The sequence below is a fragment of the Segatella copri genome, from assembly GCF_002224675.1.
GTDB lineage: Bacteria > Bacteroidota > Bacteroidia > Bacteroidales > Bacteroidaceae > Prevotella > Prevotella copri_U.
This window is the reverse complement of record NZ_NMPZ01000004.1, coordinates 57,672-115,342: the sequence shown is the minus strand read 5'-3', so window position 1 is coordinate 115,342 and position 57,671 is coordinate 57,672. Positions and strand designations below refer to the sequence as shown.

The following is a 57,671-nucleotide window of genomic DNA, read 5'->3' as shown; positions in this document are numbered from 1 at the left end:
TCCTGCTTAGATTCAATGCATGTCATATTCACCTTGCCTTCATCAAGAGCCACAAGAGCCTGTGTCTCCTTTGGGTAATCACAGAAGTTGAACTTTGTACCCAACACCTTGACGATGATGTTGGCAGAGTTGACGATAAATGGCTTGGTACTATCCTTCTTGACCTCAAAATACCCTTCACCTTCTATATTGACGATACGGCTATCCACTCCATATCCCTGTGAATATGAAATCCTGGAACCTCCATTAAGCTTCACAATAGAGCCGTCCGGCAAGTTAACACTGGTACTGGAGCCATTAGGGGTGGCAACAACGATATCAGCAAAGGTGTTCTGCAGATTCTTCTGTCCCTGCTGATAAGACAGATAGGTTGCTCCAAACAATATAAGGAGTGAGGCTGCGATACCGCCAATCCACCTATATATATGGTAGAAACGAGGATTCTCTTCCTTCTGATCCTCATCTGTTTCATCTGAATCTTCTGAAATCTTATGCAAGAAACGCTGGTAGGCAGCCTTGTAGTCGTAGCTGTCCAACTCTTCCTGGGTAGTACTGGCTGCCCATATTTCCTTCAGTTCATCAAATGTTTTTTTAGCTTCCTCAGACTGTCGGATTTCGTCTTCAAGAAGAAGGATACCTTCTGAATCGAGATTACCGGTAAAATATCTTATAGCTAATTCTTCAAATTGTATTTTGTTCATATTCTTGATACGTTTTGCTTATTGACGATGTTCTGGTAAAGAAGTGTAGTTAAAAAAATATCTTTTTCAGTTCATTAACAAAAATAAGGATAAAGCTATCAGATAGTGCTCCAGTTTCTCTCGCAATATCTTGAGCGCATTCTTGAGATGATACTTTACTGTATTGACAGAAATGCCTAATTCGTCTGCAATTTCCTTATTTTTCTTGTTTTCCATTCTGCTTTTTATGAACACCTGCCTGCATTCGACGGGAAGCTCTTCGATCGCCTGGATGACTTTTTCCTCCAGCTCTTTGGAAAGAAGAGTTCCATAAGGAGAATCACCGGCAGTTTGGCTATCCATATAATAACCAGCTTTATCCGATAAGCTAGATATGGGCTTTTCATTTTGGTTTCTCTTGAGCTTAAGCGTGTCAAGACACTTGTTCCTTACTGCCGTTACTAAATAGCTTCTGATGGATTTGGTGATATTCAAACTTTCACGGTTTTCCCATAAGTGGTAGATAACATCTTCCACAACAGATTCTGCAGAAAATCTATCATGTAGATAGAAATTGGCAAAATGACACAATATGGCATAATGGTTCCTGTAAAGAATGCCATATGCACTCTCATTACCAGCCTTCAGTTGTTCATAAAGAATTTGTTCTTCTGAGTTCATCACACTTTATAAGATTTGCACACCCAACTTCCGCAGCACTTATCCATAATCTATAGCCCCCCCAAGTTACAAAAAGCGGCTCAGGATTTTCATTTCAGAACTTTCACTCACTTTAGTGCTGCAGTTAGAAAACAAGCTAAATTCTGAATGTCAGCCGCAAAAGTACTAATAAAATCCGGAAATTACACTCATTTTGGAGAATTATTTGCAATATAAGTCAACATGAAATTCATTTCTCACAAAAAGACATACTTTGCACATCTGTAAGAAGAGAGAAACCAAGCTGCATGGGCTACTCAATTTCTCTCTTGGCATTCTATTCTTCTATAATCATCTTGACAGCCTGCGTCACCGTCATCAATGGAGGAATCTTCACTCCCTTCTTGCGAAGATGCTTGGTCAGTTCCTTCTCCACCCAATTGAGTCTGGCTTTTCTTTCATCAGCCACATGACGCAGCTGTTTTACGCTAGGAGGCAAAGCTTTCAACTAGTCATGCAACTCTTTCGGATCACCATATTTAACCTTTTCCTCTTCCAGCTCCTTGATGCGGGCTCTCAGAGCTTCATTCTCCTCCACCACCTTATCATAATAGCGAAGCAAGACCTTCATCTGCTGCTCATAAGGCAGATCTTTATTCATATGATACATAGCTGTTATTTTACGATTATTTTCTTTGTTCCACGACCCTGCTTTACAATATAAGTACCCTTAGAGAGAACTTGATGCACGTTGACAGAGGTCGTACCCCGGTATATCGGAGTTCCGTCAAGAGTATAGATCGAAACCAATCCTGTCTGTCCAGCGGCATCTATATTCAAAATTCCAGAAGCTTCATTTTCTTCTATATTGGAGAAGTTCTTCCATACAGAGGCTTCGGCGTATTTAGAACGGCAGCCCTTAGGGACATATAATGTAGCAGACTGATAAATATCTTCGAAAGCGGATTCACTTACCTGAGGAGGAGTGATGGCATCGCAATGAATTTCTCTGATCTTCGGGCAGTTTTCAAAACATCTTTCCCCAATGAGAGACATGCTGCTTGGCAAGGTGATGGTCTCAAGAGAATTGCAACCTTCAAAAGCACCTTTATCCAAATCTGTAATAGCTGACCCAAGGAAAGTCACATTCCTCAGATTCTGGCAAAGATAGAAACATTGCGTACTGATTCTTGTAACATTCTTAGGAATAGAAATATCCTCCAAGGTTAAACAGCCTCTGAAAGTACCGGATTCAAAACTGGTGATACCCTGATCCACTGGTTCTGAAGGGAACACAACCTCTGCCAAGGAAGAGCAGTCACAGAAAAGATACCATCCACTCGATGACCAATACCTGGAGTAATACACCTTGGAGAGCTTCCTGCACCCCTGAAAAGCATAATTGCCTAAAGAGTTTTTCAAATCCGTAAAGTCAATCGTACTTAAGTTATAGGCAGATGCCAGAGCATTGAGGAATCCTGCATCCTCCTGATTCATGTAATTGCTTACCACTACAGTGTGGATACGCTCTAGATCCGGGAACTTATTCAACACGGTTGCCCTTAAACGTCCCATCTCATCAACAGGTAAATTCACATATAGAGTACCATCAGAGAAGGAAACATTGTCGCTGATTTCCTGCTTGGCAAGATCTACATCCTCTGTACTTTCTTCTATATTCTTAAACAACGACCATCCTGCAGCAGTCTTATAATCGGCCAGGGTTCCTTTTGGCACAATCAGACGGGCACTGGAGAATTGGTCTCCAAAACTATCTTCCGTGGCAGAAGGAGGAACCACAGCATCCAACTGAATGGTCTTTAAGTTACTACACAGATAAAAACATTGAATACCTAACGATTGCACAGTAGAAGGTATTCTTATTTCCTCCAATGATGTACAACCCCTAAAAGTACCACCATCAAGTTTCAAATAACCTCCGCTGATGGGATTCGAAGGAAATTCAACTTTGGCGATGCTGTTACAGTCTTCAAACAATAAAAAACCTGTGGAGTTCCAATATCTTGAGTACTTGACTTCTCTAAGTTGACTGCACCCCTGGAAACGATATGAATAAGTTGATTGGAGATTGGTCATATCCAATGACGACAATTGATAGGCACTGGCTAATGCTGCAAGAAAAGAAAAATCGCTATCACCCAGATATCCACTCAAGACAGCATGCTTGATAGAACCTAAGTCTGAAGCTCTACCAAGAACATAATCCCTCAGATTATCTACTTCATCACTTGTCAAATTACAATAGAGGGTGTCATTTGATAGAGAAACATTATCACTCTTCAAGTCTGACTTTCCAATGTATGATAATTTCGGATCCTCCTTATAATTAGAGAACATACACCAACCGGATGTAGTCTTATAATTAGAGATAGCACCTGTAGGTACATAAATGATGGTCGACTCAAACTGGCTATCATAAGTATCCACTGTGGCAATAGGAGCTACTCCAGACTGACAATGTATTTCCTTCAGATTATTGCATAAATAAAAGACTTGTGTATTCAAGTATGTGACACTGGCCGGGATGGAAATCGTTTCAAGTGATGTACACCCACGAAATGTACCCGAAGAAAATGAAGTCAACGAACATTCAGAATCATCCGGAAAAATCACTTCCTTTAAGTTTGTGCAATCTTCAAAAAGTAAATGTCCGGTTTCCGTCCAAAATCTGGAGTATTTAACTGATTCTAAAGACGTACATCCCTCAAGACCTTGGGAAGACATCGTACTACGAAGCTCTGTCATATCAAGATTATGAAGGCTATACTTCTTTCCCAAAGAATGAATAAAGTCTTCATCAGCTTGGGCAATGTATCCCCCAAGTACCATCGTCTTGATAACATTCAAATCGGAAATCTGCGAAGCTCTTTCCTTCAATGTTCCAACATCGGTACTCTCCAAATTACAATACAAGGTATCACTGCTCAAATGAACATCACTCGCATTGACTGCTTGCACAACTAATAAAAATAGCCCCACAAATAATAATTTATGAATGCTCATACACTCCACGTTTTATGCAACACTATACAATATTATCATTTAAGCACGATGAGCAACAGAAGCTGCTTAGGTGTCTGCCACACCAAAAATCATTTGTATAAGTGTTGCAAGTATGCAAACAATCATTGATAGACGGGGCAAATATACGAATAATATTCGAAAATACAATACTTTTATTGAATTATTTCAATTGTTTCTTACTTTTTCCGATATAGAGACGGCTAATACATAATCCCACAATGATACTTATAGAGACGTTCATGGTTTACATCAAGAAATTCCGTAACCTTGTTGTTCTCTATCTTGATATCAACAAGTTCCCGAATCAGCCCAGCAAATCTAGACCAATAACAACAGCTGACATAATACTGAGCTGTCGTTATTGCGGTCATTTTGGTCGTAGATGCGGTCGTTCACGGTCGTTTTAAGTCGTTTTGAGACGTTATTTAGACCATTTGCAGTCGTTTTCGGTCGTGTTCGCGGTCAATTGCGGTCGTTCGCAGTCGTCCCCTCTGATGGACCACTATTAAACAGAGCCGACTTTAACAAGGTGTATGGACCGGTTCTTATATCACTTTTTTCAAAGTCAAGATCAGAGACAAGAACTCTTTCACAAACTCCTGGGTATCTACATAGGCGCAAAACTCGCTATCATAGGGGTAACACCTTGAAATCCAGAATCGGCCCATCTCAGGATGCATGCCTACTGTCTGATGCGAATAATGAAGGTCATATTCTTGTACATGAACAGTGCACACCCCGGTCTTTGTATCGATGATGTCATTCAACCATTGCTTAATACCTGTCAAACATTTGAACGAAAGAGGCAAGTCAAAGACCAATTCATTAATACGGAACGTGAACTGTAGGCTATCTTCTTTTCGTTCCACCTTATACTCAATGTTGTCCTTGATTGAAGGAGGGACAGAAGCCAGGTTAGCTAGCGGACGCAATCTGTCAATCAGCCCATCAACCTTTTCATCGATTAGAAGTTTCCCAACAGTGCCGCTATGATCCTCAAATGGCGGCTCATAATATAGCTCATAGCATCTAGGCATTTGCTCCCAAATAGCTTTAGCGAAGCATAAGCCTTCATAATGCCATGTAATCCAATCAAAGGAAGGCGCTGTCACCGTTTCCACAAAGTCGGTTGCATTCTCGTATCGCTTTACCCATTCCTCTATTCCCGGTACTACGATACTGAAACGAGGACCCAAAGAAGGACTCTCGTTACAAATCTCGTCACCGTATGCAATACCACAGCAACTATCACTATCTATATACAGGACATCAATATCTGGTGATATGCGAATGAAAGACTTTCTATCCATAACTATACTCCCCCTCATTAAAAGTTACTTTCCTTTTCCGGCAAGGGTTTTACCACAGCATCTTTGAGGGTAACGATATATCCCCAAAATGTTCTATCCGTTTTCTCATCACTGCCAAAATCCTTTTCATGGCCATCTGCCCTGAGGATTTCCTCTTGAATGGTATTTGCCTGAGAATATGGGACAACTCTCTTTCCCTTAGGAAACTCACTGCGCTCTGCAATGATTTGGGTAACTATACCACTAATGGAATACTTAGCAAAGCCATGATCCTCTTCTTCAAAATCAATGATGATACCATGAGCATTTTTATACTCTGCAGACATAACGCAAGTCCAATCCACTTTATCACCTACCTCAAACGGATCGCCACTAGTTTGCAGTTGCCACGCTTCGTAATATAGCTTACACTCATCGTAATGAGTCTCTTCCTTGATTTGAAGTTTCTCAATATAGCTTGAAAGACATTCCAGTTCCTTGGACAAATTCGTAAAGCAATTGTCTCCATCCCAATTTAACTGAATCTTACCTGTAAGATGGAGCAGTGCAGCTAAAGGAAAATCAACACCATCGGACCATGCAGTATAGTAACCGTGGATACCGAATGCATTCAGCACACGAAAGCCCTCCACAACAATTGCCTCCTTGAAATCTTCATAAGGAACTGTCTCATGCCATTCTTGAAGAACGTTCTTTTCATCGTCCCTCTGCTGTATATCCATGATGACCATATCGTTTTTTAATAATTTCAGCTCCAGATGCATCTCCCCCGGCTCTTCATCCCATGTAGTTTCCGTCTCTTCGATGTAATCTTCTGATTCATAACCTTCTTTCTTGGCAATGGAAAAATCCAGGCAGGCTTCAATCAAAGAGGCCAACGGATTAGGACCACCATAACCGGCATCACACTTGATCAGCTTATTGCCAATCAACAGCTCAATGCCACAACAACCATAAATGATATACTGAACATGTACTTTAAACTGACTCATACTTCTTGATTTATATTTTTACTTACGATGTTATATTCCCAATTCTCCCATCAGCACCTTTCTGAAGCTGATAGGCAGATATACATTCCCCAAGAAAGCAGCATCCGTGAGCATAGGCGCCATCTCTTTGGAGTATATCCAGCGTTACCGCAACCCACAGGAGTTACCAAGAACTTCTGTTCCGGATGCTCCATGGCATATTGGGTAAATCTCAAGAATGATGCGTATAAGTAACATCCCCGTATTACCACCTGTCATCCAGTAGCGCTCCTCATCTTTATTCAGAATGATACTTTCCAGGTACAAAAATAGGAAGCCATTATGCAATCTATCTGCACTACCAGAAAAAAGATGGTCTCCAGCTGCAAATATACAACTTTTTTTGAATTGCATGAAAAATCTTCAATTCATTGCTGTAAGAATCCTATTTTCTCCCATTATGTATGGCTGTCTATTGCCATAAAAGGAAAGAACATACGCTTCCGAAAAACAAACGAATGACGTGAACCGGTCGAAATATTTCGACCGGTCCTGCTTATATCACTACAACAGGGAACTTGAAACATCACAATTCACTCCAATGCTTTTCATATGTTTCCTTGCTCTCCTTATCCAGATACTCCTGCAAGAACTTAAATGGGAAAGGATAAGTCATCTGCTCACCCCATCGGCCAAAGCCCACCAGTAACATGACCTTCAGTTGCTGGATATCATTCCAAACTCTATCAGGATGCTTTTTCTCAAGGATGAAGATACGACGTACTCTTGGCATCTTGTCTATTTTCTGAGATGCAATGAATTGAATTCTATGACTGTTATTTCCAGATATGTATGAGTAAGCCCCTTCACCGTTCAAGCCCTCAGCCCTCCATAAATGAAAGCCCATGTAGCCACGAAGATACCAATGATTGCAACCATTGGCTTTTCTCTTGAAAACTGACAACGTAGGAATCTCCTTATCATCTTCATCCAGATACCTGGCATAAACTTCATCGATATAAGAAGCATCCAATATAGGAATTTCTTCCGTATCCACGATGAGATACATGTTTCCATCCTTGGCCATCACCTTGTAATCACGAAAACCTTTGATGCGTGATGTAGGACCATAGCCAATGGTATTGGAAACGAATGTATCGAAATCCACTCCCTGTTTGTCAGAAAAGCCATACGCCTTTAAAATCATGTGTCCGGTTTCAATATTTGCAGACAAAGACCCTGCATGAGCCACATCCTTATTTGACTTGAAACAGTAAAACGTCCAATCCTCCATCATTTCCCCTAAGACTGGAGGCATCTGACAATGTATATTGCAATCCTTAACCATCAACTCCATCAAGATTCTAATAGCCATGCTCTTAATGATCTTATCTTGCTTTTCATTTCCAGAATGAACCAGATGCTGAATGGCTATGGAGCTACCATACTTGCTCTTTGAATATTCAGTATCATCTTCCGGCTGACACAATCCAACCACCACATCCGGTGCTTGCCCTCTTTTTGCAAACGCCAAAGAATTACCGATACCCTCTTTCATACAATTCTTGAGCAGAGCAATCTGCTTCTTGGAAGCTGGAGTCTTGAATGGATCTTCGAAACCTATAACCTTGTCCTTAAAGTATTCCGCCAACATTTTCAGCATTTTGTTCTCCGGACTTCCTTCCTGAAAATCCAACACATCATAGTCAGTGAAACTGAGCTCAAGAAGATTTTCAAATTTCTCATTCACCAAATCCACAACCTGACGGATCACAAACAACTTGCCATGATTGTATTTCTTCGAATCGAATGGCCAATAAGGGACAACATTGCGGGTTGCCTTGAATCTCTTCTGCTGGATATAGAGCTCATCCAAGTTATAGACGTTCTCCTTACCCTGCTTGACAACAAATGGACAAAGCGGCTTACCGAGCCAAAGAGTACCATCCATCTCCTTACCTATCTTGAAAACACAATTATTCCTGCGTTTCAAGTCTTCAAAGGTCTTGGGATGTGAAAAGCTAACCGTCTTGGCAGAGAGGTTCATATACTGATTTACCTCTAGCTTCAAACATACAAGCTCCTGGCGCGAAGCAGGAATACCAAAGTTATTGTCATCACATACCAACAACTGACCATTGTTATACATCATGCCATTTTTGCCATGCTTGCCCAACGAATTGACAGCCAAGGATGCAATGATTCTTTTCTGCAGATTCTCACTATAGTCTGATAGGTCATCGAGACGCATAGCCACATCTTCCTGCTTGCCAAGACTCTCCAACACCTTCTTTTCATCACCTCTTCTTACAAGTACGAAGAACTTGGTACAACCTTGTTCATACTGTCCATACTTTGCCCAGAATCCTGCTACAGATACGGCAGGGGTGTCAGAGAGCTGCTCATAAGATAGATTCTTACGATCCTTATCCCTGCTTTTCATACTGTATGAAACAATGGAGTACTTCTTGAAAAGAGCACCACCATCCCAAGTAACCGACAATTTATTCGTCGTCACGGGCAATTTCAGAATTTCTTCTGTACTAAATAAATTTCTTCCCATAATCATTTAACTTTCTATGAGTTTCTTAATCCTTTCCATTACCTCAGGAATCACATGACCTTCCTTGTCAATAACCCCGCAAATCTCATGTGAATCCATAGAGTCATCCGGCATCTTGAGCATGTTGACCGTATAAAGAGGACAGCCGAGTCTTTCTTCCTTGATCATTCGCTTCCTGGAAGTAGCCAGATCACCCTCTCTGTCATTATGCTCAATAAGAGGATTCATGTTTTTTACATCAAAAGCTACCTTGTGGTTGCCATCGGCATCATTGATGACAAAGTCAGCCAGCTCGTAATCCCTTCCCTCCAAATGTGCAAAAGCATCTTCATCACAATGGGTATAGCGGAGAACCAATGCCCTGAATGCCTCTTCACCAATCTCACCGGCATAGTCTGCCATCAAAATCTCCGGATGTAGAATCAAACCTCCAGGCTTCCATTCCGTTGCATAACCATTCTGCTCAAAATGAGCACGAATCACGTCATTCTTCATCAATATATCCAAGCGGACAGACGAAGGAGAAACCGAAGAGCCCTCAATCTCTCCAAGATCATTTCTTGCCCAATCCCCATAACACTTATGAAGGAAGGTGACTATCTTGCTCTTCTCCGTCAGCTCTTCAAAACTATCTATGACAGGCTGGGTAATAATGGTCTGCTTGTAGTATTGGTTCATGATCTGACCATTCCTGACCCTGAATGGAATACCATTTTGCTCCTCATCCTCATCAAAATCCTCTTCATCTGAAAAAGGATGTGGAGTAAAATGAAGAGCATTTCGTCTCATCCTGTTCAATGCTCTCCTGGCTTCAGCAGCGTCATTCATTCGCTTTTCTGCATCCACCCGACACATATCCATGTCCGATTCACCATAATGAGCCACAACATCGCTGACCAAAGCCTTGAACTCCATAGTCTGCGACTTTTGAAGACCAACTCTCATAAAGTAGCCCTTCATATCCTCGTCATAAAGAATGTAGGTAGTATGAGGCTTATTCCTGGTTCTGCAGATTCTGCCCACAGCCTGCTCCAGTATGGTCAGTGCCCAGGAGGCCTTGTCCCTGGCTACAGACTCTTCACGGAAGTAGAGCTTACCCCCGGAAACGGCACAATCCAACCATCTTTTAACCTGGTTGGGAGAGAGCCAGCCACGTTCCTTGAGCATCATCAAAGACATCATCACCCGATAAATTCCCTGTTCATCAGCCAAGCCTGTCCTGTCACCATCCATGGTCAGATAGGAAGTAGGGCTCTGGAGATAAATGGCATCCCAATCCTTCTTGAGCTTAGACTCATCCTTCTCCCAGTTGTCTCCCTTTAAAAAGTCCAAGCCCTCAGGAACCTGATATTGAAGGTTGGCACCTGCCTTGAAACTGCCATAAGCGGTCACAAGCATCACCTTTGAAAGGCTGCCATCACTCAAACCATTCAACACCACTTGCTCCACTTCCTGAAGGTTGTTGGACATGAAAAGATGCTCATTTTCCCATTCAGGCAACCCATCATCAAAATCCCCGCTCTTCAGCTGGTCCTTGTAAGACCCGTCTATGAGACATGCCAATACCCTCATCTGCGTCATCAAGGCCTTGTCCTTCACTGCTGACCTGTTCTGGAAAAACAGCATGCTGTGAATATCATCATGCGTGTAGAACCAGTGATAGGCCTCTATGAACTGATAGATGCGATAAAATTCAAAAGTAGGATCACTGCTCTCACCACCAGTCTTGTATACACGCTCTCTTGCAAGCTTGAACCATTCATCAACATATCCATCATCTACCGCATCCTGACTGAACATCCTGCGATAATGATCCGGCAACCTTACCTTCTCCTTTCTCTTGTCAGCATAGCGGTAATGCTGAAGGGATTCGGTATAAACACGATGTCCCTTAGGATAAGTGGCAGCCACCAATGCATCAAACTTCTCACTTTCCTCCTCGGATAATGTATGAACACGATCCCCCAATACAAACTTGAGATGATCAATATCCAGGTTGCTGATGACCGACTTGCTTGAAGCAGTGGCAGAGCACAAAACCACGGTCACCTGACCAGAAATCACCAAACTATACAGAATCTTCTCCGGAGTTGTAGTAATCTCCCTGCAAGAAAGCCTTACACGATGTGCACTGTCCCTGTCATCTATATCTTCCTGATAAAGCTGACACCCCTGCATGTAGAAGGAGTCGTCCGCCATCTTGATCTTCTTGTCATCAGCCATGATATCCAGGTTCTTGCGATTGGTCATGTAGTCAAGCAGCTGCTGTTCTATGATTTTCTCAGCCCCACTTTCAAAACGGGCCATCAGCGTATGGGTCTCACGTTCCTGTGTTGGCCAACCCATATACTGATCCTTGTCATCTACCATGATCCTGAATTCTTCCTGCCTGCGCTTCAGAGATTCCTGAATGAGATTGCAGAGCTGCTTTTTGACAGCAGTTACATTGCCACCTACCATTCGCAGAAAGTCATCCAATGGCACCACCACTTGAAACTCCTTCCTTAAGTCTTCTCCATCCAGGCTGTGTCCCAACCGAAACTCTTTCTCTCCATGCTTGTAACAGATATAGGCGCGTCCTTTCTCCTTACCGCTGCCAATATCAAGCTTAAAGAGCGAACCAGAAAAAAACACGCCCCTGCGATATGAATCAATCGGCTCAGAACTTCTCAGGAAAATATTCTTGTAAGGAACCACATTTCCCATCTTGCGCTTCCAATTCTCCAGTATGATGCTCTGCCCCTTTTCAAGGGCTCCTACAAGCTTATCATCGTAGTAGGCAGTGGAAAGCTCGTTCCGGCTATTCACCAGGTCCAGATATTGCAAGTAGCCCAGATATCCCCTGCTGTATCTGTTCTCTCCCCCTAGCTTGTTGCATGCCTGCTCAATGATGACATCACGCATGGCCACAGCAGCCTGGTCAGATTCATCAACGATGATCAAGGTCTGCTTATCCGTGAAATTCTTGAGATGAACACTCTCAGACAGAATTGGATCAATGCCATACGTCGCTTTTTGAACCGTCATGAGCAAGACCTTCTTGCTATGTAGGTTTACCTGAGGATAGACCTTCTCTAGCGAAGGAAAATGCTTCAAGACATACTTGATGCTCACATTCTTCACAACACCATCAGCTTGAAGAAGATGCTTGTAGGTATTGAAGAAATTCTTGATTGCATATCTGATTTTTTGCTCCACTTCATTGACAGCCTCCTTAGCAGAAGCATTGTTAGGATCATCCTCCAAGATCCTTACCCAAGTTTCAAGACTGGCTACATATTTCCTGACCTGCTGAATCTTGCCCTCCAGATTACCCACTGCATGATACTTGCGAAGCTCACCCACCTGATACACCATTTCATCCAGCAAAGACTTCAAGGAGCCACTGCCACAGGCCTTCAATACCACCTCGGCATTGTTCTCGACAATAAGCTTCTCATCACTCTTAAGTCCCCCATCCTGATCGATGAACTTCTCAATCTCACGGTTCATACCCTCAATAAGCTTGTTCTGAACACACAGGATGATGATGCGTTCAAAATGCTTGGGATAAAACTCACAGGTAAGCTTGCCAATAGTATATGACTTGCCACCACCTGTGGCCAAATCACAGATGTAAAGTCCAGGATGAACATACTGCTTGAATATGTTCTCCACATGACTGCTTAATTCTTCCTTTTTATCTGCCATACTAATTAAAAAATTAAATTTGCCCACAAAATTACGATATTTCTGTGCAGCCTATCTGCGCAGCAAACAAAAATATTCAAAAAAAAGAAATGACCTGCACTTAAACAAGCCATTTCCTACAATTCTACCGATTCTTCAAACAAACTTTCCGAATGGTCTTCTTTTTCTTCCTGATAGGATGATCCAGGTCAATAAGGAAAGAATCACCGCAAGCATCAATAAGCTTGATGAACTTGCTGAAACCATAGGTCTTGACCTTGAAGCCCGGTTTCCTGAGATGAAGCCTACTGGCCACACACCCCAGTTCAGACCAACCATCGCTCTCTGCAGCCTCACTGACCACCTCCCTTAACAAGGCTATGAGTTTCCGGCTGATCCCAGGAGTCATCTTCTGAGAAGTACTTCCCTTCTCCTTACTACCAGCACTAGGAGAACTGGAGACAGAGGATGCGGAACCACAATCATCATGATTCCCGTCAAAGAAGATGTAATCGTGACAAGCCATGACAAAAGACTCAGGTGTCTTCTTCTCTCCCATACCAATCACCATCTTCCCAGACTCCCTGATGCGCATGGCCAGCCTAGTGAAATCACTGTCACTGGATACGATGTAAAACACATCTATATCGTTCTGATACAACAAATCCATGGCATCAATCACCAGGGCAAAATCCGTAGAGTTCTTACCAGAGGTAAATGAATACTGCTGAATGGGAAGGAAGGCATGCTTCCGAAGCTCAGCCTTCCATGCGGAGAGATTGGGCTTGGTCCAATCAGCATATATACGCTTGACAGTAACCAAGCCACCCAGGTTGTTCTTGACAGCTGTCATCACCTGCCCGATGCGATGATGAGACACATTCTCAGCATCCACCAATAATGCAATCTTACGTTCTTGAACCATAACCTACCATTTAAAGTTCATCAAGCCACTTCTTGCCCCGAGGGGTATTGATCCAGATAAGCACCCCCACAGCAATGGCAAGACAAAGGGAGAAGGAAATCGTAAAATAGCTTGTAGCGGCATCCACTCCCTTGTCAGTGATCCTAATGACAATATCAAGAATGATCATGAAGCCAAGCCTTCTGCTCGTAACTCAACCTGTCCCAATTGGTCTTTGGCTTTCTTTTCTTGCCATCCCCCATCACAGCTTTCGTTGTTCCCTTGCCAAGCACTCCAAACAACAGCAACAAAAATAAAATCTCCATAATCCAACGCTTTTACTTGATTACACTAAAAGTCCCCACAGGAATCTCCTGGGCAGAAGCCACAGCCATGAAGACGATACCATACTCACCCGGCTCCAATTCAGAAGCAGGAATATCTATCAGATAACTCTGATTGCCATACTTGTGACCCGTGAAGGCCAAAAATCCCTTCTTCCTGGCATCGGAACTACCCAGCAAGGAAGGCTTGAAAGTCATCCACTGAATTCGTCTGTCTTTCTTGGAAGCCTTGAATCGTACAATTCGGTAAATACCCATAGGATCCACCTCATTCTTCTCCGCCTTGATAAGCAGGCGAAGACCATTGCCAGACTTCTTCACAGTATAGGCAGAACGTCCTCCTTCAAAGGCAATATCCATACCCTCAACTCCAGGCAGCGTGTTCACTGCATCTGCAGCCATGCCCACACCAGCAGCCGTACCCATCACTCTCACTCCGGCCTCCAAACCAGACAAGCTGCCCGTGCTGGCACCCACCAGTCCACCGGCAAAACCGAGATCACTCACCGCACCGGCAATCTTGGAGAACTTGGAGAACTTGCTCTGGTGCTTCTCCACCTTGCCACTCTCCTTAGGCAGGACATCATAGGTAGAATCACTCGTCAGCACGCAATAGCTATTAATGAACTCAGGCTCTGGAGCTACTACCCTCTGTGCATGCGCATTGCTGAACAAAGCACACGCAGCTATCAAAAACAAAATCTTCTTCATTGTTTTCTTTCTTTTTAAACGGTTATATTATTATCATTGTCTCTCACTATCATAGCCAATGGGTAGGAGCTCCATGTGTTACATATTCAGGCCTAAACACAGTTATCCCAAAGAGCTATAAATGTCGAGAGCATTTCTGCATCTCGGCGGCAAAGGTATAATTTTCCCCCATAAGTTCCAAACAAAATCAGCGTTTTTTTCAGAGGCTAAAATCTTGGTAAAAAGCGATTTATTTACAAATAAGACAACCCCCAAAAACGCAATTACAAAGAAAGTCGCGCACGCGCGCACGCGAGGAGAATCCTTGACAAATGCACAAAAACTTTAACCTTTGTTAAGAAACAGAATAAAAACACATCATATTTTCAACAATATGGTATTCGTTTGAATACTTTAACTTTATTAATTTGGTTATAAGTATTTAGTTGAATACCTTTGCACCAAAAAGAAACATGAGACATTACATTATATATATAAAATGGGAAAAATCACAATTTGAAGGCTACGTATATCAAGAATTAGGCCTTGATGTCGTGGAGAAAATCGAATCACCAGATTTCAATCAATTCATCCAGTTAGCAGAAGGATGTATTGAAATCTTAGAACCAGAATTCCTGAAAACAGACAACAGGTATCCTGAGTGGTATAAAAATCAAGAGTATGATTTTACGTATCAATTTGCAGATGTAGCTTCCCTCCTTAAGGCATATAATACATATGTTCCGCTGGCAACTCTAAGTAAGGCAACGCACATCAACAAAGGTCTGCTTTCCCATTATGCCAATCGTTTGAAGGTTCCACGCGAAAAACAGCGTGATACAATCATCAAGACCTTCCAAGAAATTGGCACAAGACTCATGAATACTAAAGTAGAATTTAAAAATAGAGATTATGAAATTTGATAAAATCACCCAATTGAGATTCCTTATCTTAGACTGGTGCTTATCGGATAAGGAGCATAAATATACATACGAAGAACTTACAGCAAGAATGGACGAAGCCCTTTTCGGCGATTCATCTTTCTCGATTCTACCAAGCCTGGTGGATGACGATATCAATGCTATACAAAACTACATAGCTTTTGATACACAGATTATATCTTATCCTATGGAAGATGGAGAAAAATGCTATTACGGATACGAAGATCCATGCTACCGTATGTTTTATAATAAACTCTCCTTTGAAGAGTTAAAGAAAATATGTTCAACTTTAAGACCCCTATATATATCCGTAAAAACGTATGAGGAATATAAAGATTCATCCGAACTAACTTTTCTGCATGAAATCATCCTAAATCTTGAAGAAAGATTAGGTATAAGCGGAAAGATTCCAAGCGCAGAAGAAACGTACAGCCTTAAAGGATTGGAACATCTTCCAAATCTTGTAGATGCCATCATCAACAAGCAGCCTCTCAAGATTTACTATCGCACATTCAACCAACGCGAGTTTGAAGTAACATGCCATCCCTACTATATAAAGCTACATAATAATAGGTGGTTCTTGCTGGCATGGACAAAGCAGTACAATCAATTGGGATATTATACACTAGATCGAATCGTAACATTCGAAAAAGAAGAGGTTCCATACATTTGCATCAACAAAAAATATGACTTAGGTAAATATTTCGATGCAATTACCATGCTAGGTTAGAATTTGACTAAATCCATAAGTACTTGCCGGAAGACAGGGTTTAAAAGGTAAACCACAAGCATAAGGTAAAATTGAAGAGAGAGCACCGACAAATGATTTACTGGGTCCATTTTGAAAAGTCATTTTAAATTAAATCATTTAATGTAAACATCTTATAGTCAATTGATATTTTACTTGATAATGAACCAGGAAATACTTCTAAAAATGGGCTCAGTTTTGTTACACGATTTTTAGAGAAAGAGAGAAATGTTTACAAACACTGAAGATCATATGTTAAAATGAAAATCCTGTCATAACATTTAGTTTCTTCTAATATGTAATACTGCAGCACTAAACATACAGCGTATCCACACGCTTATATTATTTTACTACGTATGGTCCGTATAAGTCATAACATCACAAAATCATCATCTATTAAACTAGAATGTTATGGTAATATGGAAATGCATAAAAACATCAAAAGCATCGATATTGTGCAGCCTATCTGCACAGAAGAGAAAAAATCATGTTATATAGCATAAAACTGAAAAATATTTCATAAAAAACACGTCAGTTAATTATCTTTTTATTAAATTTGCAGAAAAATAATAGAGATATGATAATAACTGAAGAGACATCCATCAAAGAGTTGTTCTATGACAACATGATCAGCTTAGAAACATATAATATCCTAATTTCAAAAAGGTTAGTTACCGTAGGAAAATTATTAGGTTTTATAGGTGACACTCATAATATTGAGGAATTATTGACAATTCAAGGAATGACTCATAGGAATTATCTACAAATACAAAATATACTTTCCTCAGTCGTACACAAAAGAAATCAATACCAAGAGATTTTTGATGCCAATTTCATTGCAAAAAATAAGCCGCTGTCAGTCCAAGACATGACAGTAGATGAAATGTGCAAAATCAAGTTCATCACTAAAGAAGAATTGTCTATATTCAAAGAAGCTGGGCTTGTTACTTTTGAAGCTATTTTGTTTTTTCAATCGGCAAGCAACACCTTTAAAGAATATCTGAAAACAAGACTTGGGGCAGAGAGATATGAAGAAATGTTATCTGCAATGAAAGGCATTCTAAATTTCACAAAAGCTGAAAGAAAAGAAAAAGAAGATAACTGTCATATCACAACTAGCCCAAAGAGCAGCTACACTAGTGCGCTGGACTGCCATACCCAACTGGGTAGTGAAGGAAACGTAGATTTAGCATTATATTATCAAAACAATGTAATTACGGAAAGCGAATTTTCTCTGTTAAAAAAAGAAAGTATCTATACGATAAACGACGTACATGCTTTTTTAAATAACATGATAGGTCACTTAACATATTTTAAGCACAAAGTTGGGGAAAGGGATTTTAATGCCCTACTTATGGTGTTATACAAAATAAAAGACTATAAATTTTCTAAACATCAACTACAAAGAAAATCGGAAAATATAACAGAAAGTAAAGAAGCCTCCATTAATTCAAAAATGGTGGCCAACAACATATACGTATACTTGACAACTTCTGTTGACGAACTATTCGAACAGAATTTAATTTCAAGATGCACATTGGAGGTATTAAAGCAAAAAGAATTATCTACAATAGAAGCTATCCTTTACAAAACAAAGAATTTAACATACTTCAATGATTTCAATTCTTTACATATAGAGACTATTAAGGAAGAATTATGTAACATCGTAAAATACAGAAATTGGCTAAAAGTAGAACTCTGCAACAAGAAAATTGACAACGTTACAACCAAAACTGAAAATTCAAAAGCTAAGACAACGGAAAAGAAGACCGCTAAAGCATCCAATAAGAACAAAATATCAACTCCTATATATATCTACCACTCAACATCTATTATTGAGCTGTATGACCACAATTTAATATCAGACGAAACATTTGAAGCTCTAAAGTGTGCAAAAACCTACACGATTGGTGCAATACTAAGAGCAACAGATAATTTGAGAAATTTTCAAGCTTTTAGAAACATCGTATTTTTTTCTCAAGAATCAAAAGATGAACTAATAGAACTATTCATAAAAAAAAGTAATCTCCAGATAGATCTTTATAATAATGATACCATCGATGCATCAAAACTAGAAAGCAAAGAAGCTGCAGAAGAGAATTTGCCAGAAGGACAAGCTCAAGAAAAGCTACAGGAAGAAATCAAAGAAGAAAAGAAGCAGGCTATGGAAGATAGTCTGCCTGTATTGCCTGTAAACCATATTACAAAGGTTGAACCAACCACTAGTGAAGAAACAAGCAAAAACAAAACTGAAGAGTCTGAACTCCAAGATGAACCTTTGAACGCAGAAATCAATGAGGCGACAGATAACATTGAGGAAGAAAATTCTATTTCTGATATAACAGAGGAAACCACCCCAATGCAATACATTGAAATTAAAGAAGGGAAAGAGACTAGCATACAAGAAGACATGCAGTCTCTCGAATATAAACAGCTAGTTGCTCTTGAGAATGCTGCTAAAACAGAGGAATCAGGCTCTAATGAAGAATCAGAAAAAAACGAATTTGAGGGAATCGAATCAGAAACCCTAGAAGATAAAGACCAAATTGCAGAGAAAGGGGGCAAAATAACTAATTATGAAGAGGAATTAACCTCTGAGAATGATGATGAAAATCTAGCAAAAGAGGCAGCCAGTATAACATATACATATGATGCTGGCAAACATCCTGTTTTCGATAACATTCTAAAAATCAGAGGCCTTTCTAGACCTCTGAACCCAATATGGAAAATGAATATCACGCCCGAAGAACAGGAAGAACTAGCAAGAAGTCTCTATCGAGCCTATCTCAAGCGAGATCTCTATGCTGTGGGAGAAGAAGCTGCATTGTATTATGCCATATGGTGGCAAAAAATCTACGATGGCGGTTCTCCTTCAAGGGAAGCTATCGCTGAAAGCATTAATATCCCAAAAAGCTTCAGTGACGACTTATATAAATCGGCAAGACTGGCTTATAAGAGATGGGGGTTTCATTTCATCCATGACAATAGATATCATTATTTCAGATCTCTTTTGATGCAAGGAGGTCTGCCTATAGGCTATGTCGTAAATAACAAGACCAATTTTAGTGGATACAAAGAATTCTTACGCCATCTAGTGGAAGAATACAGCAGTCTCAATATAGACTTGAATACTGCAAATATAGCATCTTTGAGCTGTGTTTCCTACTTACCGAAATCATTCAAAAATGATAGCATATACGAAATTTCCACCCAAATTGCACATGCTATAGTAGAAGACCGTGAAGATCTTTTACCATACGATTCCAACAAAGACGGGGAACTTCATGAACTGACAAGCTCTTTGAAGCGAACTGCATCAGAAGCAAAAACGGGACATAGTCGTAAACCTCTGTCTTTCAACTGGGAAGTACAATTTAAGAACGACATGGTGGAATTACATTATTGTCTGAATCATTCTATCAACATCAGCAGTAGAACCATAGCCGGACTGAATTGTGAAGAAACTTTCTCATTCGACTTATTTGTTAATCAACAGTACGTTGCAACATATAAACGTAGCAAGCTTGAGGAAAGTGAAAGTGGTATCCAGAACGGAATCTACCACTGCATGAACTTTGAAAAAAGAAAATTCTCATGGAAGGGAGAATCATATATTGAATTGAAGCTTATCTCCAATGAAGGAGAATGTCTTTTTATCAATGCGCTGAATTGCTATCCACCAGAGTTCTCTACCCCTCAACAGTTCCAAAAGACGAACAACATATACATCCAGCAAAGAGGAAGGAAAGCTGAGAGTAACGTTATTTTAGTCACCAAAGACTGGGAAGCTGTTGATGTAGAGAATTCTAAAATATTTGAACTGTATGATCATACTGAGGTGGTTTGCTATGAATTCTCAGAATTTTTGGAGCTGGTAAATTCTGCAACATCTGACCACATGACTTTCACCAACACATTTACAAAGTATTCTGTAGAATTTGGTGGTATCTTCATTGGATGGTTAGAAAGCAGTAACTATAAGCTGTTAAACAGATGTCCCTACATTTCTGTTTGGAATGAAAGTGGGCAACCTGTCGAATCAAAACAATATTGCGCATACTACAGATTGAGAACCGAAAAGATATGGCATAAAATTTCAAGAAACCATATATTGCCATTTGGATGGATTGAAATCAAGATTGACCTGCCGGACAATCATACTTTGATTGAGTCATTCTATTCCATCGGTAACTTGACTTTTGAATCTTCAAATGAAACCATAACCTCTGCAACGATATCATGTCACAATAGCAGAGGAAAAGTTGTGATGGAGAAAAACGAGAACCTTTCAGTACACTCTATATCTGAAAACAGATGGCATATTGAGCGTAATGAAAGCGGAAAGATATGTCCAACAATAGGATTTAGAATCCTGATAGCTGGCATGCCATCTTTGAAAATAGAAATTCCTGCTCCATTCATAGGACTATCAATTCTTGATTCACAGAACCATCACGTCAAACAAGGAGAGATTATATCTGTAAATGATCTCACCAGCTATCGCATTATCACTCATGGAAATAGAGAGAACAAGTATCGAATCAGCTATATTGATTCAAAAGGCATAGAATCAGAAGTCTGTATCACCGGAAAATTTCCGGAAGGTATCATACCGTTGAGTAACTTCGAAGAATCCATCAGAAGAATCTATGACCTCTATGTAGATGAATATGATGATATCAACAGTCATATTCTTTTCTCTTTGGAGGGTATTTCCATCAAAATAAAACGATACATATATGGTACATCCTATGACGAATTGGAATATAAAAAACAAATTAGAGTATTCAATATTGATGCTATACATTCGGAAGAAGAATACAAAGGGAAAGTCATGGCGCTTCCTATGGGTATAAACATCCCAGACTCTAGCATTGAGATAATAGATTTAGGCTATTGCACGGATGGAAATATCAGTAGCAGTTTGTCTAACTATGACTCGAATACTTATGCCATTTTCTCTGATAAATATGAAGAAAAGCAGATGATTCCAAAAGTCATTCATCTGGAAGAAGATGTACATCAAGACGCAGAAGATGAGAATATGGAGTCCACTTCAGTAAGATGGAAAAGATTCCTGGAATCTGAGAGACTTGATGATGGACCTCATTGGAAAAGTGTCACCAGGTATTTTGAGATAGCAGCAGAATACCATCTTCCGTTCAAGGTATTTGAATGCATCAGTACCATTGCAGAGGATCCTAGCCTTCTTACAAGATTCATTCTAGCAATGTTTCTTGCCGGCAAGAATCAGATTTTCACCTCTGAAGTAAGCAGACTGGAACATGAATATGCGATAGGAATTCATTGGATTAAACAAGAAGACTGGCAAAGAGCAATCGACAGTATTTTCGAGATGTATAGTACCATTGACATAAATATAGCCATGACTCTCATGCCTCTTTTCATGACCTACTTGGAGGAAATGCTAAAAGCAACATTAGACTCTGAATATACCGAGGATGTCAAGAAGTTCATTTCGGGAGAATTAAATGAAACTGAGGATTTATTCTCTAAAAGAGAAATATTGGATTTACGGTCTAGGATTTTGGGAAAGAATGACAACAATGAAGACTTGCCGTATATAACCATAAAACCAGAAGCGAATTATTTTGTCCCGAATGCTTGTCAAGGCATTACTGGATACCAATTCACCTTTCTAAAATCTCCTATCATTGCTGCAGAGTATGCATATGGGGAAGGAATGGACATCTGGACTGATAAAAGTGAAGAAAATATCCGACTTAGAAGAATCATCAATTTCTATAGGACATACTTCACCACGATGTATTCGTATATATTTACAAAAGCATTAAAGATATTAAACAAGAAATATAATGGATTACGCTAAATTCTACACAGACGCAAACAAGGCACTCGTAGATTCTTTGGTTTCTACATGGGTTCCTGGTCATAAGGAAGAGCAAAACTATCTGAGAGAACTCCTGACACAGAAGGAGCCTCTCATTGCCCCTCCTGTCTTTCAGACAATTTTTCCATGGAAAAGCTCTTCCATGACGTTTCTAGAACATGCAACCAAACAGCATGTTCTAGACGAAAAATTTGTCAGAGCCATAGGAAGCATAGAAGATGAAGAATATCGCTTTCCTCTGGATAGAGCTCCATATACCCATCAAACTAACAGCTGGAAGACATTGCTCAATGACAAGAAGACCATTGTAGTAACTTCAGGAACGGGTTCAGGAAAGACTGAATGCTTCATGATTCCTGTCATACAGGATCTGTATCGTCAGAAGAGTACAGTAGTAAATGAAGGGGTGCAAGCCATCTTCATTTACCCTCTCAATGCCCTGATGAAAAACCAGCAACGAAGAGTACATGCCTGGTGCTCAGCACTTTCTCCGAAGGTCACCTATGCCATATACAACGGTGACACCCCTGAGGACATACAGAAAAACAAGGCATTGCAAGCCCATCCCCAACTCTTGTCCCGAAGACAGATAAGGGAGACACCGCCTCAGATTCTCTTCACCAATCCAACAATGCTTAACTATATGTTGGTAAGACCGGAAGACCAATGTATTCTTAAGAAATCACAAGGTAAACTGAGATGGATATTACTGGATGAAGCTCATACCTACACTGGATCTTCTGCTGCAGAGCTTTCTCTTCAGATAAGAAGAATCCTGGATGCTTTTGGAGTCACCATAGAACAGGTAAACTTTGCCCTGACTTCTGCAACAATTGGTGACCCAAAAGATCCTAAGACAGCAACAGAGCTGAAACAGTTCGTATCGGACATCACCGGCAAAGCAGCATCAGATATAGAAATTATTGATGGCAAACGAATTATACCCGATTTAAACAACTCTGCATGTGCTGATCTATTAGGTGAAATAAACAAAGAATTCTCAGGAAAGGCAACGATTGGAGATATTGAGGGCTTAAGAAAAAAGATAAACAAAGAGCCATCATTGGCACTTAGCGCCATATCTAATGTCTTCAACAAGAAGCTATCAAGGGAAGAAAGCCTGAGACTTGTAAACAAGCTTGGTGAAAAAATAATGGGGCTGAATCTAGATGGTTCAGCAGGTGCCCTATTGCCTTCACGTATCCATTTCTTCATTCGATCCATTAGAGGCATCTATGTCTGCACCAATCCGGATTGTAAGACCCATAAAGGTAGCAGCATCAACTTCGGATCCCTAACCACCTACCAGAACACTACCTGTCCATCTTGCCAAAAACCTCTTTTGGAAATAGCGACATGCCCACACTGTGGAGGAACACTGCTGGTTGGAGAACAAAGTAATGATAAGAATGAGGCTTTCCGCATGAGAGTGAATACGACAAAACTCAACAGTGATATATTTGATTACGTTTCAGATGAAGAGGATACCAAAGAGGATGCTAAATCTGAAAAGAGCAACAGTCCCTATTCACCATTCATATTGGCAAAGGAGCCAAATAAATGCCCAAGAAACAATGTACAAGAAAACGTCTTTACAATAAGTACAGATGTTTCTAGAATTAATGCAATTAAAAACGATGATGGCAACGGTTATAAGGAGTGCTGGGATCAATATGGTAAAAACGTATGCCCACACTGTGGAGGAAGCATTGACTTTGGAAAAATCCAATATTTCCGTGCCAGTGCAACCTTCATGGGCCGTATTTTAGCACCAATATTGCTAGACAATGCAGAACCTGCTGCAGATCAGAATGACTTGGAGTTGATATACGAAGGAAGAAAGTTCATTACATTTACAGATAGCCGCCAAAACACGGCAAAATCTGCAATGACTCTCAATCAAGATGTGGAACGTAACTGGATTCGTACGGCAATATATCACAACCTTTGCGAAGTCAGGCTTCAGGATTACAACCCAGGAGGAGGATTAAGCAAAGAAGAAGAAGCTCAATATCAGGCATTCAAGACTATGCCTATGATTCCAGCTCCATTAATGCCTTTATTCAAGAATCTGGAAGACAAGAGAATGGGAAACAGCAAGGACCCATCCCCTACTCCTGTCTCATGGGAGAGTATTGAAAAGTCGCTAGAGAAAAATATAGAGCTCAAGAAGATGTTCAAACATCTTGGAGAGGCAAGAAGCAGAGGGGTTAACGGTATTGATTTCAAACCTACCAACTACCTTCGTGCCCTCTATGTTGACCAGTTTGGATGGATACCAAAGCATTCCAATTCCTTGGAGACCCTGGGATTGGTGAAAGTTGTATACCCTACATTAAAAGGTGCCAAAGTTCCTACAAAATTGGCCGCCAGAAGCTTTACAGACTCGGATTGGCAGGACTTTCTCAAAATATGCCTTGATTATTACATCAGAGGCAACCGTCACTATGCCCTCTCGGAAAGCTATAAATTTTTCTTAACACAAACAGATTTCAGTTCTCCAATTTATCCATCAAGGTCAGACGCCCACTATGGGAATAGAAAGGTAAGCAAATGGCAAACGGTAACTCTGTCTGAAAAGGGTAAAGTAAAAGAAAGCCAGAACAGGATTGTTCTTCTTTTGTGTGCAGCCTTGAATATCAACTCCACAAAAGAGTTTAACCAGGAAAATATAGATCTGATAAATAGCATCTTACAAGACGCATGGAAATACCTCACCCAAAATGTGTTGGAAGAAGTTGACAGGGAGAAACATGGATACATTCTGGACTTATTAGATAAGGATAAGGTAAAAATACAACTCATGGACAAGGCATACGTATGCCCTGTGGACAATGTGTTTGTTGACACCCTGTTCAGAGGTTTCAGCCCAAGAATAAGCGGATACATATCAAAATCAAACTTTGACCGATTTAAGATTGATGAATCTTCTGAGTTGCATTTTCCTATGTTCCCATATCCTAAGCGCCAAAAGAAAACAAGTGATGGGATAAAGAGCGTAAGTGACCAGGATATAACAGATTGGGTTAATAAAAACCTCCAAGAGATCAAGAATAGAGGATTGCTCAACAACCTTATAATAAACATACTGCATATGCAACCAATCTTCATTGCAGGTGAGCATTCCGGTCAGCAGCAAAGACAGGTACTGGACAAATACGAGGAGCAGTTTAATAAAGGCTACCTCAATATCCTCTCCTGTTCAACAACCATGGAAATGGGTGTGGATTTGAAAGGCATCTCTGAGGTTGTAATGAATGATGTACCACCAAAACCTGCAAATTATCTCCAAAGAGCAGGACGAGCAGGACGACGCATGGAAACAAAAGCGTTGGCCTTAACCTTCTGTGCCCCTAATCCGATAGGTATGTCAGCCTGGAATAATCCAGGTTGGTCAATGGCACACATAACTCAAATGGCACAGGTAAGACTGGAAAGTGTGCAAATCATCCAGCGTCAGGTCAATAGCTATCTTTTCTCTACATATGTTGCTTCCAGAGGCGGAATCAGAGTGAAAGCTACCATCGAAAACTTCTTCGGTGGAGATGTTTCATCATGCGACCTCTTCTGTGATTTCCTCGACGACATACTTAATCACCAGAGCCATTACCAAGCCTTATTGCCCAAATATGCAGAACTAGTCAAAGGAAGCATCCTGGCCGTTCAAGATTTGGAGAGTTCAACACAAAAGTGTAAGGCAAAGATTCTGAAGCTTAAAAAAGAGTATGGAGAAAGAGTAGAAATCTATGATAAGATTATCGAGGACACAGAAGGAGCGCCAGCCCGTCAACGATATGCCGTGACAAACAGTAAAAATAACTTTGTCAATTCTTCTCTTATGCCATGGCTGGCTGAGAACAATTTCCTGCCATCAGCAGGTATTCCAACAGGACTGGTAGAATTCACCTCAGATCTGGACAGAGCAGGCAAGACAGGAGCTAAGATGCCAACATTACACATGAGCCACGCCGTTTCAGCATATGCTCCCGGCAATAAAGTCATTATCAACGAATGGTGTTATGAACCTAGTGGTATCACACTAAAATCACGCTTTGACAGCACAAAGAAGAATGTCATCCAATATTGCGACCACTGCCACTATACAACAATCGTATATGGCAAACCTTTGGATGAATGTCCTTCATGCCACCAGCTGGGAACGATGCACGGACTCTCAAATATGACCATCGGAACCAACCACTTCACAGAAATTGTTGAACCGGCAGGATTCACTGTGGGCTGGGATTCCAAGCCCACTCGTGTCCTTAAAAATGACAATGCCATGAATCTTATTCAACCAGTTCTCCTGAAAATGGAACCATGGTCAGAAAACGAACATGAAATTAAGTTCAAGATGAGAAGTGGAGCAAATGGATCTGAGATTCTATTCTATAACAAAGGAAAGGGATATGGATATGCCTTGTGCCCATATTGTGGTAGAATGAAGGTAGAAGACGGATTTGCAGGAGCATCAGATGACAAGCATCCTTTAGCACTTCATAAGCATCTCCTGGCAGGCAAAGAGTGCCAAGGTACGGAAAACGATGGAGCAAATATCAGAAGAAATGTACTTCTTGTAGGACGCTATCAAACAGACCTGGTAGAGATCAAGTTCTATGATGTCAACTCCAACCCTATCATAGACCCCAATACACTCTATTCCCTGGGAGCAATCCTCAGCAGAAAACTCACAGAGATACTTGGCATCAATGATGGAGAAATAGACTTTGGTTATAATAAGAGCTATAATTCCATCTTCATCTATGATACAGCTCTTGGCGGCTCCGGCTATTCTCCACTGCTCTTTGATTATAAAGATGAAGTTTTCAAAGCTGCATACGATGCACTGAAAGGTTGTAACTGCGATAAAGCTTGTACTAATTGCTTAATTGACAGAAACACCCAATGGTATCTCAACTACCTGGACCGTCATGCAGCCCTTTCATGGCTCACCATGGAAGTGGAAAGCAGAGAAGTAGATGACAACATCAAGAAGATATGTCCTGATGCAAAGAAGGTAACTTCTGATTTAACTACAGAACTCTACCATCTAATGAGAAGCAATATGCTGGACTCTCTCTCCATATTCATATCAGGCAAAGTAGAGAATTGGGAAGCAGACACATTCCCATTTGCACATAACATAAAGGAGTTGTCATTAAATGATATAAAGATAAACTATGTTCTCGACAAGAAGATAAATTTCAAACTACTTCCTGCCGACCAGCTCACTTCTGCTCTCAACATGCTCTACAAGGAGGATATCTACGTCATGACTGATCAAAAGGATGTCCATCCACTCATCATGCTGAGCTTCAAAAGCGGAGAGCACAAAATCTATTTCAGCAATGAGGCATGTAATGATTTCAATGATAGCTGGGGACAAGCTGCCAATATCTTCATTTCAACAGAAGATTTTCCGAAATTTACTGTTGAAAAGATTGATAAGGAAGCTATCATCCATGAGTTGACTACTTCAAATAGCCAAATGTTTGAAGAGTATATTACGAAAGATCTGGATTCAAATACCCTTCTAGACGGAATTGTTGACAGTAACCCAACTCAATGGGAGCAAATAGGCAAATATTTATCTAGTATGCAGCATGTTCGCATGAACTATTCGGATAGATATCTAAACTCTCCTTTAGGTTGTATCTTGCTAGCCAGTCTGATCAAGCAGCTCAAAAGAAGATATGGACTGAAAGTTGATCGACTAACCATCATGCGTTCCAGCAAAGAGAATGCAGGTTATGTTCCAACCTATTATAACATTGAAGATGATGACACATTCACTCTGGAAAAGAATTTCAAGAAGAGAAATGATTGTGACCAATTCCTCCAGAAATGTATGAGTGAGATTGCGAACACACCGGTAGAAATCAAATACGAGCTTCTCCCGCATTACCGTTCACTCACCATTCAATCAGAAAAGTACGATGTCAGCATAAGACCTGATGGAGGTATTGCATACGGATGGGACTTGGATCGAAGCATCAATCCAGGCATCACCTATAGCGAGATCAAGAATAATTTGGGGCAGAGCCTTGCATTACATAATAAAGTAATCAGAAGCGGTGGTATATTATATACCATAGCGGCGAAAGAAAAGTAAGAAAATGGTGTCCAGCCTAAAGCTGGGCACTATTTTTATACTTGAAAGAGCAAGGCAAAATCATAATAGAAAAGATCTGTGCTCAAATACTGCACAGAAGTATAAAAACTCTTAATTTCTTAAGAGATAATAACTATTCTGTGTTTTTTTGATTAACTTTGTAGCGGTCAATATAGACAAGATTCTTCTGACTTGACGAAGGCAACATACCTTCATAATAGTAACGATAATAGCTGACAATCATGCCAACAAATAAAAATGCCCAACTCAGGTATCAAATACTAGACAGATGCTTCAGTGACTTTAAGCATAAATATACTTTCGAGGACCTCAAAGAGAAGGTAAATGACGCCCTCTATGACCTGACAGGTATCGAAGTTAGTACTCGCCAAATACGTGCTGACATTAAGTATATGCGCGATAGAGTAACCTTTGATGCACCTATAAAGGCCTATCCAATGGCTGTGGGCAAAAAATCATATTATAGATATGAAGATCCAAACTTCACCATATATAATAATGAGATGTCCATTGAAGAGGTGAACAATCTGCGTTCAACCATTCAAATGCTGGGACGCTATAGAGGAACACCAGCTACAGCATGGCTTGAAGAGGTCATCTCAAATCTGGAATACCGCTTTGGGGTAAAGGCCAATGCGGAGAATCTCATTTCCTTTGAGCAAAATGATAAACTTCAGGGATTAGAAAATCTTTCTGGCATCATTGATGCTACAGTCAACCACCAACCTCTCAAACTTCACTATCGCACATTCAAAGGTCATGAGTTCGAGACTATATGCCATCCCTACTACGTGAAGCAATATAATAACAGATGGTTCCTGCTCGGAAAAAGCGCCGAATATGATACAATTGGCAATTATGCATTAGACAGAATCGTTTCATTCAAGAAAGTAGATGTTCCGTTCTGCAATAATACTCAGATCAATTTCGACACCTATTTCGACGATGTCATTGGAGTAACTGTACCAAAGGGTGACATCGAAACCGTGGTACTTAGATTCTCGGAAAATCGTTTTCCTTATATTGTATCCAAACCTCTCCACCAATCACAGGAAGTGAATCAGGAAGAAAGAACCATCACCATCAAGGTCAAGCCCAACAAGGAGCTGGACCAGCTGATATTCTCATTCATACCAGACGTAGAAGTTCTTTCTCCTCAAAGCCTGAGAGACACAATTAAGGGTAAAATTGAAGAAAATCTCAAGAAATATTTATCTGTGCAGAATGACTGCACAGAGCCTTAGTACCTTTGCACTCGTTAATTGATGTGTAACTTAATTTTTGATTGAAATGAGGAAGAATCTTGTAGTGAGCAATGAGACAAAGTCTGTAATGAATCAGGTAATTGGTACCCTGAAAACAACGGGATTGTCTGGAGTTGAAATTTCAACTTTAGTAGGCATTTTGCTATATATCAAAAAGCAAAAAGCCAAGCTGGTTGATTCTTTTGAATATAATCAGCCTCTGTTTGAACTGCTGGATAGTGATGATGACTTGTATGAAGAAGCAGAGGGTGTATTCATTAGAACCATCTCAAAGATAAACATCAAGTTCATCAATCAAGCCATGCAGATGATCTGTAGTACATCCTATTCAGAAGGTGAATATCTTGATTGGTTGGATTTCTGCATCGAACAGACTATCTCAAATAAATATGCAGAGGAATTCTATACGCCAAGATACATCTGTGCACTTATAGAGTCACTCATTTCTCCTAAAGAAAAATCCATATTTGTTCCATTTGGTGGAATGATGGAGTTTGGCACTGATATGGAGAACTACGAGTATATAGATGCTGTGGAAATCAATCAAGAGATATGGCTCTTGGGAAGAATCAGACTGGGACTGGCTGATAAGCTGGATTCTGTAGATTTTACGAATGACTCTAACACGTCATGGACTAACGAGCTGTATGATGCCATTATCTCCTACCCACCACTCGGAATGAAAATGCAGATGCAGGATGAACATGCAGCCGCAAATGGCAACAAGAGAGAACTGGCAGAACTGGTAGCTGCTAACCGTTTTCTTGAGACCACATCAGAGGATGGTACTGGTGTATATTTCATGACTCCAAACATACAGTGGGCAAATGGCGAGCAAAAGAGATTCAGAATGTGGGCTATGGAAAAGCACATTGTTGATGCGGTTATTCTTTTGCCTAAAGGAATCCTCTCATATACCAGCATACCGCTAACCTGTGTCATCCTGAGAAAGAACCCTCAGTATGAAAATGCCATCAGGTTCATTGATGCTTCGAAAATGTATGATAAGAGTGACGGCAACATTCACCTTGACATTGAGAAGATAATGACTGCATATCACACTGACCAGCCAAAGGTTTCTGTCTCTATATCATATGATGATATCAGAGAATATGACTACACCTGGGACTTAACCCAATACCTTCAGCACGAAGAGTTGGAGATTCCAGAGGGATATAGGGCTGTAGCCTTGGAGGAAATCGTAGAGATTCCTTCTTGCATAAAAGGTACGGAAGCAGACAAAGGCAAGATGCTGAAAGTGACAGATTTGAGCAATGATTGGTCAAAGCCTTATATATCCCAACAGGCTCTCAACGATAGTGATAACGTTAAAGGTTGCGCAAAGCTAAAGCAAACTGCAATCATTATGTCCATGGTGAGAAATCTCAAGCCATCCATCATCAAGGCTTCCGAGCAATCCCCTGTTTGGTTGGCAAAGAACGTACTTGCCATTATTCCAGAAATGGAGATTGACATCGAGTATCTTTGCATGGTACTGAGTAAGGCTAAAATCGGTGGAACTGGTATTATACCTCATATTTCAAAGAATACGATTATGAAGTATAAACTGGCGTTGCCAGAAGACATAAGCACTCAGAAGACTCTATACAAAGAGGCATGCCAGCAGGAAGCCATGGCCAAGGCAAAAGAGACCGGTCTTCTTGATGTAATTGACAAGATGAAGACAGACTATATCAATGAAGTGCGCTCACGCAAGCACGACATGATGCCACATCTTCGTCAAATGTCAAGTGCCAGAAAGAACCTGGAGTATTACATCAACCATAAGGATTCCATGAGCGAAGAAGACTTCATGCAGGGTATGAAAGAAGAGATTGCCAACCAGAAGACAGCAATTGATTCTCTCACCACCATACTCAAGATTTTCTCTAGAGAAGATCAGTTTGGAACACCAGAAATCATCAATATTGATAAATACCTGGTTGAAAACAATCCTGATGGACAAAACTATAACTCTGAGATAGTACAAGACTACCAAGCTCTTGCAAATTATGGGTTTACCATTCCAGATACCCTCCTATCCCTCAACATGAATGGGGACAAAAACTGGCAGGAATATCTCAAAGAAATTCCAGACTACGCAGAAGGCATCAACGTCTTCATGGCAAAGGATGACCTGCAGAGACTCTGTGACAACATATTCAGTAACGCCATCAAACATGGATTCACCGATCCAAAGAGAAAAGACTATTCCATCTGGGTCAAACTCACCGTGGATGAGGAAAAAGACATGTTCCAAATCGACTTCACCAACAATGGAACACCTTTTCCTAAGGGCCTTGACAAGATACGCTATGGACTTAGGGGCGAAAAAGGTGGCATCACTGCTGGAACAGGAGAAGGCGGCTATATTGTGAGAAGCATCGTAGAACACTATGGCGGAGACTACGACCTCCTTACACAGAAAGACCTGGATTCCATTTGGTCAACCGTTCGTATTTATTTACCTATATACAGAAATGACAATGAGCAATAGTTATCATATATTGTGGATAGACGATGAGTGGGAAGAGATGACCTCTTTCCAAAAGTTCTGTAAGCTTCATTACAACATGGAGCTTACCCCATTCAAGACCCAGAAAGAAGGACTTGACACATACGCCAAGAACCCAACCTTCTGGGAAGCTGTCATATTGGACGCTAAAGTGCTTAATGAAAGCGAGCAGGAAGTGGCAAGTGTGGCTGGTCTTCAGAATGCTGTTATGAGAATCAAGGAAGAATTCAAGGAATTGCCCTACTTTATCTCAACAGGACAGCCAGACCTACTCAGCGATCAGATGTTCAAAACCATCTACAAAGTATTCTATGAAAAGGGAACTGATGACGAGAAACTTTGCGATGACATTATCCAAACGATCAACGAGCAGCCCAACAGAATCATCAAGAACAAATATCCTGAAATATTCTCCTGGCTGGAAGGGACTATCGCAGATGAAGTTTTAAGCATCATCAAGATATACGAGAATCGGGAGTTTGCAAATGCAGACACATTCAACAAAGTGAGAAAAGTCCTTGACTGGATTATGAGCTACCTGTATGACTATGGACTCCTTGCTATCAAGTTCAACGGTGCAAACCTTAATGAATGCAGCAAGTTCCTGGGACATCAGAAGCTGCAAGATATAGTACCTGTGCATATCCAACGACACCTGTATTCACTAGTATCCATTGCCAATGAAGGTTCTCATAGACAGCACATAGATGAGGAAGTAAAAACAAACAAGGCTCCTTTCCTGGTAGCATCAACCATTTTCGAACTTCTCAATGTCCTCACATGGCTACATCAACTGCCAAACGACACAGAAGAGAAGCAAACGATAGAGAAACTGGCAGGAAATTTAGCCTTTGACCTCATCAATAGGAACAATAAATAGTAAAATATATTTAGTGGTTATACACTTAAAATGTTCCTTCTTTCGAGTAAATATATTGGATATAAACAAAGCTATTCATATGGTAAAACAACATTTATATATATAGATCCCCAAAAGATAAAAAAGTATAAATAGTAAAAAAATAAGCAATTTATGAAATATTATCATTTTTTTTGTATTCAAAAATAACTAATGTTCATCTATGAAACTGAACAGAATAGGACAAGTCTTGGTTGGAAGTATATTACTCATGACGCAATAAAAGCGAAACAGAGTAAAAACTGAGCACCATAAAACGATTCGTATGCAACTACAAGTAAGCAAAGGTGGTTTTGTCAAACGAACGATTTTCTGTCAGTACGAAAGACCTCGTAGTGGGATTTTTTAGTCTTAGAAATTGCCAACATTTTGCCAACATAATTTCAAACTAAATTGAATTGGTTGGCAAAAACAAGGCTTCATTTACATACTTTCACACGATTTCATGCCATTTAGTAACGCTCTTTTAATACGAATATTCTTCTAACCTATTTAAACAAAAACTAAATGAGGTATCCATCCATGTTTGTCCACGTTTTGCCAAAATGATACAACTGAACAAATATTATTGTATCTTTGCATCCTAGAAATGTTCAACTCTAAAATATATAAGTAATGAAGAAACTAGGAAATCTTTTATGTACAGCCATAGCCTTAATAGCTATGACTTCATGTGGTGCTTTCAAAAGCTATGTAGCAGACTATTCTATTGGATTAAAAACTGTAGAGAGTCCTGCTAATGCAAAACAGCAGTTTGGAGATACTAAAGTAGTAAATTTCCAAGATGGAACAACCAACAAGTATCGTTATGAAGATGATTACATCAATATCGTATGGTATGTTGGCTCCAAACAGTTTAATTTTGATTTAACCAACAAGTCCGGACATACCCTTAAAATTAATTGGGATGATATAAGCTATGTTGATTACAAAGGCCAAACAGGTCGAGTTATGCACTCTGGCATGAAATACAATGAGCGCAACAACAGTCAACCAGCCTCTACAGTACCTAAAGGTGCAAGTTTATCAGACCTACTCTTACCTACAGACAACGTCTATTTCGTATCTGGCCAATATGGAGGATGGAGAGAAAAATACTTGATACCATGCGTTTATAACGATGCTGCCACAAGAGATGCACAAGCTTCATCATATGTAGGCAAGACTATGACTATCATGATGCCAATCATGATAGAGAATGTACAGAATGATTATACCTTTACATTCAGCATTGACAAACTATTAAATAATTCTACGTAGTTCCACAAACTGTATAACAAAAACAAAGCCATCTGCTCAAACAGATGACTTTGTTTTTGTTTATTGCATTTTCAACTATTGACAATCTCTATAACTTTGATCTCTCCATTAGTTCTATAATTGCCAACTTTTAACCCTCTAAGCACTTTATTCGCCTCCAGAATATCACCCTTTTTTATTTTACAAACAAAAAGAATATCCCCTTCTTTCAAACTGCTATTCTGGGTTGAAGTAACTTTAAGAACATTTTGCCCATCTATTGCACAAACATCAAAGTTCACAACTCGGTTCAAATACTGAATCATTATTCTCGTACCAACCTCTAAGGCATTGATATAGACAGTTTCATCTTTATATCCCCATTCACTATCTAGCATCTTTGAAGAAGAATAAATGTCCCAAGATTTATACCCCATATACAATGCTATTGTATTAAGAGTGTACTCGCTCGTTTTTCTCTCATCATTGATGTAATTAAATAGGCGCTTTAGGGTTGTTACGCCAATAGTTCGTCCAGTATCCTTATATATATAAGATGATAACAGACCAAAATCTGCGGCCTTATCAAACATAAGTCCAAACTTTATTTTAATATCATCAATTATAGTATCATTTAATATCATATTTCAATCTTTATGAATGAAAAATTATCAGAAACACGAGGAGCAAATGAATCAAAATCATCCTTCTTGTTTTCATTATAATCCACTATTCTTGTCATGTCAAGTTCTTTATGAAGTCCATCCGTACAAAGGATAAAAATATCACCTTTTTCGATTTTGACTTTACGTATAGGAGCAACATCTACCGGAACATCGCCCATTATAGACTTTGTGACAACAGAAGCATACTTATCATAACTTGATGGTACAAGACTCCTTATCTTAGCTAATTCATTTATGACAGAATGGTCTTCCGTGCGATAGACTTCTTTACCATCCCTATACATATATATACGACTATCACCCAACCATGACAGATATGCATACCCCTTAGTAATAAAGAGAACAGTTACAACACATCCCATCTTTGAGACACCAAGCGCTATACGTTTCAGCATAAGTGCATCGTTAGCAAATGAAATAGCTTCCTTCAACAAAATGGCAGGTTCAAAACTTGTATAGTTTAATTCGATAAAGTCTAGCAAAGCGTCACCAACTACCTTCGACGCCATAGCACCTTCAGAATAGCCTCCCATGCCATCAGCTACAACAAATGCACAAGATTCTTCAGAAAGAGAACCATGAACAACATAGTCCTGGTTCTCTTCCCTACTACCTTTGTTTGTATATTCAAATACCTTCATATATTACTTCACCGCTTGAATCGTATCACCACCATGTTTTGTTACACGAGGGCGTATGCTTATCTTTATTGGACGTTGAGTAATAGCTTTGTCTGAAGCCTTGTTTGCCCACAGATAAGCTTCTCCAGAACCAAGTGCAGCCATTTCTGTTGCAGTAAGCGTTTGGAGCGGAGTTATTGCCTTTTGAACATGTTTTACCCATGCAGGAGAACTGAATCTATGCATAACAACAATAGAACTTAGCTCTATAATCTCCGTTGGAAGACTCATTGGATCCTGACTGGCAATCATGATAGAAACTCCTTTATGACGCATCTCACGAATGGCTGTTGTTATAGAACTAACCAATTCCTTATTGTTCATATACTTGTGAGCTTCATCAAAAACGATAAACTTGTTGAATGCCTGACCATCAACCCTCATTACTGAAGAGAAGATATTAAGCATTACCACAAAAAGCCCAAGAGCCTCATCTTTTTCAATGAATTCATCACGCAAGTCAACAATGATAAGCCTTCCTGGTTTCAAATACTGTTGCAACTTATTTCCATCCGTGATATATTCTTCAGCGAAATCAAGTTTTTGTTCTGCAAGAGAACGCTGAGAAGAACTCATGTGATTACTGTTTGCCACACCATTTCGGATGTTTACTAAACTCATATCATTACGACATGCCTTCATTATCTGCTTTAACTCCTTTATATAAGTAGAGTCATTTCCCATAGCACCAAGTAAAAACATCCAGTCCTTAACAGACAATTCTGAAGAATCAAAGCCAATAGAATGGACTTCAAGATCAGGATATTCCGACTTTCTGGTTTCAACCTGGCTTTCAGGAGCCAATAAGATTACATCCTTAATATTGCCTGGCTTTGCACCATATTCTGCTTTCAGCTTAGCCAATTGACCAGACTCATCGTTTGGATATACCATAGAAGTAAATTCTGGAGCATATTCCATACTGTCACTATAGTGGAATATGACACTTGCCATCGGAGCTGGCAGCTTATTCACCTTGGAAAATTGACGAAGTACCATCTCTGTTATGGAACCAATAGTATAGCTCTTACCGGCACCCTGAACACCAAACAAGCTAACTGTATTACACTCGTTCAAATCCAGACCTATGACACGCCCATTACTAATCATCTTACCCAGCACACCATACTGAGGAGAAGCACCATTTTTTCCTATGATTACATCGCAATTTGGCTCTTGATAATCCGGATCCGAAATTTCTTGCGATACATTTTCTATAGTCACATTACCAGCACTGCCATTCCCAGATTGAGACTGCCCAACATGAGATTGTTCTACAGGTGTAAACGAAACTGACGGCTGTTCATTTTGTTCATTTGACGAAACAGCCGTATGTTCAGAACTCGGTTGCGTTTCTACATCAGATGTAACTGTTGTTTTCTTCGGAATGACAATCTCGCATTCATCATTTTGCTCAGATTCTTCAGTATTCTGATTCTGCTGAAGAAGAATGGCATCATCCACATGCACATTCACCGGACTATATGTAGGCTCAAAATAATTAACAAATTCTTTGTCCATAGCCTCAAGTGCCTGTGTATCAAGAGAGCCTTCTGTATTTAGAATTTCTCCTATCACAGGTTCGCCCATAGTATAAATCACAGCATCCCCATAGAAATCTTTCTTCTGACGTTCCATTTGGGTAAAGTCGAAAACCACTCCTAGTTGCTTGAAACGGATTGTATATCCATCAGCCAATTTGCTCAGAAATTCCAAATATTCATGAGCATATAATGGATCCAACTGTCCATATCGCATTGCTCGGCGGATATAGAACTCCAGAAAAGACTTCAGTTCAAGCACCTTTAACTCTCTATCGAGACGGTCGTACCCATCGACGGCCATTTCAAAGTGAGAACGAAGGGCAAAGATGGTATTTTCTATTTGATTAACCATCTTAGCATGAAGTTCTTCCATATTGTAATGAGCATTGCGGCACTTAATTTCAACTACTGTAAAGAGTATCTCTTTCTTTGCAGAATCAATTTTCACAACAAGATTATCTGCACGCTCCTTATTTTCGTTATCCAAGTCCACAAACAGCTCCTTATGGAGGTCAATCGGAATAAGGAAAGACTCTTTGGTAATACCTTTCTTTTCTAAGAAGCGTTTACACAAAGTTGTTCCTATAACCTCAAATCCCTTACGAGAAGTTGCGTTAACCTGCATGATAAGCGAACTACTTACAGAACGTACATCTTCCAGTATCTGCTTGAAATTCTCATACTTTTCCAGATTAATACCATATTCCTTGAACAAAGGTATCATCAGAGCTCCAATTTCGCTTGTAGGCTTTGTGGTCAGATATGATGACACACCTGTTGCTTCCTCGCCTGGAATATAGTCGAGGAGATAAAGATTATCATTATCACCCAAACAAGGAAGATCATAGAACTCTGGTCCCATATTCTTATCAAAGGTGATTACCCAGTCGCTACTGTCATGTACGAAAGATAGAAGCATCATGTCATTCTCCTTCAAGCGGAGAGTTGTTGCCGGAACAGATTCTTCAAGCGTTGAAGAAAGCAATTTACCTGTAGCCTCTTGCAGACGAGCGAACAGGCTGACTTCCATATTTGCCGACTCAGATACCGGATTTGGCAAAGTCTTATTTGAGAAATAGCGATTCCAAACAAATGACTTACCTTCCTTTACGGCATTAACCACATTTCTGCAAATCGTACCATTCAAATAGAAAGAACGGCTCAATTCATCAGGACGTACTAATTCGGTATTGACGGCAAATGGATTTACCAGAAATGACAGATGTGCCTGATACTTGTTATGATCATCTATAAAATCGCTAACCCTATTCAACGAGAAGCGCAGTTTTGGGAACAAGCGATTAGCAGAAACTTGTGAGAAGACCTCTGCCTCAGGAGCACCAGCAGCATCAGGATCAAGTAAATCCTTAAAGGCTTCACCTGATTGCAACATGTTGTTATCTGAGAACAAACGCACTTCATAAGTCAGTCCTATTCCCAAACCGATTTTCTCCAATTCAATAAGAGCCTGTGCAAATACCGCTGCATCACCGGCATTGAACAAGTTGATAACCAGTTTATCTGTATAAGGATGAGATAGTCCGTAATTGAAAAGATGACGAACAACCAACTCTTTACTTACATCGCTGTCTATTCGTTTCTCACGAGCCACATTCAGCAACATTGCTGTATATGATTTCAACTGGCGGTAACCTGAAGCAAATGATTCCTGACCAAAGGCAGGTTGTGCATATGCACCCCAACCGAAAGTAATCTCTCCGATGTATTGGTATGCCTCTTTCAAAGAGTTCTCACAGAGTATCAGCGGAGCAATTTCCATTGGCAAGAGACCTAGGAATAACTTATCCAATTTTCTATACCAGGCCTTACGATACAACGGGTGCTCCAGTGTCTTTTCTTCCCAGTCTTGATATAACTCATAGAGATTTACCATCCAGGCAAGACGCAATGGATGAAGTGGTGTGATGAGTTTTACATGGGTATTTGAACCATCTGGCAACTCAACAGTGAGACGAACAGTATCAAGATTCTGGAGAGTAATAAATTGCTCTTCATTCAAATTCTGTTCACCCGCATTTCTCAACCATGTATCATATTCAGACAGATATGCTTTTACAAGACCCATATTTGTCGTGAAATCAGTAGTACATACCAAACCTGCTCCATGATCTGCAGATTCACGAATCACGGCAAACAATTCCTCACGCAATGCCGAAAGTTCATTTGGAATATTCAATCCTTTTGCTTCGACGAACAATGGAAATTGTCTTGCCTTGTCAGTTGGGTCCAAGAGTTTTGTATCTGTAGGATTTCCACTAAGAAAAGCCTCCACATGTCCGAAAGCCGAATCATTCTGCAAGAAAGTTGTTTCAAGCTGAATCAGCTTCTTAGGCAACTGTATCTGATAAGCATAAGCTGCGCCAAAATCAAATTGGTATGTATTGTTGAGAGACCCCTCTATCCAAGCATTTCTATCCGTTCCTCCCTGAGGGAGTTCCAACTCTTCACCCTTATAGAGATGGGTACTGCGATAATGTATGATACCCTGAGTAAAACTGTTTACTTTTCCACGCTTATCAACAGTACCATCATCTATGAAATCATCTTCTGTGATAGTAAAACTTTCTGATTCGTTACAATACGCCACATGCTGCTCCAAACGAAACTGTTCCATCTGGAGATTTGGATTTTGCTCTTTAGCATCAAGCCAGGCAGCCTGTACTCGCTCTTCCTTAAATTCTTTCAAGGCATCAAGAACGATTCCATTTTCGTCAAGAGCACGAACACGGAGCAGATATTCACCTTCTTCAAACATACCATGAGATATATTCAAGGAAAGTTTTCGGGAGGCACGCTTATTGGTTCCTACCTTTGCCTTTTTCAAAACCCCTACTTCTGAGAAGTCATCGATTTTCACCAATGCGATCTCAAAAGAAAAGATATCAGGATAGTCTTTTGGAGATGGATCTGTAGTGATGGTAAATGATACCTTACCTTTCTTTTCCTGTGGGATACCCAAAACCAAAGTTCCCGTATCAGCATCACGAACGAGTTCTTTCTTTGGTTCCTTTCCAGGAACAATATCCACCTTAACCTTTATAGGCTTATCCTCAATACCCTTATCAATCCATGGCAATTCTGCATAGTTGAATTCTGGGTGAAAATCATGGATATTCTCAAAAAGAGACAGTGCATCCTCTATATGATCTGTCGTCGTAAAGTATTGCATTAATTCCTTCTGAACGGTATTTCTAACCAGAGGTAAACTTGCAATTCTATCGGCTGCAGTTATAGAAAAATCTGCCATCACAGATGATACCTTCTCTTTATTGAGCATGAATCTTCTTCTTACAGATCCCTCGTTTTTTACAAGATCCTTATCTGGCAACATACCAAACAGATAGAGCCCATTTCCCCAAGCTTCATCGGCATACTGCTCTATTTCGAGATAAAGCAGATATTTTACCACCGCTGATCTTGAAGGCTTAATCTCTTCAAACAAATCTGTCATCTGTTTCCATAAATACTTTTTCTCCTCAGGCAACTCAACTATGAGTTTCATCATGAAAGTATCTTGGAGTTTTGCCACAGAAAGATTCTGGAACGTAGCATCACCATAAGAGTCTTCTGCTGATGTACGACTGTTTGAAGGTACAAGAACCAATACCGACTTATCTGGATTGTTTCTTAACTCAATCAGTTTCGTTGCATGTATAAAATCGTCACCCTTCTCTGTTTCCGAAAGAATGAATACTTCCATATTACCATTCAAAGGACGGAGCAGTGGAAGCAATACACGCAGTTCTTTCATCGCCAAGCCTGTAATCTTCATGCAATGACCAGGCTTGGCAGCTTTCAGCTTTGGCGAATAGCTTTCAACGACATGCTGAATAAAGCGTTCATAATATAATGTTTTAATATTTTCCATTAGTCTTCCAATTTATAACGTGGACGAATTTTTTGAAGGATACAAGCATCGCTCATATCTGTGTAGAATCCAATCTGACGCAACTTGTTCTTGAAAGCTTCCATATTCAGATGGAATGCTGCATTCATTTCTACATCAGCATCAGCAAAGCGCTCGTCTTCTATACCATTGATGATGAGACCGTAACGCTCACGGATAGCACTAGCCAACTCATCGATAGAGAGTGAACGGGTTTCGTAACCACCATTCGGTTTTTCTTTGAGCACCAGAAGCTGAACCATTGTTTCCAGCAACTTGCTTCCAAGAGCACCTCGACGTGGATGGCGCTTAGAACGGCTGTCGGCCATCAGCATAGAAGAACTGTTCTTCATCGATACTGCATCTATGAACTCTCGAAGATAGCGATATTGGCTGGCTCCTAAGTTTGACTTCTCCAAAACATGTACAAACATATCAAAGTAGTCATTCTCAGGGAAGAACTCCAGCATTTCACGGAAGTCGTTTTTGTCAAACTCCTTTTCATCACTGTTAGGAAGATTATTCTCTATATCCTTGAGTTTCACTTCATAGTACTCACCCTGCTTATCATTGTCTTCTTTCAATATGCGGAGAGCCTCATCCACGCTACAGGATTTTCTATCCTGTATGATGTCAATCATATAAGTAGCACGAATATACTTACCATAGCTGTTTTCCATACGCTCTATGTCCTTACAAGCATATGGAGCTACGATGCTATCCAAGTTATCTGTTACATCTACCACCATAGACCAGTCATCCTCTACCTCACGAGTGCCTGCCTCTATCATCTTAGGCAGAAGATAAACAACCTTCATGGTATAAAGTGTCAGATGCAATCCGCAAAGGATTCTGAGATAATCGATGAAGACGGCTCTCGGGAGTTTATCCTTGTAAATCAGCAGTCTGCGGATGTCATCTGTAAACAAGGCCGCCTGCTTCTTCAACAATGGCAATGGAATGACATCCACCTCCTTGTTCATACTCTTGCGTTCGCGCAATGGCTTGGTTATGTAGAGAATGCCTGTAGTATCTACATCAAGTTCCTCCTGCGTATTAATCTCACCAGAAGATTTATCCCAACCCTTACTCAGATATTTTACTAACCCATTCATTACCTCTGGATTACTCTTCAGCATCAGGTAAAGTTGGTCGGAAGCACGATAGTCTCTACAATATTTACTGTTCTGCACACGGAAACTAAGCAGGTGGAGCGGCTTCAAGGCAGATACATGTTCCTTGATAACATTACCACGGTTCACCAGTTCCAACAATGAGCTACGAAGCCAGTCTTCTACACCATCAGGATTGTCAGTTACACCATTGAGAACACCCTGGGCTTCTAATTTTTCCAAGTTATCTTTAAGTATATCGATGGTGTACTCTTTTCTAAACGCCAACGATACAGGCTGTCCACCTGCATACATCTTAGTAAACAGATTGGTAAGAACACGATCCAATTTTACCGACTTAAAATCCACATAGAGCAAGTCTTTATTCAAGAATGGGACGGTTCCTTTCTTTAATTTCAGTATCATAATCGTATTCTCCTTATGCTTTAAGAGGTTCTATAACTATATGCTTATTATTGTCCAGACGAACTATGGTGAATTTTCTGTTATTCTTCGTAACGAGAATTTCCGAGTAAGTCTTTGCCTCCAAGAGGTTCTTGAATATCTGAAGTTCTATGAAACGACCACGCAAATCGTTAACGGAAGGACTGAAACCTGCACGAATATATTGCAACATTTCATAAAGATCAAGACTGACTGTCAACTGGATGAATTTATCCATCTTGTGACGGAAAGTCAAGCTGTCACTCTCATACTCAATATACTTTGTCAAATGATCAGTCTTATTCACAAACAGTTCAAACTCATCTAGAGGAAATCTGCGATAACTCTTTGATATAGGATCAGCCACATTAGAACTTGCCAACAGAAGATATCCCTCCGTCAACAGAACATTGTCACAGCCTTCACTTGCCGAGATGGCACGTGCCAGATCCTGCTTGGTTTCGTTCAGTGATTTTTCATCTTCAACACGAAGTTGCTCTTCAAACTTGCTGGCATAACGATACGGCAAACGTCTGCGGTAGTCGATGGTGCCCTCAAAATACTGATGACGCACAAAAGTCTTGTGGCGACTAGTAACCTTCATTCTTATTTCGTCAGACTTTACTTCGTATGCAGGTATAATTACATTATTTTCATTGAAATCATTCAGCAGACTATGCTTTCTGTCGCTGAATATCAGATATCCATCAGGGCGCTTACTGCTGTAATAGAGATCACGGTCGAATGCAGGCAGGGCAACACCAGCTACATCAGTTTCACGGAGCAATTTAACCAGACGGTCATTTGAGTCAAGTGACGGAAGTATGAAATCATCCACAGTTCTTTCTACTGGCGCTGTAAGATTAAAATAATAGTATTGCCAATAGTATTCTGGAATACGTTCTGTCTGAACATATTCTACCAGCTGCTTTACTTCATCACAAGAGTAGTCACGAGTAAGCATCCATGCTATCATTGAGCGGAGATCACGCATAGTAATGTGAAGTTCACGCTTATATACGATGGTTCTAACCAACCATTCAAGACGGCTGATTACCTCATCTCCAGCACTGCTGTCCTGGAACGTATCTACATTATATTTGATATAGCATCGATCAGCTATCGGACATCCTTCACACTTTGACCACAATTCCGGACGAGTAAGTTTCTTAACCTGCTGAGCCAACAGACTTGGAGTCTGACCATCCTTTGCAGTTACAGAGCGAAGGTTCAAATTGATAACCATTAATCCCGGAAGCAGTTCTACATGTCCTTCTTTATAAAAGTACTCCTCAATGTTGTCTTGAAGCTTTTTAAACTCCTGTCTCGTAGAAAGGAAATCAACCAATCTACCTTCGTTAATGGCAATTACACGCCCCTCAGTAGCCTTTGTATAGTCTGTCTGATTTGTAAAAGGAGCAAGGAACTCTGCCAGCACATCGTCATTTGCCTTATCATCTTCATCCTGAGAACCATCATAGTTTGATTCAAAGCGCACTCCATTGAGATAGAAACAAGATCCATTGTTCGAATCATACGCCTTCTTGTCTGTACCTTGACTTTCAATTCTATGGATGAATGCGGTCTTTCCGTCTCCGGCATTACCGGTAATGATTATCAGCTTGTACTTCAGATTCTTGATATCCTTGATCAGTTCCTTATCAAGCTTTGTCTCAGAATAGGTAAGATCATCAAAAGCATGAGCTTTTGAGCCAGCACGAGTACCGCTATTGCCATGACGACTTTGACTATATAGAGAATTAATATAGTCAACAGGATTTGCATTTACCGTAGGAGAATCGAGGATGCATGAAGTATCCTTCAATATTCTGTCAACACCAATCTTCTGTAATGCTTCAAGCATCTCTTTTGCAGAAGTAAAACGCTTGGTTCTATCTGTTATGATAGACTTCATCACAAACTCTGCTATTTCATCCGTCAGCTTATCATTATACTTACGGATATCTGTTGGCAATGTATGAATACTTGGACGCATGTTGCTACCTGGCCATGGATAAGCATGAGCCAACAGTTCATACATAGTAATACCCAAAGCAAAGGTGTCGGCAGACTTGTCCCAATCAATCTTATTGCCACTTACAATCAGGTCTGGAGCCATATATGGAAATGTACCGCCAAACGACTTGTCATCTGTAGTAGTAGATATATTGAAATCTATCAGCTTATAAAGTTGACGCTTATGCCACATGATATTACTTGGCTTGATGTCTCTGTGATAAACTGGCGGATTTTGCTCCTCCTGCATATATTTCAGTGCTCCAAGTATCTGGATAGCCATCTTATATACCTCATCAACAGGCAAACGAAGGTCACCCCTGGTATAGTTCTGAAGGTTTTCTCCTTCAAGAAGTTCCATCAGGGTATAGAACAATCCTTGCTGAGTTCTATCAATATATTTAAATTCAACGATATTAGGATGATGAAGCGATTTCAATGCCTCAAACTCGTTAATAGCATTATCCACCGATGCATCACGCTCAAATATCTTGATGGCAAGATATTGCTTCTGCATATCATGCCATACCTTGAACACACGTCCAAAGCCTCCCTTACCCAGTATTTCATGAAGTGTCAATGAAGGAGTTACCTTCACTCCTGGCTTCATATCTTTCAGATACCAGGTTTTCTTCTCTTCTGTTTTTCCACCAGTTGTAGAATGAACGGTCTGGATTGTCTTCTTTTCCTCTTCTATAGAGTTATTGATAAACGTGATAAACTCATCTGCATCTTGCCATCGTTCGTCTAAGTTTGCCACTATCGTATGCTTCACGATTTCATCCATCCATGCCGGCAAATCTTTTGAGACCTTACTTGGCAACAGGTCATCTGGCAGTTTACCTCCCATTACTGCACTGAAAATCAAGCTGCTATCAAATGGCTTTTTACCGACCATCAGCTCATAGAAGATGACACCCAACGAGAATATATCACTACCTGCACAGGCATCGTTTTCCATAAATTCCGGTGCTGAATAGGGAGATTTCATGTCAATGTCATTCTTCACCGTAAAGCTGAAGTCAGAGTGTTCTACAAACCATGCCATGCCAAAGTTGGCAAGAGCAGCCTTACCACCTTCAAACACATATATATTCTCCGGGCAAACGTTGCGATGGAATACCTGTTCCTGATGAGCAGCCTTTAATGCATGCGCCACATCAAGGATAATACTGATCTTATCTGTCTGCTTAAAGGTCTTCAAACGCAGTTTGCTGCGGAGTGAACTTTCATCCTGATAACGGCTGATTTCATAATAGTAAGTCTGCTCCTCATTCATACGACAGATGGTCTGAACGATGTATGGAGACGTACCTATCTTCTCCTGGGCAAGACTTGCATTCTGAACCTTCAGCGTAAGTTCCTCCAGTTCCTTCGGACTCTTTCCTACAACATCAAGAGGATATTCACGAATCTTATAATGTGCTGTGGCTATGAGCTTTGGCACACATAGATATTCTGTAAATTCTTCCGTTTCCTGAAGTACTTCCTCTATCTGATAGTTGAAAATTTCCGTACGTTCTGTCTTGCGACGTTCCACAGATTGACCGGTCAGCAAATCGGTCAATTGATTCTGCAAATCGAGGATTGCCCCTGCTTTTCGTCCTACCCTCTCCGGATTGGTCAAGAAATCAATAAGCTCATTACCCAAGGTAAAGGTTTGTCCGTAACAGTCGCAGGTAGGATCAAGTCCGAACTTAGACTGCTGCGGATGACTCAGAGTTATAGCCGTCTGAATCAGACCGAAATGCCAATCTGGATGCTGATTTTTTATTTTACTTGCAAGAATACGACTTTTAAGGCCTGCTGTCTTATGTGGATTAGCCACCTCCTGACCACTACGGAACCAAGCCCAATCATCTCCTTCAAGATTGCCAGCCCAGTCTTTGTTCTCAAGGTGATAAATTGCATGCGGAGCTAACACAATACAGTCATACTCCCAATATTTCATAACTCGGTTGGGACCTGTTATCGGGATATTGAGATTCGGAATGACCATATAGTTGTCTGGCAGTTTCACACAAAGAAAGTCCAGCAAACGCTGTTCTCCAGCGTTCACAGGTCCATCATCATGTATGGGTTTTCTTAATTGTGCCATATTGTTTTGTTTTTAAATTAATACCTGCCACTCTCCGTGTTTTCTTCCGCCAACACGTTTCAGCAAGCCTTTCTTCTGTAATTTTGCTATAATGAATTTTACTCCATCCTCCGTAATATTACCTAGTGCATTAGCAGCATCTACTCTGGTTGCCTTAGGATTGCCTTTAAAGTATTCCAATACTTCCTTTTGGGTAGTATCCAAATTCTTTTGGGTAGCGATTTCTCTCTTTTGGGTAGTACTTATATCCTCAAATTGCTCCTTTTGGGTAGTAGAATCACTCTTTTGGGTAGCGTTTTCTCCCTTTTGGGTAGTACTTATATCCTCAAATGGCCCCTTTTGGGTAGTAGAATCGCTCTTTTGGATAGTTCTCGGTATTGTTACCTTAAACTCTTTTCCGTTTACATCGTTTTCCAACCGAATATCAGGATATTCTGCAAGAATACGGACGATACCCGAACCTATACCTTTATAATATAAGGCATTGGTGGCAAAGGTGGCCATATATGGATTACGCTGGTAGGTCTTACCATTGCGTATATCCTCTTCTGTTAGTCCTCCAGCCAAAGCTCCAGGACTGATTACCTCCACTCTGTTGTCAAAGACGAAAAGGCGGATGGGAGCAGGACGCAGCAGATCACGATGCACAAGTGCATTCTGAACAACTTCTTCCAAAACCTCTTCTGCTATCTCCAACTTGCCTAACGTATTGAACGATGCTCCTTCTTCCTGCACATTGTGCAGATTGGCTTTGAGAAAAGCCATGCTCTTGTTGTAAAGCTGCGACATATTGCCCAATATTTCTTTGGAGTCACGATATTGTGTGCCTGCGAGATCATTTCCGAAAAATGATACGGCTTTTACCATGCAAGTTGGACAATTGTACTCTGGATGTTTGCCAAAGAACAGGTATCCGGCAAGTGTCGGTACGCCATGATGATTAAGAATATGTATATTCTTTAATACCTGTTCCGCCTTACCTCCAAATCCGTCTAACGTCGTAGCATAAACCTTCTGAAGGTATTCGTCAATGGCATAGCGGTCAAGATCATCAAACGTCGTACCGTTCACACCAGCGGCATCTGGTTGATAACTGCCTGAGTCTTGAAACAGGGCAAGAATCTCCGAGTTCTCTGTAATGCGACGTTTATCGGCTCCTTGCTTCACCCAAATTTCTCCGTTGAGATTCTTGTAAGGCTTGTTTTTACCTTCCTCGACAGAACATATCAGGAAATGCTTTTCTTCCATGCGCACAACCTCCGTTTCAATATAGATGGTTGGGCGCACTTGCTCATTGGCAGCATTGCCAAGTTCACGACTGATTACCTGAATCTCATCGTATGACAGACCTACAAGCTTGCCACATTTGTCTTCCACACCAAAGAGGATTACTCCACCTTTGGTATTGGCAAAGGCAATCATCTCTTTTGCTATTTCCTTCTGAGAAGTAAACGATTCCTTAAACTGTACCTTAGTGGTTTCACCACAAAGACACAGGTCTTTAAAAGTATCTTCTGTCATCATATAATCATTTAATGTTTAGTCCACTTTTCGATTTCTTGTTCGACCATGCGGATGGCTTTGTGCTCGCAATTATTGGCCTCATATCGTTTGGTATGTGCTTCTTTAACTATTGAGTCTATTTTTAGCATTGTCTCCTTGCCCAATATAGGGACTGGCAATTCTAAAACCAATTTTGGAATAGGACGGCAAAGTTTTGTCCCAGCCTGAATGTTTCTTAGGAATCTAAATCCATAATCAGATGCCAACCAAGCGTAAAGGTAGCCAGAAGGTATTTCATCATTTGTCTTCATACGGATAAATTCTCCAGAAACAAGTTGACCGACCAAATCTTCATTTGCAAATATTGCACGGCAAAATGTCTCACTTTCGCCTAATGTTCCCACACCGGCAATAAGGACTTCTCCGTATTCAACTAAATTGTCGGTCTTTACTCCACGCTTAGATATATATTTACCTTTTACTATATTATCAAAGATGTCTTTTTGGTTTATCAGCATAACTCCAAATCCCTCTTTCACTTCAACACGTGGAAAAGACCCCGTTGAGAATGTGTCTCCCCCAAGTAACACTTCTCTAAGAGATTTCGTCTTGCAGACAATGGAATCCTTTGTTTTACGAATTCTTTCAGACAAATTGAATGCATTGATGGTTGTCGTAGTTATATCCTTACGCTTAATGCTAAAACAAGAGACCTTGCGTTCGGCATTTCTTGGACCAAAATAATCATAATCTTCGGAAGTTAATTCTCGAAGGTTCGCTTCTGTTTTCAATAGTAGTTCTGCTTTCGTAAGCATATCTGCCGCTTCTTCTCTCAATCTTGTAGCTTCCTGTACCAAATTATCTACTTCTTGCTGGAAGGATTCTGAAAAATCAGGAATGGGAAGCTGTCCAACCATTTTATCAGTAATAAAAGGTTGAACTCCTCCTGTTGCATGTTTCCAAAAAGACAAGTTACCTATTTTTGAAACCAAATATGCATATATAAAACCTTTTTTAAATTGGGGTTTTACAACGATTCGAATAATATTATCAGACCCTTGTGTTCGATATTTTTCCCAATATTTTGGAACAAAAACAGTTTGACCTATAGCCCCAACTCTTCCTGTTAATATCATACCACCTTTCAATAACGCAGATTCATCATATCCATATTTCTTCGAACTATATTTGCAAGCGTTAAATGGATTTAAAGATGAAGCGTCAGAATTACTTAAAAAAGGATCTCCAAATTCAGCTTTAGTATAGACACGTTTATTTCTCCCAGATGTAAAAATCTCGGAACAATAATATGATAATGCTTGTGATGAGTGACTTGTAATTACCGAATCGAAGATATTGACATCTGCATTGTGATAGCTTCCGTCAAATCTCTTACTCTTAAGTATTTCCTTACTGTTAAGTTGGCGATATTTCATGCTTTTCCCTCCTTAAACTCTTTATACGCCTTCGCCACTTTTGGCAGATCATCCGCCAAGTGCTTGATACGTTCTCTACGTTGTCTTACTATCTCACGTCCGTTATCAGCGTATGTGAGCCATTTTTTATAATGTTCAAACAGAATTTCGGCTCCGTCATCGTCCTTTACATATACAGGAACACCACGACGGTCTTTGCCTACCTGTTCTACAATTGCCATAAATACGTCATAGTTCTCATTCGCAATAGGCACAAGCATTTCTGCATCCGTCTTCTTCTGAAGGAAGAGGAGTGATGCCTGCACACCTACCTGTGGCAAGAAAGTCTCTACAGGCAAATCCACACTTGCCAGGAGTTTGAAATGCTGGAGAATCCACAAACGTACACTCTCCGTATTTGGATTGCCCAAAATACCATCAGGCAATACGATTGCCATTTTGCCGCCAGGCTTCAAGAAGTTGTAACATGCCTCAATAAAAAGTACTTCTGGAGCCTTGCTGCTCAATTCATATCGCGCAGCAATCTCCTGATCTACTTCTACTTTCGTACCAAACGGAGGGTTCGTAAATACCATATCAAACTTGCCCTGTGCGTTTGTTGCAGGAGTTTCAAAATGGAAATCACGGTCGGCACTGTGACTGATACTTTCATTTACAGCCTCAGCAATATGAGGAACATCTGGTTTGCTACCATAAGGATAATCCAGAGAGTTGATGTTATAGATATTTGAATGTCCGTCACCAGCCATCACCATATTCATACGTGCAGCCTTCTTCAAGTCCGGGTCGAAATCGAAACCGAATATCATTTTCTCGGCATACTCTCGAACGGCATCATCCACCTCAGCTGAGTTCAGTTTGGCTTCAAGGTGCATCTCGTCCAATTCCGGATAGAAATTACGGGCTATCTTGTGGCGCACATGGTCGAGTACCATCACAAGGAAACCACCCGAACCACAAGCAGGGTCGAGCACACGACAATTCTGGTCGGGATCAAGCATCTCAACCATACATTTGATAATATTACGAGGTGTAAAGAACTGACCAGCCGCCTGCTTCAGCGTGTTGCTTACGATGGTTTCATAGGCTGTACCCTTCACGTCAACCGTAGCATCAAGGAAAGAATACTTTGCCAGTTCACTTGCTACAAAAGCAAGACCACGGTCGGAGAGAGTAATTTGCTCACTGCCATCGAACACATCCTTAAAGACATGACTGTCCTTCAAATCCTCGAAGATTCCCTTGATTCGCTCAGCAACAGCATGCTGACCTTCTGGAGTATTCTGTTCTTTCACACCCACCCAAAAACGACGGCGATAACTGATGCCCTCTCTTGCATCAGAGAAGCGACGTTTCTCGTCATAGAGCTTGCAGAATATCAGGTTGAGAAGTTCCCAAAAAGCAGTTTTCTTCATACCCTCGTTACCATAGATATAATCATGACAACGCTTAAAGGTCTTGACAAGCGATTCATTGGCAGGTTTACGTGGCACAGCTCTTTCTCCCTGTTTTTCAAGGTCTTCAAGTGTCTGTCCCTCGGCAGGAAAATCAGAAATTGGCTCACAGGTCACCTGTCCGAAATCATCTTCAAAGGCATGTACATATTGCAGGTCTTCACCGTTTGTCCAACAGGCGAACTCGCAATCTGTAGTACTCAGAATATTTTCTGTTGTAGCCTCAACACCAGCCTTTTTATCGGTTGGCTTCACTTTGGCATCTTTTGCTACAATGATAAAGCGGATTAGCTCATCTTCATCATGGGCACGACCAGCATTAAAGATGGCCAAATCCACTTTTTGAGTTTTGTTTTTACCAGTATCAACATCCTCATACTTCACCTTATAGTCACGCTCCATATCCTCAGAAGCGAAACCATACTCTTCCGTCATCATTGCAATCATCGACTGCAAAGTCATTTCTTTTTCTGTGGCTTTCACCACACGATTAGTGAGCGAACACACCATTTCGTTCTCGCCAAGAACAATCTCGTTCTGGGAGCCTATATTGTTTTCTGAATTTGCCATAATGCAAAAATAATCATTTTATTCCATATAGCCATATCCATGTTGGTCCATCTTCACTTTCACCTAGTATTGGTAAGAGATGATGGCTAACTTTATAAAAATGGCACTTGGAAAGTTAGTCACTACATATTATTCTCCTCTTTATTTGGTACAAGCAGAGCTGTCACATCAACATCAAGACATGAAGCAATCTGGTACAAAGTCTCCAATCCCGGCTGTGCCCGATTGGTACACCACTTAGACACAGTAGCTGGATCTTTATCCAATTTTTCAGCTAGCCATTTGTTTGTCCGTTGTCTTTCAGCCAACACGACTTTCAAACGATTCAACCTTGTCGTCTTCCCCATAATTTTCTATTTCTTAAATATGCCACAAAGATAAGAAAAAAAATCAATAATAGTACCAAAATACACTTTTTTATGTTTAAAAAGTCGTTTTTATTGTGTTTTATGCAAATATTTAGATTTAAAATAGTATATTTGCACAAAAACAATAGAAGTTATGAATAAAGCAAAATATACAGAACCTTTAGCATCAGGTGGTGAACTTAATGTCACAGAAGATGGTTGGTATATACAATATTATTTTAATGGACCTGATTTAAGATATAATGGCGAATTTGTAACCATTCAAGGAAATGAGGTCGATAATTACATTAAGGCTTCAAGAGTAATTACGAAAAATTTACAGAACTTCAGAAAGTAATTCCTGAGGGTGGAGAATTCACGACAAAAGGAGAATGCAACATGAAAATTTCATGTGGTGGGAGCTACCATATGGGAATAAAATTTCTCAATGGTATAACCATCTTAGCCAACCAAGCTGTTTTCCAATACAAAACGAACAAGATTTGACATCTGTCATTAGCAACTATGAATACTGCAAGCAGAGAGCAAAAGAAGTATCTACACTTTTATTTCACAAATAAGACTCTTTAAGTTTTTCACCAAAGGCTGCTACAATGTGGGTTAATTATATGGGGGATGCAGATACAGAAAGCATCCCCCATAAACCACATTTTGTTATTAGTCCAAAGCTATCAACATCACAAAAAGTTCACTATCCTCTGAAAGTTTTCCTCTTTCTTTACAGAGTTCTCACCTATTTCCACTATCTTCGCAATGAAATCCTAATCCAAGTAGTCCACGTCAGCGGGAATCGTTCGCTGTTGGACTATAAGGATTAGTGATTTCCCAGAAAGATTAGAGATGCGAGCACCTACCTCCACATCAGGAGACCAGGGGTTTGTTGGAAGAAACGTCTTTCTAATTTGATGTTTCGCTTGATGGCAAAGTCACCCCATCAGCCTATGGGTTTGCGGAAGGAGTTGTCAAAGTTCCGCTTGGCGAAACATCTTTGCTTTCTCCTTCAACTTTTCAATTTGCCTCTCATACCCAGCAAGGTTTCACTACCTTATGATATACTACTTACCTAACATTTTAAACTCCATTACTCCTCTTTCCCAGTTGGATGCAATACTAAATAATGAGTAGAGACATAATACAGAAAATCCTGAGTCAACAAATGATAATCATATATATCAGAATACGTCTTATCATGCAAAGCTACCAGCTTGTCATTTTTCAGCAATATCTTTCTAATCTCATCGCAAACCATCTCATACTCAAAGAGTACATAATCAGTGCGACCAATCTTTGGAAGATCGGCACCGGTGACATCCAAAAAGGTCTGATACATTTTTTCCATGTAAAGGTAATGCTCAGCAGGCTTATTTAACGACAGATAAACAGAAACAGTTCTTGAACTTTGCTGATAAGTTTCATTATCTTTAAAAAGTCCCTGCGCCTTCTGAATACTAAACAGTTTCTTGATGCGTTGAAGGAAACTTGTCATTCTATCAGCTATATCTATAGACTCATCATATAAATGTCTAAAGCAAGTTCTGACATCCTCAGGATTCGTTTCCATCATCTTCAAGATGGTAGCACGGGCAAAATACATATTGCCGCTAAGGAGATTGTCAGTTTTGTCCAAAGAAGCGCGCATCATTTCAACAAAATCCTCAGCATCTAAGGAAAAATGTTCTTGGAAGCATTTAACAGCATCCCACTTATAAGATTCTCTTTCTACTACATAGTCCCAATCTTCTATGTACAGGTCAATGAAAGGAGCAAGTGCCTCTTCCACACTTTTGTCAACCTTGTATTTAAGGAATTTGGGGCCCTTCATCTTTCTTACGGGTCTAGATACTTTCTGCTCTTCATAAAGGTCTGTGCCAAAAGGCCAAGCCTCTACCTTGATACGCTTATAGCTTTCCTTTAATCGTTCATTCAAAACAACAGTCTCATGATTGTCAATACGCTCAATCACCTTCAAATCAGAAAGCACACACTCCTTTTCGATACTTGATGTCAAATTGACCAAACGCTCCTTTCGCAATGCCTCATGAAGCGCCTCACGTGTATAGCTTCTAAACCTATTCATCTAAGCACCAGGTACACGAGACATAGAAGCAACATAACGCAACTTGGAATCTTTGGCATCCAGTTTCTTATAATCCAGATACACCAAAGCTTCCCACACAGCAATAACCGCATCATCCAGATTAACACCCAGTGATGCATTCTGTTCATCCAACTCTATCAAGTTCAGAACAATTCGTTTGTTTACATCGATAAAAGACTTCAACTTTACCATAAAACCAAAATTTGATTGCAAATGCAAATATAACAAAATCCATTGAAAAGCCAAAATCCAACTAGAAAAATATAACTCTACTCACCGAAATAGACCCCAAAAGCTGTTATTCCCTCATAAAAACATCAAAAATCTTAGAAATATTTTCCTGCGCAGATAGACTGCACACATACTTATTACCTTTGCAACATCAAACTAAGAAACCAAGGGATTGTCCCAAGGTAAGGTAAAAAGGAGGCTAGTATGAAAAGACATCTAAATCGATAAAACATAGTTGCTTGACAATTGCAACTTAAATATTAATCAAAACTTTGTTGAACTAAAAATATCAAAAAGATGAAGACTGTTGTTTTAATGTGGAATCCTGCTATTTCAAGCTTCCATAAGGAAGACTTGAGCAAGTGCATCCAAGTATTGGATAGCTATAATGAAGGAGACTGTCCCAACGAATATCTAGACCTCAACTGGTCTATATGGGACCATGAGCAGGTAAAAGATGGAGATCGATTTTTCATGGTAAAAGTAGGGGAAGGAAGAACTGGCATCATCATGGCTGGAACTATCCAATCTGATCCTTATAAAGATAAGGATTGGAGTGGAAAAGACCGTGAAGTTTATTATGCCGACCTGTTTTGTGAATGCATTGTTAACATAGAGACAACCCCTTACATATCCACGCAGGAACTCAAAGAAGCCATGCCAGAATTTGACTGGGCAGGTGGACATAGCGGAAGAGTCATCGCGGACAATATGGCATTCAAGCTTGAAAAAATGTGGGCTGAATACGTCTATAAGTACTATAATGTATTGGACTCCCAAAGAGCAAGTAAGGCATTTACGGCTGGCTATATCCCTGATCGACTTGAAGAATACCTATCCAAAGTTACTGAAGGAACTTGTGAGATCTGCGGCTATAACTACAAGAAGATATGGGGAGAGGACTGTGAGCAGAACAATCATTTTGTACGCTTCATTCCAAGAAGAACCGATCAAAAATGCAAGAACGGAGACAACGTCTGGAAACACTTCCACTGCATCTGCCCTAACTGCAGTCAAATGCCATACAAGGCGATTGGTGAAAAACTGGGCGAGAAGGACTTCTTTGACGATGAACTATGGATCGTATAGCAAATGGAGAAAATCTGACTATATATTCTAACCAACATGGTAGGTGACCGGGAATAAGAACAGTAAAATTCCTTTCCTGCTACTTCTCCGACTCACCTTTGGCAGAAAATTATATTTGGCATACCCTTTGCTAAAACAGAAATAGCAGGAAGATACCTTCCGGAACCAGATGGAAAGTTCCGAAAGTGATCAATCCTTACTTAATATAGACAATTCAATCAAATAACAGATTAAAATATACGATATGAAAGAACTGAAATGCCCTAAATGCGGCAACGTCTTCAAGGTAGATGAAGCAGACTATGCTGCTATTGTTGGCCAAGTCAAGAATGCAGAGTTTAACCAGGAGGTAGAACGACGCATGAAGGAACTCGAGAAACAGCAGAAGGCTGAGCAAAAGGCTGAGACCTTGAAAGCAGAACAGAACTATCAGAAACTGCTTTCTGAGAAAGAGCTTAACCTTACCCAGAAAGATGCTGAGATAGCCAAGCTTCAGAGCCAACTAGAAGGTATTGAGAATACCAACCAACTCAGTCTGGCAAAAGAGATTGCCAAAAAGGATAAGGAAATCGCAGCCTTGCAGACACAGCTGTCCTCTAACGAAAGCAAATTAAAGGTTGCCATCCTGGAGGAGCAGAATAAGAGTAAGGAGACCCTCCAAGAGAAGGAACAGGAGATTCAGAAGCTCAAGGGAGACATGGAGCTGGCCCAGAAGGAAGCAATCATCAAGGAAAAAACCTTGAAAGAAGACTTTCAAAGCCGGCTGAAGCTCAAGCAGGAGGAAGTAGATCACTACAAGGAGCTGAAAGCCCACATGTCCACCAAGATGATTGGAGAGAGCCTGGAGGTTCACTGCAGCACTGAGTTCAACAGAGTAAGAAGCATGATGTACCCATGCGCCTACTTTGAAAAGGACAATGATGCAAGTGGCGGCAGTAAGGGAGATTTCATCTTCCGAGACACAGCAGATAGCGTAGAGTACATTTCCATCATGTTTGAAATGAAAAACGAGATGGAAACCACGGCTACAAAGCATAAAAACGAGGACTTCTTTGCCAAGCTCGACAAAGACAGAAAAGAAAAAGGCTGCGAGTATGCGGTTTTGGTCTCTCTCCTGGAACCAGACAGTGAGCTATATAACGAAGGTATCGTTGATGTTTCCTACAAGTATCCGAAGATGTATGTAATCCGTCCTCAGTTCTTCATGCCACTGATCTCACTCCTCACCCAGGCATCCAAGAAGAGCATAGAGTACCAGAAGGAACTCATTTTGGCTCGCCAGCAAAGTGTGGATGTTACCAACTTTGAAAACAAGGTCAATGCCTTCCGTGACAAATTCGCCGGTCACTATCAGAAAGCCAGCGAAAAATTCAACAAGGCCATTGAAGAGATCGACAAGACCATCAAGTCTCTCCAGAAGATGAAGGATAATCTCCTCAGCTCAGAGAACTACCTTCGCCTGGCTAACAATGACACGGAAGACCTGAGTATCAAGAAACTCACTCGCGGTAACCCCACGATGAAGGAAAAGTTTGAAGAGGCAAGAAGAATGGATGAAACTTCCACTCACTTAGGCTAACAAAAAAGCCAGACTAAAAAAAGCCTGGCTGGAATAAGAGCGGGTCTCTGAAGGTTAACCCATCCCTCACGCTGCAAATATACAATAATTATTTTGCAGTTACAAAGAAAGTAGGTAAAGATTAACATTGATTATCATAAATGGCGGGTGTCGTGATGACATTCGCCTTTTTATTTTAGTGAACTTTATAACTAAGTCATCGTGAAAGTTTCCGACAAACGTCAAGATATATGTAACTAGCCACCTAAAATTCTACTAAAACTAGCTTTGCCTGAAACTACATCAGGTAAAACTATATTCCAATTCTCCTATCAACAATACATCACTGAGCAAATTTCTTATCGATAAACACGATTAAATGACATCACACTTTGAACATAAAAGAGAC

The 57,671-nt window shown here is 40.3% G+C and carries 34 protein-coding genes (1 of these 34 only partly in view); 11 read left to right on the top strand and 23 right to left on the bottom strand.

What is annotated here, in order from left to right; translation table 11 throughout:
• From CFT61_RS03945 to CFT61_RS03900, 12 genes are all read right to left on the bottom strand, one after another.
• Positions 1-701 carry the 5' portion of a FecR family protein gene (locus CFT61_RS03945; protein ID WP_089543173.1) on the bottom strand. Its footprint begins 325 nt before the window's first position, so only the first 701 of its 1,026 coding nucleotides appear in the window; the start codon lies at positions 699-701; its stop codon lies off the left edge, out of view.
• Between the two features lie 66 nt (positions 702-767).
• On the bottom strand, positions 768-1,361 hold the full coding sequence (locus tag CFT61_RS03940; RefSeq protein WP_089543172.1) for an RNA polymerase sigma-70 factor: 594 nt from the start codon (positions 1,359-1,361) through the stop codon (positions 768-770).
• A gap of 316 nt (positions 1,362-1,677) precedes the next feature.
• The gene (locus CFT61_RS17175) at positions 1,678-1,809 is read right to left on the bottom strand and encodes a hypothetical protein (protein WP_254918840.1); all 132 of its coding nucleotides are present in this window, start codon (positions 1,807-1,809) and stop codon (positions 1,678-1,680) included.
• A gap of 39 nt (positions 1,810-1,848) precedes the next feature.
• A complete protein-coding gene (locus CFT61_RS16825) occupies positions 1,849-2,010 on the bottom strand; it encodes a hypothetical protein (protein ID WP_176425489.1) in 162 nt (53 codons plus the stop codon).
• A gap of 5 nt (positions 2,011-2,015) precedes the next feature.
• The gene (locus CFT61_RS03935) at positions 2,016-4,364 is read right to left on the bottom strand and encodes a leucine-rich repeat protein (RefSeq protein WP_089543171.1); all 2,349 of its coding nucleotides are present in this window, start codon (positions 4,362-4,364) and stop codon (positions 2,016-2,018) included.
• 566 nt (positions 4,365-4,930) lie between these two features.
• Positions 4,931-5,695, bottom strand: a complete 765-nt coding sequence (locus CFT61_RS03930; protein ID WP_142990547.1) for a hypothetical protein — start codon at positions 5,693-5,695, stop codon at positions 4,931-4,933.
• Positions 5,696-5,712: 17 nt separating this feature from the next.
• Positions 5,713-6,687: a DUF6578 domain-containing protein gene (locus CFT61_RS03925; protein WP_089543169.1), complete on the bottom strand. Its 975-nt coding sequence runs from the start codon at positions 6,685-6,687 to the stop codon at positions 5,713-5,715.
• Positions 6,688-7,252: 565 nt separating this feature from the next.
• On the bottom strand, positions 7,253-9,229 hold the full coding sequence (locus CFT61_RS03915) for a hypothetical protein (protein ID WP_089543221.1): 1,977 nt from the start codon (positions 9,227-9,229) through the stop codon (positions 7,253-7,255).
• A gap of 6 nt (positions 9,230-9,235) precedes the next feature.
• Positions 9,236-12,919 carry a hypothetical protein gene (locus CFT61_RS03910; RefSeq protein ID WP_254918839.1) on the bottom strand — a complete coding sequence of 1,228 codons (3,684 nt, stop codon included), beginning with the start codon at positions 12,917-12,919 and terminating at the stop codon, positions 9,236-9,238.
• Between the two features lie 124 nt (positions 12,920-13,043).
• Positions 13,044-13,823 carry an NYN domain-containing protein gene (locus CFT61_RS03905; RefSeq protein ID WP_089543167.1) on the bottom strand — a complete coding sequence of 260 codons (780 nt, stop codon included), beginning with the start codon at positions 13,821-13,823 and terminating at the stop codon, positions 13,044-13,046.
• 155 nt (positions 13,824-13,978) lie between these two features.
• The gene (locus CFT61_RS16820; protein WP_176425488.1) at positions 13,979-14,128 is read right to left on the bottom strand and encodes a hypothetical protein; all 150 of its coding nucleotides are present in this window, start codon (positions 14,126-14,128) and stop codon (positions 13,979-13,981) included.
• 12 nt (positions 14,129-14,140) lie between these two features.
• Positions 14,141-14,857, bottom strand: coding sequence for a hypothetical protein (locus CFT61_RS03900; RefSeq protein ID WP_089543166.1), 717 nt, complete (start codon positions 14,855-14,857; stop codon positions 14,141-14,143).
• Positions 14,858-15,309: 452 nt separating this feature from the next.
• On the opposite strand from CFT61_RS03900, the gene CFT61_RS03890 reads away from it, so the two are divergent.
• The 8 genes from CFT61_RS03890 (at position 15,310) to CFT61_RS03855 (ending at position 34,489) form a co-directional block, all read left to right on the top strand.
• Positions 15,310-15,759 carry a hypothetical protein gene (locus CFT61_RS03890; protein ID WP_089543164.1) on the top strand — a complete coding sequence of 150 codons (450 nt, stop codon included), beginning with the start codon at positions 15,310-15,312 and terminating at the stop codon, positions 15,757-15,759.
• Positions 15,749-16,507, top strand: a complete 759-nt coding sequence (locus CFT61_RS03885) for a WYL domain-containing protein (RefSeq protein ID WP_089543163.1) — start codon at positions 15,749-15,751, stop codon at positions 16,505-16,507. The genes CFT61_RS03890 and CFT61_RS03885 overlap by 11 nt, the downstream gene beginning before the upstream one ends.
• Before the next feature lie 595 nt (positions 16,508-17,102).
• The gene (locus tag CFT61_RS03880; RefSeq protein WP_089543162.1) at positions 17,103-22,376 is read left to right on the top strand and encodes a hypothetical protein; all 5,274 of its coding nucleotides are present in this window, start codon (positions 17,103-17,105) and stop codon (positions 22,374-22,376) included.
• Positions 22,363-28,509, top strand: coding sequence for a DEAD/DEAH box helicase (locus tag CFT61_RS03875; RefSeq protein ID WP_089543161.1), 6,147 nt, complete (start codon positions 22,363-22,365; stop codon positions 28,507-28,509). The genes CFT61_RS03880 and CFT61_RS03875 overlap by 14 nt, the downstream gene beginning before the upstream one ends.
• A gap of 242 nt (positions 28,510-28,751) precedes the next feature.
• Positions 28,752-29,774 (top strand): helix-turn-helix transcriptional regulator, encoded by a 1,023-nt coding sequence (locus CFT61_RS03870; protein WP_089543160.1) that lies wholly within the window; start codon positions 28,752-28,754, stop codon positions 29,772-29,774.
• Between the two features lie 46 nt (positions 29,775-29,820).
• Positions 29,821-32,292 carry an N-6 DNA methylase gene (locus CFT61_RS03865; protein ID WP_142990546.1) on the top strand — a complete coding sequence of 824 codons (2,472 nt, stop codon included), beginning with the start codon at positions 29,821-29,823 and terminating at the stop codon, positions 32,290-32,292.
• On the top strand, positions 32,282-33,190 hold the full coding sequence (locus CFT61_RS03860; protein ID WP_142990545.1) for a hypothetical protein: 909 nt from the start codon (positions 32,282-32,284) through the stop codon (positions 33,188-33,190). The genes CFT61_RS03865 and CFT61_RS03860 overlap by 11 nt, the downstream gene beginning before the upstream one ends.
• A gap of 654 nt (positions 33,191-33,844) precedes the next feature.
• Positions 33,845-34,489: a hypothetical protein gene (locus CFT61_RS03855; protein WP_089543157.1), complete on the top strand. Its 645-nt coding sequence runs from the start codon at positions 33,845-33,847 to the stop codon at positions 34,487-34,489.
• 71 nt (positions 34,490-34,560) lie between these two features.
• On the opposite strand, the gene CFT61_RS03850 is transcribed toward CFT61_RS03855, so the two are convergent.
• From CFT61_RS03850 to CFT61_RS03810, 9 genes are all read right to left on the bottom strand, one after another.
• The gene (locus CFT61_RS03850) at positions 34,561-35,112 is read right to left on the bottom strand and encodes a hypothetical protein (protein WP_089543156.1); all 552 of its coding nucleotides are present in this window, start codon (positions 35,110-35,112) and stop codon (positions 34,561-34,563) included.
• Positions 35,109-35,795, bottom strand: coding sequence for a PP2C family protein-serine/threonine phosphatase (locus CFT61_RS03845; RefSeq protein WP_089543155.1), 687 nt, complete (start codon positions 35,793-35,795; stop codon positions 35,109-35,111). Before CFT61_RS03845 ends, CFT61_RS03850 begins: the two co-directional genes overlap by 4 nt.
• A 3-nt stretch (positions 35,796-35,798) precedes the next feature.
• Entirely contained in the window at positions 35,799-41,267 is a 5,469-nt protein-coding gene (gene mads8, locus CFT61_RS03840) for a methylation-associated defense system ATP-binding protein MAD8 (protein WP_089543154.1), read from the bottom strand.
• Positions 41,267-42,823, bottom strand: coding sequence for a methylation-associated defense system protein MAD7 (gene mads7, locus CFT61_RS03835; protein ID WP_089543153.1), 1,557 nt, complete (start codon positions 42,821-42,823; stop codon positions 41,267-41,269). Before mads7 ends, mads8 begins: the two co-directional genes overlap by 1 nt.
• A gap of 13 nt (positions 42,824-42,836) precedes the next feature.
• Positions 42,837-46,955, bottom strand: coding sequence for a methylation-associated defense system protein kinase MAD6 (mads6, locus tag CFT61_RS03830; protein WP_089543152.1), 4,119 nt, complete (start codon positions 46,953-46,955; stop codon positions 42,837-42,839).
• Positions 46,956-46,967: 12 nt separating this feature from the next.
• The gene (locus CFT61_RS03825) at positions 46,968-48,479 is read right to left on the bottom strand and encodes an RNA-binding domain-containing protein (protein ID WP_089543151.1); all 1,512 of its coding nucleotides are present in this window, start codon (positions 48,477-48,479) and stop codon (positions 46,968-46,970) included.
• An 8-nt stretch (positions 48,480-48,487) separates the two neighbouring features.
• Positions 48,488-49,894 (bottom strand): methylation-associated defense system restriction endonuclease subunit S MAD5, encoded by a 1,407-nt coding sequence (mads5, locus tag CFT61_RS03820; protein ID WP_089543150.1) that lies wholly within the window; start codon positions 49,892-49,894, stop codon positions 48,488-48,490.
• Positions 49,891-51,918 (bottom strand): methylation-associated defense system DNA methyltransferase MAD2, encoded by a 2,028-nt coding sequence (gene mads2 / locus CFT61_RS03815; protein ID WP_089543149.1) that lies wholly within the window; start codon positions 51,916-51,918, stop codon positions 49,891-49,893. Before mads2 ends, mads5 begins: the two co-directional genes overlap by 4 nt.
• A 122-nt stretch (positions 51,919-52,040) precedes the next feature.
• Positions 52,041-52,265 carry a helix-turn-helix transcriptional regulator gene (locus CFT61_RS03810; protein ID WP_089543148.1) on the bottom strand — a complete coding sequence of 75 codons (225 nt, stop codon included), beginning with the start codon at positions 52,263-52,265 and terminating at the stop codon, positions 52,041-52,043.
• Between the two features lie 154 nt (positions 52,266-52,419).
• Between CFT61_RS03810 and CFT61_RS03805 the strand changes: the two genes are divergently transcribed.
• Entirely contained in the window at positions 52,420-52,623 is a 204-nt protein-coding gene (locus CFT61_RS03805; protein WP_089543147.1) for a hypothetical protein, read from the top strand.
• A gap of 744 nt (positions 52,624-53,367) precedes the next feature.
• Here the strand turns inward: CFT61_RS03805 and CFT61_RS03795 are convergent.
• The gene (locus CFT61_RS03795; RefSeq protein WP_176425487.1) at positions 53,368-54,294 is read right to left on the bottom strand and encodes a hypothetical protein; all 927 of its coding nucleotides are present in this window, start codon (positions 54,292-54,294) and stop codon (positions 53,368-53,370) included.
• A 69-nt stretch (positions 54,295-54,363) separates the two neighbouring features.
• Positions 54,364-54,576: a hypothetical protein gene (locus CFT61_RS03790; protein ID WP_089543144.1), complete on the bottom strand. Its 213-nt coding sequence runs from the start codon at positions 54,574-54,576 to the stop codon at positions 54,364-54,366.
• Between the two features lie 336 nt (positions 54,577-54,912).
• Here CFT61_RS03790 and CFT61_RS03785 point away from each other — a divergent pair, with 336 nt between their 5' ends.
• On the top strand, positions 54,913-55,704 hold the full coding sequence (locus tag CFT61_RS03785; RefSeq protein WP_142990543.1) for a hypothetical protein: 792 nt from the start codon (positions 54,913-54,915) through the stop codon (positions 55,702-55,704).
• A gap of 244 nt (positions 55,705-55,948) precedes the next feature.
• Positions 55,949-57,283, top strand: coding sequence for a DUF2130 domain-containing protein (locus CFT61_RS03780; protein ID WP_089543142.1), 1,335 nt, complete (start codon positions 55,949-55,951; stop codon positions 57,281-57,283).
• The last annotated feature ends 388 nt before the right edge of the window (positions 57,284-57,671 follow it).

Excerpts from the sequence above, each read along its gene's own strand:
- mads5 (WP_089543150.1), bottom strand. The coding sequence starts at position 49,894 with ATGAAATATCGCCAACTTAACAGTAAGGAAATACTTAAGAGTAAGAGA.
- CFT61_RS16825 (WP_176425489.1), bottom strand. The coding sequence starts at position 2,010 with ATGTATCATATGAATAAAGATCTGCCTTATGAGCAGCAGATGAAGGTC.
- CFT61_RS03910 (WP_254918839.1), bottom strand. The coding sequence starts at position 12,919 with ATGGCAGATAAAAAGGAAGAATTAAGCAGTCATGTGGAGAACATATTC.
- CFT61_RS03940 (WP_089543172.1), bottom strand. The coding sequence starts at position 1,361 with ATGAACTCAGAAGAACAAATTCTTTATGAACAACTGAAGGCTGGTAAT.
- CFT61_RS03915 (WP_089543221.1), bottom strand. The coding sequence starts at position 9,229 with ATGGGAAGAAATTTATTTAGTACAGAAGAAATTCTGAAATTGCCCGTG.
- CFT61_RS03785 (WP_142990543.1), top strand. The coding sequence starts at position 54,913 with ATGAAGACTGTTGTTTTAATGTGGAATCCTGCTATTTCAAGCTTCCAT.
- CFT61_RS03850 (WP_089543156.1), bottom strand. The coding sequence starts at position 35,112 with ATGATATTAAATGATACTATAATTGATGATATTAAAATAAAGTTTGGA.
- CFT61_RS03905 (WP_089543167.1), bottom strand. The coding sequence starts at position 13,823 with ATGGTTCAAGAACGTAAGATTGCATTATTGGTGGATGCTGAGAATGTG.
- CFT61_RS03825 (WP_089543151.1), bottom strand. The coding sequence starts at position 48,479 with ATGATGACAGAAGATACTTTTAAAGACCTGTGTCTTTGTGGTGAAACC.
- CFT61_RS03780 (WP_089543142.1), top strand. The coding sequence starts at position 55,949 with ATGAAAGAACTGAAATGCCCTAAATGCGGCAACGTCTTCAAGGTAGAT.
- CFT61_RS03900 (WP_089543166.1), bottom strand. The coding sequence starts at position 14,857 with ATGAAGAAGATTTTGTTTTTGATAGCTGCGTGTGCTTTGTTCAGCAAT.
- CFT61_RS03805 (WP_089543147.1), top strand. The coding sequence starts at position 52,420 with ATGAATAAAGCAAAATATACAGAACCTTTAGCATCAGGTGGTGAACTT.
- CFT61_RS16820 (WP_176425488.1), bottom strand. The coding sequence starts at position 14,128 with ATGGAGATTTTATTTTTGTTGCTGTTGTTTGGAGTGCTTGGCAAGGGA.
- CFT61_RS03855 (WP_089543157.1), top strand. The coding sequence starts at position 33,845 with ATGAAGAAACTAGGAAATCTTTTATGTACAGCCATAGCCTTAATAGCT.
- CFT61_RS03880 (WP_089543162.1), top strand. The coding sequence starts at position 17,103 with ATGATAATAACTGAAGAGACATCCATCAAAGAGTTGTTCTATGACAAC.
- CFT61_RS03845 (WP_089543155.1), bottom strand. The coding sequence starts at position 35,795 with ATGAAGGTATTTGAATATACAAACAAAGGTAGTAGGGAAGAGAACCAG.
- CFT61_RS03870 (WP_089543160.1), top strand. The coding sequence starts at position 28,752 with ATGCCAACAAATAAAAATGCCCAACTCAGGTATCAAATACTAGACAGA.
- CFT61_RS03865 (WP_142990546.1), top strand. The coding sequence starts at position 29,821 with ATGAGGAAGAATCTTGTAGTGAGCAATGAGACAAAGTCTGTAATGAAT.
- mads8 (WP_089543154.1), bottom strand. The coding sequence starts at position 41,267 with ATGGAAAATATTAAAACATTATATTATGAACGCTTTATTCAGCATGTC.
- mads7 (WP_089543153.1), bottom strand. The coding sequence starts at position 42,823 with ATGATACTGAAATTAAAGAAAGGAACCGTCCCATTCTTGAATAAAGAC.
- CFT61_RS03810 (WP_089543148.1), bottom strand. The coding sequence starts at position 52,265 with ATGGGGAAGACGACAAGGTTGAATCGTTTGAAAGTCGTGTTGGCTGAA.
- mads6 (WP_089543152.1), bottom strand. The coding sequence starts at position 46,955 with ATGGCACAATTAAGAAAACCCATACATGATGATGGACCTGTGAACGCT.
- CFT61_RS03935 (WP_089543171.1), bottom strand. The coding sequence starts at position 4,364 with ATGAGCATTCATAAATTATTATTTGTGGGGCTATTTTTATTAGTTGTG.
- CFT61_RS03790 (WP_089543144.1), bottom strand. The coding sequence starts at position 54,576 with ATGGTAAAGTTGAAGTCTTTTATCGATGTAAACAAACGAATTGTTCTG.
- mads2 (WP_089543149.1), bottom strand. The coding sequence starts at position 51,918 with ATGGCAAATTCAGAAAACAATATAGGCTCCCAGAACGAGATTGTTCTT.
- CFT61_RS03860 (WP_142990545.1), top strand. The coding sequence starts at position 32,282 with ATGAGCAATAGTTATCATATATTGTGGATAGACGATGAGTGGGAAGAG.
- CFT61_RS03925 (WP_089543169.1), bottom strand. The coding sequence starts at position 6,687 with ATGAGTCAGTTTAAAGTACATGTTCAGTATATCATTTATGGTTGTTGT.
- CFT61_RS03885 (WP_089543163.1), top strand. The coding sequence starts at position 15,749 with ATGAAATTTGATAAAATCACCCAATTGAGATTCCTTATCTTAGACTGG.
- CFT61_RS03930 (WP_142990547.1), bottom strand. The coding sequence starts at position 5,695 with ATGGATAGAAAGTCTTTCATTCGCATATCACCAGATATTGATGTCCTG.
- CFT61_RS03875 (WP_089543161.1), top strand. The coding sequence starts at position 22,363 with ATGGATTACGCTAAATTCTACACAGACGCAAACAAGGCACTCGTAGAT.
- CFT61_RS03890 (WP_089543164.1), top strand. The coding sequence starts at position 15,310 with ATGAGACATTACATTATATATATAAAATGGGAAAAATCACAATTTGAA.